This window comes from Helicobacter pylori SA213A (assembly GCF_000476275.1).
Lineage (GTDB): Bacteria > Campylobacterota > Campylobacteria > Campylobacterales > Helicobacteraceae > Helicobacter > Helicobacter pylori_CL.
On sequence record NZ_CBOM010000007.1, the window covers coordinates 1 to 56,665 of the forward strand.

The window sequence follows — 56,665 nt, forward strand, 5'->3', positions numbered from 1 at the left end:
AAAAACACAGCAAGCCAGTGAAGATAAGAAGTCATTGCAAATAGAATCCATTTAAGCTTTTTTTTAGGAGAAAAGGTATAGAATGGAGACCTAGATGCGAGAACGCATCTAGTTTTTATTTTAATTTAAGGGAGACAAAATGAGTAACAGTTGCAATAATCAAAACCACAACCAAAAAGGTGATGCTAAAAATCAAAACAACGAAAGTTGTCAAAAAAATAGCCAAAACCAAGCTAATCAATGCAACGCTAACCACGAACATAAAAACGATAAAAAGTAAGGGTTAGAGGGTTAAAGGAGGGGGTTTCTTGTGCCAAAAATCAAAGTAGCGTTTCATTAAAAATTAGCCCTATCTAAAGAAAAAATCAATAATCTCCTACTTTCAAATCAGGTTTATCGTATCCAAAATGATAAGCGTATCAAAACATTTTAATTATTATCATCATTCTTTGGTTGTAAAATCAATAAAGCCCATTAGCATTTGTAACGCAATATTCATGCGCAGTTAGCGGGTGTGCTTGAGCCTTTTAGGGCGTTAAACATGATTTTAAAAAATGATGCTGTAATCACTAATCACTAATCACTAAAAAAGGGGTTTGGTGGGATTTGAGCGGGCGGTAGAAATAAAATTAAAGGGATTGCATGGCATACAAATAGCGACTTGGCATTTTTAAAGCGATTAAGCTCTAATGATTTGAAAGATTTGTTTGATGCACTTGTTTATGATGAAGATGGCGCACTAAGAATGAATGAAGAATTGACAAATTCAACAGAATATAAAAGGTGTGGTAGCGATTACGCCAAATACCCCAGAAGAATCGCTGAAGAATTGCAGCATTATGGGGGCAATACTTTTATTAATTTTTTTAGAGATGAAGGGGTCTTATACAAAGAGATTTTGTGCGATGCGTGCGATCATTTAAAGGTTAATTGCCATGAAGAATCTCCAACCTCTTTGATTGAGCAAAACATGCTTGCTAAACTCTTGAAAGATAGTTTAGAACAAATGAGTAAAAAAGATCTTGAAGAACTCTGCCATGAATTGGACATGTCAAATATTGATAAAATGATTAGCGAAAACAAACAAATCCTAATCGCATCTGTTTTAACGCTGTTTAAAGCGGGTGGCTCTCATTCTTATGCGTTGGCTGTATCTGTTGCAGATGCAATGGTAAAAAAACTCTAGGGCATGGTTTATCATCTGTGGTGGGTAAAGTCGCGCTTAAAAAAACTTTAGGCATTTTAGCTGGGCCTATTGGTTGGGTCATTACAGGCGCGTTAGTGAGCATCAATCTTGCAGGGCCGGCTTATAGGGTAACCGTTCCGGCATGCGTTTTGATCGCCGCCTTACGCAAAAAATTGAAAGCAGAACAAGAAACAAAATTAAAAGCAGAACAAGCAGAACGAGAAGCAAATAAAACTAAGAAAATGTGGTATCTGGTTATTGCTTTTTGTATTCTTATTGGTCTAGCTGTTTTAGCTGTTTTTTACATGAAAGGAAAACACCAATCAAGCAATGACCCAAGCAACAACCCAAAAAGCGGTGTTAAAGAACTTAAAAACCCTAGCCACAAGAATTAAAGAATGGCAGCAACCACTCCAATTAGCGTTTGAGGGAATTGACCGTTTGGAGCATGGCATCAGCAGTTTGAATGCTTTTAGAATTGGCTTCATAAGCCCTTTGCGCAGTGATGAGATCCGTCATTTCTTCTACCAATCTCACATTACTAAGCTCCAAAAAGCCTTGCCTTAATTTGCCTAAACCTTGAGAATCAGGATTGCCCACAATCGCATCGCCGCTAGCGTTGGTGATTGAAAACAAATTGTCCCCCATAGAATGGAGTCCCGCCGGGTTGACAAAATTAGCCAGAGTGATTTGCCCGATCACATTAGAGGTCGTTTGCAAGCCTTGAGTCACGCTCACCGTGCCATCCACACCGATGTTTACTTGCGTGGTGTCTTCAGGCAAAGTGATTTGAGGAATGAGAAGATAGCCTTCGCTCGTTACAAGATTGCCCTGTTCGTCTAACTTGAAATTACCGCTCCTTGTATAAGCGGTGGTGCCATCAGGAAGCTGGACTTGAAAAAAGCCTTTACCTGTAATGGCGACATCTAAATTATTCTCCGTTTCTTTAGGACTGCCTTGCGAAAACATTTTAGTAATCGCACTAGGACGCACGCCTAAGCCCACTTCCATGCCATCTGGCGATAAGGTCGTGTTGCTGGTGTTAGTGCCAGCGTATTGCATCGCTTGGTAAAACAAGTCGTTAAAATCCGCACGAGATTTTTTAAATCCGGTGGTATTGACATTGGCGATATTGTTTGAAGTGGTGTCAATATGCGTTTGTTGGGCGAGCATCCCTGAAGTGGCGCTATAGAGAGAGCGGAGCATGATTTTCCCTTTAAACTAAAACTTAACAGCCTAGAATTATAACCAAAAATAAGATTAAATTTGACTAAAACGTGCTTTTTTAACACCCTCTTTTTTAAGCTCTTGCCTCAAAATAACCGATACTTGACACTATTGATAAATTTTAAGGCGTTTTATCATGCGCTTTCTTTTTGTATCCATTCACTCAAAACTTTTTAACAGCGTTCTTGGCGAAATGTTAGCCTTTTCTAAAGGGACAAAGTGCTTTTTTTGATACGCTTCTAGGCTGGATCGCCCTATCATGGCGGCATTGTCGCTGCAAAATTCTAAAGGGGCTAAAACAAGCTTGCAATCAAACGCATCGCACAAGTTTTCAAACGCCTTTCTTAAAGCAAGATTCTGGCTCGCTCCTCCCACAATGCCAAAAATTTTAGGGCGTTTGGTTTTAAAATAGCGTTTAGTCTGCTGGATTAAATGCTCAATAGCCGCGCTTTGAAAATGATAGCCAATCTTTTGTTTGATCGCTTCATTCAAATTATGGGCGTTTTTTTCAACCTCCAAACGCACCGCATTCTTTAAACCTGAAAAACTAAAAGCCAGATTCGGGCTGTTTTTTAAAGGGATAGGGAACATTAAAGGCTCGTTTGGGTGCGCATAATCAAGGGCTAATTTTTCCACTATGGGACCTCCTGGATAGCCCAAATCAAGCATTTTAGAAACCTTATCAAAACTCTCCCCAAAGCTATCGTCCAAACTCGTGGCAACGATTTTAATGTCTTCATAATCTCTAGCCTCTAAAATCAAAGAATGCCCCCCAGAGACTAAGAGCACGCTTAAAGGCATGCAGGTTTGTTTTTCATTGATAAAGAGCGAATACACATGCCCTCTCAAATGATCTTCTAAGATCAAGGGTAAATTCAAAGACAAGCTCAAGGCTTTCGCCATCATCAAACCTTCTATTAAGGTAACGCTCAAACCTGGCTGATTAGTAATAGCGATGGCTTTGAGCTTGGAAAAATCCTTATTCAAGCTTATTTTAATGCGTTCTAATAAGAGCGGCAAATTCTCAGCATGCAAGCGCGATGCAAGCTCAGGCACAACGCCCCCATAAGAGCTGTGGTGCTTTTCTTGAGAGATTTTAAAATGAGCGATGAGTTTGGCGTCCTCTATTCTTGTAAGGGCTAAAGAGCTGTCATCGCAAGAACTTTCAATGCTTAAAATCATGTCTTTATCTTTGGGTGGTGTTTTTGCTTGAATTATACTTTGTTGGCTTGTATTTTAAAATCTTTAAGCCAAATATTTGATCGCGTTCAAATAGCTTTTGTTGTTCGCTTTGTTTTGATAAGCAATGTCAAACGCCGTGCCGTGGTCGGTGGAGGTGCGCAAAATGGGAGCGTTCAAACTCACATTGATGCTTTCATCAAAATAGAGCGCTTTTAAAGGGGCTAGCCCCACATCATGGCTCATGCTCACATAAAATGGGGTTATTTTTCGTTTATTGGGGGCAAAAGCGCTATCAGCCGGCAGTGGCCCTAAAAAGCATTCAAAACCCAGCGTTTGGTTGCTCTTTTGAATGGCTTTTAAAATCTTTTCATCTTCTTTTCCAAACAATCCCTCTTCGCCCGCATGGGGGTTAAAGCCACACACTTGAACGATTTGAGCTTGAGTGCTTTTTTGAAACGCTAATAAAAACTTAACTAACGCCTCTACTTGAATGAGTTGAGAAACCGCCCCTAAAGGCACATGGTCGCTAAATAGCCCCACAAAGAGTTTTGAACACCCAAGCATCATGATGATTTGGCGCTCTTTATAGCGTTGTTTTAAAAAATCGGTATGCCCCACAAAAGGGATTTGAGCTTGTTGCCATGCGAGTTTGTTGATAGGCAAAGTGCAAATGCCATCCACTTCTTTACTATCCGCTAACTCGCAAGCCTTTTTAAAACTCTCAAAACTATACGCCCCGCTTTGAGCGCTGACTTTGCCTATCGTGCTAGAGTTCAATAAGGGTAAGGGGGAATCAATAGCGATCGCATTAAGCGTTTTAGTTTCATAAGCGTTATGAAGCAATTGGTTGGCCCGCTCTAAAAGTTCGCCATCAATGAGATACAACGGCTCACAAATCGTGCTCACTTCCTTATGGCTTTTTAAAATCAACTCTAAGCCTACGCCTTGAATGTCCCCGCAACTGATCGCAATTTTCTTTTTAGCCATTTTATCGCTTAATGAGTTGTGCCATTTCTAAAATCGCTTTTTCTAAGCCCACTAGAACCGCTTTTGAAATCACGCTATGACCGATATTAAGCTCTCTTAAAGAAGGGATTTTTAACAATTCTTTCACATTAGAGTAATTTAACCCATGCCCAGCGCATGCCACAATACCCATAAAAAACGCTTCTTTACTCATCTTCCTTAATTGCAAAAAGGCGTTGTGCAATTCCTCTTTCAACTCTTTAGGGCTTTTTTCTTTGAGCGCACTAATGGCATGGATTTGATTGTTAGCGTTAGAATACAAAGCGTTGTGCAAATTCGCATACACGCCGGTGTGAAACTCCACTTGTTTGACTTGATGCTCTCTTGCAAAATGCAAAGCGTCTTTTAAGGGGTCAATAAACAAAGACACTTCAATGCCTTTATTGTGATACGCTCTAATAACCTCTCCTAGACCCTTTAGTGAGCAATCCAATCCCCCCTCTGTCGTAACCTCATTTCTGTTTTCAGGCACGATTGTAACCTTACTCGGCTTATTTTTTAAAGAACATAAAAAATCAGTGATTTCAGCATTAATAGAGCATTCAATGTTGATAGGCAAGGGGCTTATTTCAAGCAGCCTCAAAACATCTTCATTTTGAATGTGCCGTCTGTCTTCTCTTAAATGAATGGTGATTAAATCCACTTTATGGGTGTTTTTAGCGATGAATAAAGCTTCTAAAATCTCAGGCTCGTAAGTCTTTCTTATCTCTCTTAAAGTAACAATGTGATCAATATTCAATCCAAAACGCATGACTATCCTTTATTTTATAATAATGATTTTTGGAATTGTAACATAAAACCCACCTCTTATACCTATAAGATTTTATCATCAAGCTATCTTTTGCTATAATACCCAAAACAAAATGCCAATTAAATCCAATAAAAAGTGTTGTGGGTGCTATATTTTTTAACCAGTTTATTTATTTGCTCTTTGATTATTTTGTGGTCTAAAAAATCCATGCTCTTTGTGGATAACGCTAATAAAATCCAAGGCTTTCATCATGCAAGAACCCCACGAGCTGGGGGGCTTGGGATCTTTCTTTCTTTTGTGTTAGCTTATCTTTTTGAGTCTTTTGAAGCGCCTTTTAAGGGGTTTTTTGTTTTCTTAGGGCTATCGCTAGTGTTTTTAAGCGGTTTTTTAGAAGACATTAACCTTTCATTAAGCCCCAAAATACGCCTTATTTTGCAAGCCGTAGGGGTTGTTTGCATCATCTCATCAACGCCTTTAGTGGTGAGCGATTTTTCGCCCCTTTTTAGCTTGCCTTATTTTATCGCTTTTTTATTCGCAATTTTTATGCTAGTGGGCATCAGTAACGCTATTAATATCATTGATGGGTTTAACGGGCTGGCATCAGGGATTTGTGCGATTGCACTTTTAGTCATCCATTATATAGAGCCTAGCAGTTTGGCGTGCCTCTTAGCTTACATGGTGCTTGGGTTTATGGTGTTAAATTTCCCTTTAGGAAAGATTTTTTTAGGCGATGGGGGGGCGTATTTTTTGGGTTTGGTGTGCGGGATTTCCCTTTTACATTTGAGTTTGGAGCAAAAAATCAGCGTGTTTTTTGGGCTCAATTTAATGCTTTATCCGGTCATAGAGGTGCTTTTTAGTATCCTTAGGCGCAAAATAAAACGCCAAAAAGCCACCATGCCAGATAACTTGCATTTGCACACCCTTTTATTTAAATTCTTGCAACAACGCTCTTTCAATTACCCCAACCCTTTATGCGCGTTTATCCTTATTCTATGCAACCTGCCTTTTATTTTAATCAGCGTCTTATTCCGCTTGGACGCTTATGCGCTCATTGCCATTAGCCTGGTCTTTATCGCATGCTATTTAATGGGCTATGCTTATTTGAACAAGAAAGTTTGCGCTTTAGAAAAGCGAGCGTTTTAATGAAAAAGCTCAAAGGTCTTTTTTTGATCCTGCTCTTATGGGTCTATCCTTTAAGGAGTGAGCCGATCAATGAGGGGGCATACATTTTAGAAGAGATTGGCGATGTACTTAGGTTTTTGCCTATTTTTGTCGGAACGGTCAGTTTGGCGATGCGCGATTATAGAGGTTTAGGGGAATTAGCGGTCGGCACATTGGTTACTCAAGGCGTGATTTATGGCCTTAAAGGAGCTTTTAGCAACGCCCATAAAGATGGGGCTAGAGTGGAATTTGCTAAACGCCCATGCTGTAATTCCTGGAGAGGCATGCCAAGCGGGCATGCTGGGGGGGTGTTTAGCGCGGCTGGGTTTGTGTATTACCGCTACGGGTGGAAACCAGCTCTTCCTGTGATCGCTCTTGCAATCCTCACTGACGCTAGCAGAGTGGTGGCAAGACAACACACGATCTTGCAAGTTACGATTGGCAGCCTTATCGCATGGGGGTTTGCCTATTTATTCACTTCACGCTACAAACCTAAGCAATGGATGCTCTATCCTGAAATTTCTAGCGATTTTAAGGGCAGTAGCCGCTATGGGGTGAGCTTTTCTTATCGATGGTAAAGGGATAAAGTGCTAAAAAAATTATTGCTCATTGCGCTCTTTTTAGGGTTTTTAAAAGCAGAGGGCGAACATTATGAAATCATCGTTGAGTTTTCAAAGGCTTTTTTGAAAGCCAAAGACGCTTTTATTGCGATCGATAAAACCTATAAAACTTGTGTAGAAACCGGGCATGATCGCACCCAAATACGCCTCCAAAGCGCTTTTTTAGAGAACTTGTCTCAAACAGAACAGCAATTTGATGATTATTTTGAGAAGGATTTTAAAAGCGTAGAAGTTTTAAAAACCTTGCTTAAAGACATCCGATCGTTAGAAAAAGCTTCCAACAAGCTTGCATGCGTTGCCCCAAAAAACGCTAAAAATTTTGAAATTTTAGAGGGAGCGATAACGCAAATCATAGGATTAGAAGAGCAGATGGATAAATTTATCAATGGCCATTCAAAATAAAGCCCATTGTTGCATGAGAATTTAATGGAATATTCATCGTAAAAAGCTCTAATTCAGTTTGAATGATAACCTTTTAAAGCGTTCTTAGAGAATTGAGTTTCGCCACAAACAAAGCTTAGCGATCCTATTTAAAAAGCCAAAGCGTATTAAAGTTGGCTTTGAATATTCGTATTTGATGAGAGCCAAATCCCTAATACTTATGCTTTCTTAGGCGTTTCACCACATAATCCCCTGTGCTTTGAATGATTTGCACTAAAACAATGATCACGACCACCGCATAAAAAAGCACATCGCCCCTATAACTTTGATAGCCAATCCTAATGGCTAAATCCCCCAAGCCCCCAGCCCCTAACGCTCCCGCCATAGCCGAATAGCCTATTAAAGAAATTAAGGTGATGGTGATATTATTCGCTAAAGAGGGCAGGCTCTCTAAAAGCATCATTTTAATGACTTCCAAATGAGACGCTCCCAAACTTAAAGTGGTTTCAATCTTGCCATGCTCTACTTCCATTAAAGAATTTTCAAAAAGCTTTGCGACAAAAGGAATGGCTGAAATGGCTAGCGGAATAATGCTCGCACTAGAGCCAATGCTCGTGCCAATCAAAAAGCGCGATAAAGGCAGGAGCAAAATAATCAAAATGATAAAAGGGAAAGAGCGAGTCATGTTGATAGAAGTGTCTAAAATTTTATGCAAAAGGGGTTTGTTTAACAAATGCCCTTTTTTACTCACTAACAATAAAACTCCCAAAGGCAAGCCAAAAACAACCGCCAAAAAGCTCGCCACAAACACCATATAAAGCGTTTCTAGCGTGGCTTGAATGAGCATTTGAGAAATCATTTTAATCCTTTAATTTTTCCACTTGTAAGCCTAAAGCGTTTAAATACTCTAAAGCCCTTTGAATCTCTGTAACATTGCCTAAAAACCGCACCACTAAATACCCTATATCTTTAGTCGTAAGCTCTTCAATGTTGCCTGAAATGATGCTCACGTCTATTTTAAAACGCCTGATCAAATTAGAAATGATCGGCTCGTCTAAATGCTCCCCTAAAAACACGATGCGATAAATGTCTTGCGATTTTTGATCCCCATGCTCGTTTTTGATGCCAAGCAATTCTTTAGTAACGGCATGTTTAGGGTTGGCAAAAATTTCTTCTACCGAGCCTCTTTCCACGATTTCGCCGCTGCTGATCACGCACATTTGATTGCACAATTCTTTAACCACTTCAATCTGGTGTGTGATGAAAACGACGCTCAAATTGAGTTTTTTTTGAATGCCGCTTAAAAGCGTTAAAATAGAATGCGTGGTTTTAGAATCCAAAGCGGATGTGGCTTCATCGCAAAGCAACAAATCAGGACAATTCGCTAAACTCCTAGCGATCGCCACTCGTTGTTTTTGCCCACCGCTGAGCTGTTTAGGATAAAAATGCATTTTATCTTCTAACCCCACTAATTCCAACAATTCATGCACCCTTGATTTAATCTTAGTTTTTTCCCATCGGGCGATTTCTAGAGCGAAAGCGACGTTTTCAAACACGTTTTTAGCGCTCAATAAATTGAAATGCTGGAAAATCATGCCTATTTTTTGGCGCGCTTGTTGCAATTCTTTAGGCTTTAAGTTTAATAGATTGACCCCATTGACTAAAACTTCGCCAGAACTGGGGCGTTCCAAACAATTAATCAAGCGAATGAGCGTGGATTTCCCCGCCCCTGAATAGCCTATCACGCCCAAAATATCGCCTTTTTTCAATTCCAAATTCACGCCTTTTAGAGCATGGAATCCGTTTTCATAAATCTTTTCAATGTTCTTTAATTCCACTACCATCGTTTTAACTTTACATCCCAATCACTTGGACATTTGCGCGTTATTTTCCACGCTATTGAGCCATAAAAACACTTGCACCACGCTTTCATACAATTCTTCAGGTATCGTGCAGTCTAATTCCACCTTTAAAAGCGAATCCACTAGCATGGGGTTAGAAAAGAGCGCTATATCGTATTCCTTAGCTTTTTGAATGATCCTTTTAGCCACTTCGCCCACCCCGCTTGCGATCACTTTTGGGGCATGATCTTGCCCCATGTTATAGGCTAGAGCGGCGGCTTTTATGGTTTTATTCATCTAATACCCTAAAGTCAAAGAATCGGCGTCATTCCAAGAGAAATTTTTTTCAAACCCTTTTGTTTTTTTCAAAATAGACGCAACGCTACGAACCAACATGTCCGTTTCAATATTCACGCGCCGTTTGAGTTTATAAGTCTTAAAAAGGGTGTTTTCTAAAGTGTAAGGGATAATCGTTAGCCAAAACCCCTTTTCTTCTACCTTGCTTAAAGTCAAACTCACCCCATCAATCGCAATAGAGCCTTGCTCAACGCACAACAAAAGCGTTTCTTTAGAAGCGCTGATGAAAAAATCCACTTGATTAGCGTTGTGAATGATTTTTTCAATGACTCCGATAGCGTCAATATGCCCTTGCACAAAATGCCCATCCAAACTCGCATCGGCTTTTAAGGCTGGCTCAATATGGACTAAATCCTTGTAATTTTCTAACGCTACGCTGTTTTGGGTTTTTTGGCTCAATTCCACGCTAAAATGCGTTTTTGAGCTTTCTATGGCGGTCAAACACGCCCCATTAATCGCAATGCTGTCGCCAAGCTTAGGATTGAGATCGCTCTCTATGCTTAAAATATTGTTGTGGAAACTCTTCACTTTAGCTATTTTATGGATTAACCCGCTAAACATAATTGATTGTTATTCTCCTTATGTTAGAATGTTTGACTATTGTAACATACTAAATAAAACCACAGGATAGAAGCATGTTTATTGATACGCATTGCCATTTGGATCACAGGGATTATGAAAACGATTTAGAAGAAGTGTTAAAAGAAAGCCTAGAAAAAGGCGTTACTCAATGCGTGATTCCGGGCGCGGACATGAAGGATCTGAATAGAGCAATAGAAATTAGCGAAAAATTTGAAGGCGTGTTTTTTGCTATAGGCGCTCACCCTTATGATGTGGAGAGTTTTGATGAAAGCCTGTTTGAAAAATTTGTCAGTCATCAAAAATGCGTGGCGATAGGCGAATGCGGGCTGGATTACTACCGCTTGCCTGAATTAAGCGAAAGAGAAAATTATAAAAGCAAACAAAAAGAAATCTTTACCAAACAGATTGAATTTTCTATCCAACACAACAAGCCCTTGATTATCCATATTAGAGAGGCGAGTTTTGATAGTTTGAATCTTTTAAAAAGCTATCCTAAAGCTTTTGGGGTGTTGCATTGCTTTAACGCTGATAGCATGCTTTTGGAACTGAGCGATCGTTTTTATTATGGGATAGGAGGGGTTAGCACTTTTAAAAACGCTAAAAGATTGGTAGAGATCCTCCCTAAAATCCCTAAAAACAGGCTTCTTTTAGAAACGGATTCGCCTTATTTGACCCCACACCCTTTTAGAGGTACTAGGAATAGCCCTACTTATATCCCTTTAATCGCTCAAAAAATTGCCGAAATCATCAACATAGAGACTGAAGAGCTCGCTTCTTTAAGCACGCATAACGCTCACACGCTCTTTGGTTTCCCCTAAAATTAGGGCTTGTTAGAAAGCGTTATTCAAGTTTAGCTATAATCAAGGCTATTTTAAAAGCTGAATAGCTATAGTTATTAGGATGCGATGCCAAAAAGAATGAAGTGTTTTAGTCAAAAATGGTTGGTTTTTTTTGTTACCCTTTTATTGGCCTCTTTAGGCCATGCGAAAATGGCTTTTGAATCTAATATTGACACCAAAGCGCTAGAGGCTTTTGGGGTTAATGCGAGCTTTTTATCCCAAATGCCAAACGCTTTAAAGAAAATGAATGAAGAAGAAGAATGGAAAAGACTTGTCAAAAGATTTGATGTGAATTACCAGTTCATCCCTATCATTAAAAACATGCTCATAGAAGCGAGCGTGCCGCAAGAATTTTTGTTTTTAGCCATGGCAGAATCTAAGTTTTCATCAAGGGCTTATAGCAGGAAAAAAGCAGTGGGGATTTGGCAATTCATGCCAAGCACGGCTAAAGAATTAGGGCTTAAGGTCAATCATTACATTGATGAAAGAAGAGATCCCATTAAAAGCACTCAAGCGGCGATCACTTATTTGAAACGGCTCTACAAGCAAACCGGAGAGTGGTATTTGGTCGCTATGGCGTATAATTACGGCTTACGCAAGGTTCAAAACGCTATTAAAGCCGCCGGCACTTCAGACATTAAGATTTTGTTGGATGAAGATAAGAAATACCTCCCTAAAGAAACACGAGAGTATATCCGCTCCATTCTAAGCCTGGCGTTGAAATTCAACAGCCTAGACAACCTCAAAGACAAAGAATATCTGCTCAATCGTGGGGCGAGAGTGAGTTTGGTGGGCGTTCCGTTTAAAAGGCACACTTCTTTAATCCAAGTGGCCAAAAATTTAAACTTGAGTTTAGAGACCTTAAAATCCTACAACCACCAATTCCGTTATAACATTCTGCCTTCTAAAGACCCCACTTATACCATTTATATCCCTTATGAAAAACTCGCCCTTTTCAAACAACGCCAACTCAAACAAAATAAAAACATTCAAGCTAGTTCTAAAAGCCCTTTCATCACCCATGTGGTCTTGCCTAAAGAAACCCTATCTTCTATCGCTAAACGCTATCAAGTCAGTATTTCCAGTATCCAATTAGCCAATAACCTCAAAGATTCTAATATCTTTATCCACCAACGCTTGATCATCCCTACCAATAAGAAATTGATCGCTACAAGGGAATTTTAATGGGTTTGGCGTTAAAAAAAGTTTGTTTTTTAGGCGTTATTTTTTTGATTAGTGCTTGTGCGGTTAAAAAAGAGGGGGTCAAGAATTTGTCTTATAAGCATGAAAGCTTGCGCGCTTATGAAAACGCTAAAGACTATGATCCGACAACCAAAAAAGCCACCTATAAGCGCAATTTTTTTGAACGCCATTTCAAACACCACTCCGATTCGCAAGATAGCAACACAAAAGATCGGCCACTAGATAACGGCATGCGCGATTCTAGCGCGATCCAAAGAGCCACCATGCGCCCTTATCAAGTGGGAGGCAAGTGGTATTACCCCACTAAAGTGGATTTAGGCGAAAAATTTGATGGCGTTGCGAGCTGGTATGGCCCCAATTTCCATGCCAAAAAAACCAGTAATGGGGAAATTTATAACATGTATGCCCACACCGCTGCGCACAAGACTTTACCCATGAACACCGTGGTGAAAGTCATCAATGTTGATAATAACTTAAGCACCATTGTGCGCATTAATGATAGAGGGCCTTTTGTGAGCGATCGCATCATTGATTTGTCTAATGCGGCCGCTAGGGATATTGACATGGTTAAAAAAGGCACGGCTAGCGTGCGTCTTATTGTTTTGGGTTTTGGTGGGGTTATCTCCAAGCAATACGAACAATCCTTTAACGCTAACTCTTCAAAGATCTTGCACAAGGAATTTAAAGTCGGCGAGAGCGAAAAAAGCGTGAGCGGAGGGAAATTTTCTTTGCAAATGGGGGCTTTTAGAAACCAAATAGGCGCTCAAACTTTAGCGGATAAATTGCAAGCAGAAAATCCAAATTACAGCGTTAAGGTTGCTTTTAAAGACGATTTGTATAAAGTTTTAGTTCAAGGGTTTCAAAGCGAAGAAGAGGCTAGGGATTTTATGAAAAAATATAATCAGAATGCGGTTTTAACGAGAGAATGATTAAGTTATTGCTTTTAGATGTGGATGGCACGCTCACAGACGGGTCGTTGTATTTTGATGAAAATTTTCACGAAATGAAGGCTTTTAATGTCAAAGACGGGCTTGGCATGACGCTATGGCAAAAATTAGGCAAAAAAATCGCTATCATTACAGGAAGAACTTCAATCATGGTGAAAAAACGCATGGAGAGTTTGGGCGTTCAGTTTGTTTTTATGGGCGTTGAAAATAAAAGCGTGGTTGTGGAGCGGCTCAAAAAAGACTTGCAATTGAGTGCACAAGAAATCGCATGCGTAGGCGATGATTATAACGATTTAGGCATGTTTAAGGCATGCGCTTGGAGTTTCGCTCCTTTTGATGCACACCCCTTGCTTAAAAGCAAAGCTTATAAAGTGTTGCAAAATTCAGGGGGCAAGGGGGCTGTTAGGGAAGCGATTGATTATCTTTTAACATTAGAAGGCTTGCAAGATGAAGCGCTCAAGCTTTACCTCTAATAGCGTTTTAAACTTTTTTGTGGTTTTGTCTTTCATCACAGTAGGGCTAGTCTTTTTCTTTTTGCGTTCCCAACCCACTAGCGTGGTCTCTAAAGAAAATATCCCTAAAATTGAATTAGAAAATTTTAAAGCGTTTCAAATCAACGATAAAATCCTTGATCTTTCCATAGAAGGCAAAAAAGCCTTGCAATACGATGATTACGAAATCTTTTTTGATTCTAAAATCAGCCGTTATGATGAAGACACCATTGAAAGCGTTGAGTCTCCTAAAGCCAAGCGGCAGCAGGATTTGTATTTCTTCCCTAATGGGGTTACTTATAAAAGAAGCGACGATTCTAGTTTTTGGAGTGAAACAGGGATTTACAACCATAAAGAGCAAAATTTTAAAGGCAAGGGCCGTTTCATCCTCACTTCAAAAGATAGCAAGATTGAAGGGCTTGACATTTCTTATTCGCATGCTTTAGCCGTTATTGAAGCTCAAAGCATTCAGGCGCATTTATTTTTAGATGAAATCAAACAAAGCCAGAAAGAAAAGAAAAAATTCCCCACTTTCAAAGGAGGTTTTTAATGCGTTGGTGGTGTTTTTTGGTGTGTTGTTTTGGTATTTTAAGCGTGATGAGCGCTCAAAAAACAGACAATAAAGGTTTGAAAAAAGAAAGAGAGCTTTTAGAGATTACCGGCAACCAATTTGTAGCGAACGACAAAACCAAAACCGCCGTTATTCAAGGCAATGTGCAGATCAAAAAGGGTAAAGACCGGTTGTTTGCGGATAAGGTGAGTGTGTTTTTAAACGATAAACGAAAGCCAGAGTGCTATGAAGCCACAGGGAACACGCATTTTAACATCTTTACAGAGGATAATCGTGAAATCAGCGGGAGCGCTGACAAGCTCATTTATAACGCGCTGAATGGGGAATACAAATTATTGCAAAATGCGGTGGTTAGAGAAGTGGGGAAATCTAATGTCATCACCGGTGATGAAATCATTTTAAACAAAACTAAGGGTTATGCTGATGTGTTGGGGAGCGCGAAACGGCCCGCTAAATTCGTGTTTGATATGGAAGATATTAATGAAGAAAATCGTAAGGCTAAATTGAAGAAGAAAGGCGAAAAACCATGATCGCCATTAAAGACGCTCATTTTCTCACTTCTTCTAGCCAACTTTTTCAATGCCCTGCGAGCTTGACTTCTGAAATGGTCATTTTAGGGCGTAGCAATGTAGGCAAAAGCACCTTTATTAATACTTTGTTAGGGAAAAATCTCGCCAAAAGTTCAGCAACGCCTGGAAAAACCCGTTTAGCGAATTTTTTTTCCACCACTTGGGAAGATAAAGAAAACGCCTTAACGACCACTTTTAATGTGATTGATTTGCCCGGGTTTGGTTACGCTAAAGTTTCCAAAAGCTTGAAAAAAGAATGGGAGGGGTTTTTATGGGAATTGTTGAGCGTTAGGACTTCTATCAAACTTTTTATCCACTTGGTGGATGCGCGCCACTTGGATTTAGAAATTGATAAAAACGCTAAAGAAAACATTCAAGCCCTTTTAAGGCCCGATCAAGCCTACCTTTCTCTTTTTACGAAATTTGACAAATTGAATAAAAATGAGCAACACCGCCTTTTTTTAAACGCTCCTAAACCTTTTTTAATCAATACCACCCATTTTAACGCTCTTTCTTCAAAATACCCAACCCTTGAAATAGTGCGCCAAACCCTTTTGAAATACTTGCTCACTAACCCTTTATAGGCCGCAAAACCATGCTCTCTTTAAAACAAGATTCCTTTTTTTTCTTATGTTTAGGGATCTTTGGTTTTTATTTTTATAGCCTTTTGAGAGATTTAATGCCTTTTTTACCCCCCATGATTGGGTTTTTATTCTTGTTTTATGCGAAAAAATACGATCATTTTTTACCCAGTTTGAGCGTGTTTGGTTGTTTGTTTTGGTTTGAAAGCATGCATTTAAAGACTCTAGGCGTTTTAGCCTTGCTGTTTTTAATCTACCACCAAATCGTCTATAAAAACTCTTTAAAGCTTTTTAATGACGGCTTTTTATTCAAAACTTTGCATGTCTTTTTGGTTTATTACCTTTATTTATCGCGCTTTTTTTCGGTGTCCTTGAGTTTGAAAATACTCGGCTTTCTCGCTCTTTTTGCTTTAATAGAGAGCGCTTTGTGGGGTTTGTATGAAAAATCTTCGCTATAAGCTTTTACTCTTTGTTTTTATAGGGTTTTGGGGGTTATTGGTTTTAAATTTATTTATTTTAAGCGTTAAAAATCAAGAATACTATGAAAAACTGGCCGAACGCAACATGACTAAAAAGGAATTTCTAGTCCCTACAAGGGGCGATATTACAGACAGAAATGATGAGTTTTTAGCCACTAACGAATTGGTGTTTGGCGTGTTTTTGCCCAGCAGGCTTAGACAAAAAGAGCTTTTAGAAAAAATTGAAATCATCCAAAAGTTTTTCCCTAACTTTTCTAAAGAAACGCTTTTAAACAACTACCAAAAAGAAAATTCGCTTTATAACCACAACCTCATTAAAGTGGTTGGCTTCATTCCTTATATCGCCATGCAACCTCTTTATACCAAACTCATCCAAACTCAAGGCATTTTTGTGCTACCTTTAGACAAGCGCTACTACCCTAATAACGCTTTAGCTTCACATGTTTTAGGCTATGTGGGGGTGGCAAGCTTGCAAGATCTAAAAGACGATGAAGAGAATCAATACAGCCAGATTGTGGGCAAAACCGGCATTGAAAAAGAATACAACAAGCTTTTACAAGGCAAGGTGGGCTATAAAATCATGCATGTCAATGCGCTCAATCAAGAATTAGCTACCTTAGAAGTAGTGCCACCAAGCACCAACAACCACTTGCAATTGAGTTTAGACAAACGCTTGCAAAAAGAAGCGGACAAGCTCTTTGAAAATAAAAGGGGGGCTATTTTAGTGATGAACGCAGAAAATGGGGAATTGCTCGTTGCAGGAAGTTACCCTGAATACAATTTGAACGATTTTGTAGGCGGGATCAGTCAAGACAAATGGCAAAAACTTCAAGATGATATTTATAACCCCTTATTAAACCGCTTCGCTAACGCCTTGTATCCGCCGGGATCTGTGGTTAAAATGGGCGTGGGCTTGAGCTTTTTAGAAAATCTTAACATCACAGAAAACACCACCATCCCCACCCCGCCTTTTATTGAAGTGGGCAAGCGCAAATTCAGAGATTGGAAAAAAACAGGGCATGGCAATTCTAATTTGTATAAAGCCATTAGGGAGTCTGTGGATGTGTATTTTTATAAGTTTGGGCTTGAAATCTCTATAGAAAAACTCTCTAAAACCTTAAGGGAAGTGGGCTTTGGGGAAAAAACGGGCGTTGATTTGCCGAATGAATTTGTGGGGATTGTGCCGGATAATTTGTGGAAACTCAAACGCTTCAATCAAGATTGGCGCGTTGGGGACACGCTCATTACCGCTATTGGGCAAGGCTCTTTTTTAGCCACGCCCTTGCAGGTTTTAGCCTACACGGGACTCATTGCTACGGGCAAACTGGCAACGCCTCATTTTGCTATCAACAACCAACAGCCGCTCAAAGACCCCCTAAATAGTTTTCAAAAAAAGAAGCTCCAAGCCTTGCGCGTGGGCATGTATGAAGTGTGTAACCATAAAGACGGCACCGCTTATCATTCCACAAGAGGTTCTAAGGTTACTTTAGCGTGTAAAACCGGCACCGCACAAGTCGTGGAAATCGCTCAAAACATCGTCAATCGCATGAAAGAAAAGGATATGGAATACTTCCATCGATCCCATGCATGGATTACCGCATTCTTGCCTTATGAAAAACCCAAATACGCTATCACTATTTTAGTAGAACATGGGGAAGGGGGGTCAAAACTAGGGGGCTTGTTAGTGAAAATGAGTAATAAACTCTATGAGCTTGGCTATCTTTAATAAGATTTTAAACCTTTTCAAAAACGCAACCCTTTAAACGCTAAAGACCATTAGCCAACTTGTTTCCAAACTTGTTTCAGCGCTCTACAACTCATTCTAATGGGTGGTTTAAAACTGGTCTTCATTAAAGAACACTCTAAAAGCGTAAAACTTTAATGAGATTTAGGCTTGCTGTATGTTTGGCTTTATTCTAATCGCATATTGACAGCTAAAGTCTTGTTTAATGTTTTTAAAAAATGGGGTTTTAGTTATTTGGCTTCATCGTTTTAGATTTTATCATGATTTTCTTAAAGGGATAGAGAGGGTTATTTTGCACCATTTCCCCCTTTAAGAAATAACGCTTTTTAAGAAATTGTCGCTTGATTAGCGCAAGCTCTTTTCGTTTTGTTTTAAAAATACTTTTAGTATTTTTGATCAATATCCAATGAGAACAAAGCTTTTTATTAGTGCCTATTATTAGCACCTATAAAGCACCCCATTCATCTTAAAGACGAATGTTATCCAAATGGCTTAAAAAGCCGGGATAATCGCCCCTTTATAGGTATCCAAAATAAATTTCCTGGTCTTTTCACTTTGTAAGGCTTCAATCAGCGCTTTTATGGCTTCATCTTGCGCGTTATCCTCACGAGCGGCTATTAGATTGGCATAAGGCGAGTCCTTGTCTTCTGAAAATAAGGCTCCGGTAAGTTTCGCTTGCAAGGCATAATTCCCTGTTACAATAGCCCCATCCACATCCCCTAAAACTTTAGGCAATAATGCGGCTTCTAAAGGCTTGATTTTGATGTTGTAAGGATTTTTGACAATATCAAACTCCGTAGCGTATAGATTGCTTGGGTCTTTGAGAGCGATAAGGCCTTGTTTATGCAGTAAAATCAACGCCCTGCCTTGATTGCTCGGATCATTTGGCACGGCAATCACTGAGCCTTTTTTAAGGTTTTTAATGTCTGTGATTTTTTGAGAATAAAATCTTAAAGGCTCCACATGGATATTGGCCAAACCAACAAGGTGCATTTTTCTGTCCAAATTAAACCGATCCAAATAAGGGCGGTGCTGGAAGTAATTCGCATCTAAAGAGCCGTCATTGAGCGCTAAATTAGGCAACACATAATCGGTAAAAGACACGATCACTAATTTGATCCCTTTCTCTTTCAAATCGTCCACGACTGATTGCAAGATTTGCGCATGCGGCACGGGGTTAGCGCCCACTTTAAGCTCACGAGTGATTTTGTGGTCTTCTTTTTTTTCTTTGTGGTGTTTGGCGTCTAAAAGATTAAAAAAACCTAAAACGATAGCGGTTACGCAAATAATACGCTTGAATATGTTCATAAAAAACCCTTTATTAAAAAAAATAATTCAAAAATGATAAAAAGATAAAACGATACGAAAAATTAAAAAATTAAGCGAAGAACAAAATTAAAGAAAGGATTTAACCAAGAAAGAACTCTCTTGGTTAAAAGAATTAAGCCGATTAAAGCTTAATGGAATTTTCTTTAAGATATTCTGCAACGCCCTGGTGAGTCGCTTTCATACCTTTATCGCCTTTTCTCCAGCCTGCTGGGCATACTTCACCATGTTCTTCAAAGTGTAAGAGAGCGTCTACCATGCGAAGCATCTCGTCTGCATTCCTACCTAATGGCAAGTCATTGATCACTGCGTGTCTTACTTTCATGTTTTTATCAATCAAAAAAGCACCTCTCAAAGCGATCGCTTCTTCAAACAGCACATCATAGTCTCTAGAAATGCTCTTAGTAATATCAGCCACCATAGGGAAAGTTACTTGACCAATACCGCCTTTTTCTACAGGGGTGTTTTTCCATGCGAAATGCACTTGTTCGCTGTCAATAGACACGCCAATCACATTAAAGCCTTTTTCTTGGAAGTCTTTCACTCTTTTATCAAACGCAATGATTTCTGTAGGGCATACAAAAGTAAAATCTTTTGGCCAAAAGAAAAGAATCGCACCGCTCTTACCTAAATTTTTAGAAAGCTCAAAGTGTTCATCAACCTCGTTGTTTCCTAAAACGGCAGGCGCTTTAAAATCGGGGGCAAGTTTTGTAACTAACATATACAACTCCTTAAGTGTTTTAAAATTTTGTTGGATCAAAATTAAACCTGAACAGATTTAATTTTATTATGCTTTCCACTCAATCAGCGGAAACATAGTGGAGTATATTCTTAAAAAGTTAATGAAAAGATATTTCCTTTTAAATTTTAAGATTTTGTGAAAAAAAGTTTCATTTTTACTGCTTGTATTTCCTTGAATAGTGTTATAATCGCTTCATAAATCATACGAAAGGAATTGTCATGCTAATCGCTCGCTTTAAAAAAGCTTTAATCTCTTGTTCTTTAGGCGCGCTCATTGTTTCATTTTTATTAGGCGTGGCTAACGCTTCAGTGCAAGAAGTTAAAGTCAAAGATTATTTCGGGGAGCAAACCATAAAGCTTCCTGTTTCTAAAATAATCTACTTGGGCAGCTTTGCAGAAGTGCCTGCCATGTTCAATACTTGGGATAGGGTTGTAGGCATTTCGGATTACGCTTTTAAATCTGATATTGTTAAAGCCACTCTCAAAGATCCTAATCGCATTAAATCCATGAGCAGCGATCATGTGGCAGCGTTGAATGTGGAGCTTTTAAAAAAACTTAGCCCTGATCTTGTGGTAACCTTTGTGGGCAACCCTAAAGCCGTAGAGCATGCGAAAAAATTTGGGATATCATTTCTTTCTTTCCAAGAAAAAACCATTGCAGAAGTCATGGAAGATATTGACACTCAAGCTAAAGCCTTAGAAATTGACGCTTCTAAAAAATTCGCCAAAATGCAAGAAACTTTGGACTTTATTGCTGAGCGTTTGAAAGGTGTCAAAAAGAAAAAAGGGGTGGAGCTTTTCCACAAAGCCAATAAAATCAGCGGCCATCAGGCCATTAGCTCAGACATTTTAGAAAAAGGGGGCATAGACAATTTTGGCTTGAAATACGTCAAATTCGGGCGCGCTGACATTAGCGTGGAAAAAATCGTTAAAGAAAACCCTGAAATCATTTTCATTTGGTGGGTAAGCCCACTCACGCCTGAAGACATGTTAAACAACCCCAAATTTTCCACTATCAAGGCCATTAAAAACAAGCAAGTTTATAAACTCCCCACAATGGATATAGGTGGGCCTAGAGCCCCACTCATTAGCTTGTATATCGCCTTAAAAGCCCACCCTGAAGCCTTTAAGGGCGTAGATATTAATGCGATGGTTAAAGACTACTATAAAGTGGTTTTTGATTTGAATGATGCAGAAGTTGAACCATTCTTATGGCACTGATTTTAAAAAAAGGGCGATATTTTTTAGCCCTTCGTGTATCGCGCTAGGCTTAGAACAAGCCCTATAGCGATACAATTCGCTAAAAGCGAACTCCCTCCATAGCTCAAAAACGGCACCGCTAGGCCCTTAACCGGAAGAATTCCTCCCACCCCAAAGGCGTTGATCACCAAAGAAAAACTAATGAGCAGCACCACGCCCACGCAAAATAGCGAATATTTTGGCTCTTTCAAGCGGTTAGCGATCCTAAAAATCAAAACAATCAAAACAGAAAACAAAATAAAACAAACGCATAGCCCCAAAAAACCCCATTCTTCGGCGATCCCAGCTAAGACCATGTCCGTATGCACTTCGCTCAAAAACCCAAGCTTGATTTGCCCAAGCCCAAGCCCTTGCCCAAACAACCCCCCATTATGCATGGCATTGCCTGCATGAAAGACCTGATAGGATTCGGGCAAGTCGCTTATTCTAAGAGCGTTCGCTAATCTATCCGGCAAGAGCGTGAAAAGCGAGTTTTGCAAATTAGACCACCACAATTTCAGGCGCAAAATCCTATGAGCGCTTGTAACAATCGCTAAAACGCTGATCGCAAACGCCCCTGAAATAATCAAGCCAAACAAATGCGCACTCCCCCCAGAAAAGACCAACAACACCGCTAAAACCGCCCCCAAAAGAACAATCTGCCCCAAATCGTTTTGCAAAACCCCCACCCCAATCGCTAAGGCTACAAACACCACCGAATAAGGCACAAAAGTGATGAGTTCTTCTTTAACATTAGCCTTTTCTTTTGCCACAAAGGTGCGAGACAAACTCCACGCAAGAAAAAAGGTGAAACCAACCTTTAAAAACTCCAAAGGCGCTAGAGAAAAAAACCCCAAACGAATCCATCGCTTCGCCCCCCCAGCGCTACTGGAAAGGCTTTCTGGCAAAAAAAACATGCCAATAATGAGTAATAGTGGGATAAAAAGAAGAAAAAACCCCAAACGGCTAAACCACTTGCTAGGATCAACCCTAGACAACCCCCACATGATAACAATACCCATGATTGCACTTGAAAGCTGGCGTATGAAAAAATGGAATTCCCCATAATGATACAGCACCACTGTGGTGTAAGTTGAGAGCGAATAGCTCATCAACACCCCTAAAAAGATCAATAGCGAAGTGCAAAAAAACAGGTTTCTATCTGTAGTCATTAGGATTTCCTTATTTTGGTTTTTGAATAGGCGTTCTCTTAAGGTATTTTAGGGGTATTTTACACTATAATGGCTCTGAATTGGCTTATCGCTCAAGCTTAAGCATGCTTTGAAACTGATCGCATTCTTTAATGAAAAAGCGAGCCGTTTTTGGAATGCTTTTTGCATGCTATAAATTTGCAAGGGTTTAAAAAAGGGGTTTTATATGGATTTTTCTAAAGCGTTTGGACTGGTTTATAGGGCGTTGGACTATAGGGCTTTAAGGCAGGATATGATCGCTTCTAACATCGCTAATGTGGACACCCCCTTTTACAGGCCAAAGGATTTGGATTTTGAAAGCGTTTTAGCGAAGAAAAAGGCAGAAATTTTTGAAAACCAATCCAGTAAGGTTTTGCCTTTAGCCCACACTAACCCTAGGCATTTAGACTTTGAAAATAGCGCTAAAGATGGGGCAAGCCTTTTTTTTAGAGACGGGCATTTGGCTAAAAATGATGGCAACAGCGTGGATTTAGACATAGAAACGAGTGAAATGGGCAAAAACTCTACCATGTATTTAGCCTTGAGTTCAGCCTTAAAAAAGTATCGAGGCGTGATCAATTACGCCATTGATTCCAGTAAGAATTTATAGTTAAGGGAAAGCATGTTTTTATCTTCTTTTGATATTAGCGGTTATGGTTTGTCCGCCCAACGCTTAAGGGCTAATTTGATTTCTTCTAATATCGCTAACGCTAACACCACGCGCACGAGCGAAGGAGGCCCTTATAGGAGGCAAGAAGCGGTGTTTAAGGCTTTTGATTTCAACGAGATTTTAAACCAAAAAATCGCTCAAAACAACCAAATTACCCCCTATGAAGACCCCCTAGATGAAGGCGATGACAACCCCTTAATCCCTATCACAAGCGTGGTGGTGGATAAGATTGTGCGCGATGATAGCGAGCCTTTGATGAAATACGATCCCAGCCACCCTGACGCTAACGCTCAAGGCTATGTGGCTTACCCCAATGTGAATGCGGTGGTTGAAATGGCGGATCTAGTGGAAGCGACTAGAGCTTATCAGGCCAATGTTGCAGCCTTTCAAAGCGCTAAAAACATGGCACAAAACGCGATTGGTATGTTACAAACATGAACGATTTTCAACAATTTATGGTAGTATAAGGAAATTTAGGTAGTATTAGCCAAAGATCAGTAGAATACAAAATGAATAAAATATTTAATAGAGTTAAATTTTTAAAAAAGAGCTTAAGGAGGTTCTATGCAAGCCATACACAATGATAAAAGCTTATTGAGTCCTTTCTCTGAGCTTAACACAGACAATAGGACTAAAAGAGAAGAATCGGGTAACGCCTTTAAAGAACAAAAAGGTGGGGAGTTTTCTAAACTCTTAAAACAATCCATCAATGAGCTTAACAACACTCAAGAGCAATCTGATAAAGCCTTAGCGGATATGGCGACAGGGCAAATCAAAGACTTGCACCAAGCGGCTATCGCCATAGGGAAGGCTGAAACGAGCATGAAACTCATGCTTGAAGTGCGTAACAAAGCGATTAGCGCTTATAAAGAGCTTTTAAGAACGCAGATCTAGTTTCTTAAGTGGCTTCTCTTTAAATGATCGCTTGGTCCTTTTTAAAGAGAGGGTTTGTTGTTGCTGCACCCCATTTTAATGGATTTTACCATCAAAAATTCATGCTCTCATGCGTTGTGAAAATCCAACGCTACGCCATTTTTAAGTAAGCGTTCATGGATAATAAAAACATTGATCCCAACTTCAACCCAGAGCGATTTTTAGAAACCCAAAAATACAAGGGCTCTGTTACAGCATTAATCTTTTTATTGCTTTTTTTTATTTTTTTAATGGTGGCTTTTAAAAAAGCTTTTTTTGCCCAAGCCAACATGCCCACTCTAGTGATGAGCAAACAAGACACTGCGGCTAGGGGGACTATCTATAGTCAAGACAACTACAGCCTGGCCGCTTCGCAAACCCTTTTCAAACTGGGCTTTGATACAAGGTTTTTAAACCCGGATAAAGAAGATTTTTTCATTGATTTTCTCTCTATCTATAGCAATATCCCTAAAAAATCCTTAAAAGACGCCATCAATACGAAAGGTTATATTATTCTAGCCTATGATCTCACGCCCAATATGGCCGCTAATATTAGAGACTTGAATAAGAAATTTTTAACCTTTGGGGTTTTCCAAAATTTCAAAGACGCGCACGATAAGGTGTGGCAAAAGCAAGGGCTAAACATTGAAGTGAGCGGCGTTTCTAGGCATTACCCTTATCAAAATAGCCTAGAGCCAATCATTGGCTATGTGCAAAAACAAGAAGAAGACAGGCTCACTTTAACTACCGGTAAAAAAGGCGTTGAAAAATCTCAAGATCACTTGCTTAAAGCCCAACAAAATGGCATAAGAACAGGCAAAAGAGACGTGAGTTTTAACTTCATTCAAAACCACTCTTATACAGAGATTGAACGCCTTGATGGCTATGAGGTGTATTTGAGCATTCCTTTAAAACTCCAAAGAGAAATTGAAACCCTATTGGATAAAACTAAAGACAAACTCAAGGCTAAAGAAATCCTAGTGGGTATCATTAACCCTAAAAGCGGGGAAATTTTATCGCTAGCTTCAAGCAAGCGCTTCAATCCTAATGCGATTAAAACCAGCGATTATGAAAGCTTGAATTTGAGCGTTGCCGAAAAGGTTTTTGAGCCAGGCAGCACGATTAAACCCATTGTTTATTCCTTGCTGTTAGACAAGAATTTAATCAACCCCAAAGAGCGCATTGATTTAAACCATGGTTATTACCAATTAGGAAAATACACCATTAAAGACGACTTTATCCCCAGTAAAAAGGCCGTTGTGGAAGACATTTTGATCCAATCTAGCAATGTGGGCATGATAAAAATCAGTAAAAATCTCAACCCAGAGGATTTCTATAACGGGCTTTTAGGCTATGGATTTTCTCAAAAAACCGGCATTGACTTATCCTTAGAAGCCACAGGAAAGATCCCTCCTTTGTCCGCTTTCAAGCGTGAAGTATTAAAAGGGAGCGTCTCTTATGGCTATGGGCTGAATGTGACTTTTTTGCAGCTTTTAAGGGCTTATGCGGTGTTTTCTAATGAAGGCAAATTGACTACCCCCTATTTAGTGCAACGAGAAACCGCCCCTAATGGCGATATTTACATCCCTAGCCCCAAACCCACTTTTCAAGTCATTAGCCCCAAAAGTGCTAGGAAAATGAAAGAAACCTTAATCAAAGTGGTGCGTTATGGCACAGGCAAAAACGCTCAATTTGAAGGGCTATACATAGGGGGCAAAACAGGCACGGCTAGGGTTGCCAAAAACGGGAGTTATAGCGTGCAATCCTACAACAGCTCTTTTTTTGGGTTCGCTGAAGATGAAAGGCAGGTTTTTACTATCGGCGTGGTTATCTTAGGCTCGCACGGCAAGGAAGAATATTACGCTAGCAAGATTGCAGCCCCTATTTTTAAAGAAATCACCGAAATTTTAGTGCGTTACAATTACCTATCGCCCTCTATTGCGATTCAAAATGCGTTGGAGAAAAACCGCTTTAAAATTAAGTAAGAATAGTAGGGTAAAATTAGCGTAACTATACCGATGATCTAGTGGCATCAATTCAAGCTAACTAAAAGGCGAATTTAAATGATTAAAAGCATAGAGATTGAAAATTACAAAAATTTCAAGCACCTTAAAATGGAAAATTTTAAACTCATCAATTTTTTTACCGGTCAAAACGATACAGGCAAGACTAATCTTTTAGAAGCCCTTTATATCAACACGGGCCTTTGTGATTCTGCCGTTCAAGTCAGTCTTCCCCCTGAACATGTGGTGCTTGTTAGTGAATTTAGGAAAATCAAGCTCAATAACGACAACCTAAAAACCTTCTTTTACCAAGAGAATACCGCTAATCCCATTAGCATCCGCACTGAGTTTGAACATGCTACTATCCCTCTTACTATCCAATACCCCACACAGACCAGTTACAGCAAAGACATCAATTTGAATAGCGATGACATTCATATGACAAACCTTATAAGCAAAACAATAATGAAGCCACAGCTCCAATTTTTCTACAATCCATCTTTTTCCCCCATGACAATGACTTATGAATTTGAAAGACAAAACTTAAGCTTAATCCATTCTGATTTAGATAAGATCGCTCAAACCTATAAAGAAAATGCAATGTTTATTCCTGTGGAATTATCTATTGTTAATTCTCTTCAAGCATTAGAAAATTTACGATTAGCGAGTAAAGAAAAAGAATTAATGGAAGTCTTAAAATATTTCAACCCTGATATTTTAGACGCTGATACCATAAGAAAGTCTGTCTATATCCAAATCAAAAATGAAAACACACCGCTAAAAGAAAGCCCCAAAAGGCTTTTAAATTCGTTTGGTTGGGGGTTTATCAAATTTTTTATCATGGCGAGCATTCTTATAGATAATCGTGTTAAGTATCTTTTTATTGATGAAATAGAAAGTGGTTTGCACTATACAAAAATGCAAGAGTTTTTAAAAGCTCTGTTTGAGTTAGCTCAAAAACTACAGATTCAAATTTTTGCCACCACGCACAACAAAGAATTTTTATTGAACGCTATCAACACCATGCCCAATAATGAAACAGGAGTTTTTAAAGATATAGCCTTGTTTGAGTTTGAAAAAGAAAGTGCTTTTGGCTTTATCAGACACAGCTATTCTATGCTAGAAAAAGCGCTTTATAGGGGTATGGAGGTTAGAGGCTGATGCGAGAAAAAATCGTTTATGTGGAGGGCGAATCAGATAAAATCTTTTTAACGCTTTTGAATGAATTTAGAAATTTAAGGATTAATGGTGAAAATATTGTTAGTTGTAAGGGCAATACCAAGCTTTTTAAAGAAGCAGAGAGTATTAAAGAATATCTAAAAGCTAAGGATATTTACATCGTTTTTGATTCAGACAACCAAACAAAAGAGACTAAAATTCAAGAGATAAAGAAACAACTCCAAGAAAACCCAGAAGAAGAACACCGCTTAAACGATGAAGAGTTTAACCAGATTAAGATTTTTTTATTGCCAGAAAATGATGAGACTAAACACGATCTCAATTATTGTGAATTAGAGCCTTTGCTAGAAAAAATGGCAAAAGAAAGTGAAAATGAAGCGTTTTACACAAAATTCCGCCAACATTACGACACACTTCTTGATGAAGCCTTTGAAGAAACCAATCAGAATCAAACACCTATCAGAAGAGGGCAAAAAAAACATGCTAAATGTTGGCTACAACCCTATATCACGCTTTCTGTTTGTTTAGAGAGAGGTTTTGTTCCTTGTGGGTTAAACGATCTAGATCCTGTTACTGCAACCGCTAAAATGATAGATAAGCCAAAAAATACAGAAATTCTTAAGAAATTTTTTAATTTTGATTCAAAGGAACTTCAAGCATTGATTGATTTTTTAAAATAAACCCAACAAAAACCCTTGATTTTTACAAGTATTAGAATCTCTCTCAAATTGAGTTTAAACCACTCAAAAAGCTTTGTAGCCATAAAATCCTAAATAAAGGTTGTTTTGAAAACACCATTCAAACAACCCACCATAAATCAAAAATCATAAAACCTCCCCCCTTTTTTAATTCAATGCACTTCGCTCCAAACTTTTCTTTTCCATGCATAAGCCAAGAACGACAGCACCGCAAAGAAAATCATGATTTTGATCCCTAAGGTATTCCTTTCATGTTTTTTCCTATCGCCCGCTTTTTCCAAATATGCGATGACTTGTTTTTGCGCTTGTTCACTCAATCCCACTCTAGGCATAGCCGTGCCAGGCAAAAGCTTTTGCGGATCGTTGATGAAAACATTCAAGCCATGTTCGCCCTTAGCCCTAATCATCATGGACAAATCAGGTGCATGAGAGCCTAAATAATTGGCTAGATCTTTAGGACCGCTAAAGGCCTTATCTTTCGCATAATCCAGGCTATGGCACCTTTGACAGCTTTGGGCAAACACTTCCTTATCGCTCAAATTTTTAGGCAAAATAGAAGTGAGATACGCCACAATATCGCTCAAATCTTTATCGCTAAATTGAGAAAACGCCGGCATAGGATAGGGCCTTTCATCGTTAAATTTATGGCTCAATTTCGCCGTTTTCACAGGATCTTTGATGAAGTGGGCTAAGAAATTCGCGTTCAAAACCCCCGCCACATGGCTTAAATCCGGTGGCACGACCCCAAAAGAGTTGCTCGCGCTAAGGCTGTCCATAGGGACTGGAATGTTTTGAGATTTAATGCCATGGCAAGCGGTGCAATTTTCGGCTACAAGCTGTTTGCCTTTATTAGCGTCGCCATTTTTTAAATCCATCGGCTCTAAATCCTTGAAAGCAAAATCTGCCGGAGCGACTTTAGGGTGCATCACCGAATGCGCATAAGGCTCAACCCCATAATAAATCACGCCTACCACCACAATAAGGATGATGAGAATCTTAAATTCTTTCATCTAACACCCCCTTGTTTCTTGCTCTCAGCGATAGTGATAATGGGCAATACCACAAAGAAAAGGGCTAAAAAAGTGATTGAACCCGCTAAGCCAATGTATTTACCAATCCCAAGCGGAGGCAATTTACCATAGATCGTTAAAACAATCATATCAATGATTAAAAGCCAAAACCACACCATAAACGCAGGCCGTTTGTGCGCGGGAGCGACCACCGGACTTCTGTCCAAAAAGGGCAGTAAGAAAAAGATCACTTGCGCCACGCCAAAGGCCATTAGCCCTAAATCAGCGCTAAAGAAAAAGCCCCTTAAGACTTCATAGCTCCATAAGAAATACCATTCAGGGTAAATGTGAGGCGGCGTTTTAAGGCTGTTAGCCCTTTCAAAGTTGATAGGATCCATCGCAAAATCATAGTGGTAACACACCAAGTAAAAGAAAAAGACCATGAACGCGCAAACCACAAAAATATCTTTAGACAAGAATACCGGCCAAAAAGGAATGACTTTGGATTCTTTTTTCTTGCCTTCAATGAATTTCTTTTCTTCTGCTTCAAAGTCAATTTCTTCGCCTTCTTGGTTATTGACATGCGGGATGCGTAAAGAATAAAAATGCACCCCAATGAGCAGAATGATCGCAATGGGCAGTAAAAACACATGGAGCATGAAAAAGCGCGTTAAAGTGGAATCCGCCACAACATAATTGCCCCTGATCCACTCCACCACATCAGCCCCAATGAAAGGAATGCCCCCAAATAAATTCGTGATAACCGCCGCGGCCCAATAACTCATCTGCCCCCAAGGTAGCATATACCCGCTAAAGGCTTCCGCACTAAAGACCACAAACAAAATCATCCCGCTAATCCAAATCATCTCACGACCCTTTTTGTAAGAGCCATAATAGATGCCAACAAACATGTGGATATAAATGATGACAAAAATCATGCTCGCTGCCGTGGCATGCATGTGGCGCCAAAGCCAGCCATAAGCCACTTCTTGCATGATCGTGAAATTCACGCTATCAAACGCCATTTTCGCATCAGGCTTGTAATACATGAGCAAGAAAATCCCTGAGACCACAAGCACGCCAAAAAGGGTCAATAAAATCACCCCCATCGCCCATAAGAAATTGATGTTTTTAGGGATCCAATATTCTGTCATTAGCACTTTAACAAGCTTGTTAGTGCCAAGACGCATGTCCAGCCATTCGCCTAAATTCTTCGCTTTTTTTATCTCTGCCATGGAACTCTCCTTACGCTTTAGCCATCATTTTCTTGTATTCAGCCCCGGCTTCACCAAAAGTGATTTTAGTGCCTTCAATTTTAAAAGGCGGGATATCAAAAGGGCGTGGAGGGGGGGTGCCGGCAATATTCACGCCATCAGCAGTGAAACGCCCCCCATGGCATGGGCATAAAAAGCCTTTTTCTTCATCTTGATAAGTGGGGATACACCCTAAATGCGTGCAAATTTGAATGGCTGTGGTAAAAACGCTCTCGCCAACTTTAAAATCGCGCTTTTCATTAAAGCCCTCTTTTTTAGAACGCTTGAGGATATAGACCGGTTTCCCACGCCACTCCACCGTGGAAAACTGCCCTTCTTGCATGTTCGCCACATCTATGGTTGTAAAACCGGCTGAAACAACGCTTGGGAGCGGATCCCAAGTCTTTTTCATCGCTACCAGACTCGCTATCGCCCCTATAGCTGTAACGCTAGCAAGGCTCATTCCTAAAAAATCACGCCTTTGAATATCTGCCATGATTAAAAAACTCCTTAATGATAATTACCTTTTAACGACTAAAGGCATAGCAAATCCCTATTTTACAACAAACTCTCTTAATAATCTTTTTAAAATAACAAATTGAGGCTAAAATCAAACGCTTTTAACGCCGCTTTAAAGAAATTTGAGCGCGCAAATGTTTCAAAAGGGTTTCTAAAATATCGTTATCGTCTTTGCTTGGGGCTTTTAGGCTTTCTTTCTTTTCATCGCTATAAGTAAGGGTGATGTTTTGATTGAAATTAGAAAGTTTGATGATGCCAAGCTGGTTGGCTAGAATTTTAAGCGTAATGATTTGCAAAAATTGAGCGCTCAAATCGTCTATTTTGCCAAACCTGTCTTCTATTTCTTCATGGATTTGCCCCACCTCATCTACATCCTCACACAAACTCAAACGGCGATACAAATCCAATCTCAAACTATCGCTTGCAATGAGTTCAGGGTTTAAAAAAGCGCTCACACCAAGTTGGATTTCTACGCTTTTTTCAAGCCTTTTCTTCCCCCCACTCAATTCATAAATCGCGTCTTCAAGCATGCACGTATAGAGCGCATAACCAATGTTTTTAATATGCCCGCTCTGATCTTGCCCGAGCAAATTCCCGCCCCCCCTGATTTCTAAATCATGATAAGCGATGCTCTCCCCACTGCCTAAATACGAATTTTTTTCCAAAGCGAGCAAGCGTTTTAAAGCCTGTTCATTCAAACTTTTTTGATCTTCTATAAGGAAATAGCAAAAGCCTTCCTTTTTGCCTCTCCCCACACGCCCCCTTAATTGGTGCAAATCAGCCAGCCCGAAATTTTGCGCATTATCTATAATAATCGTGTTAGCGTTAGGCAAATGAATCCCTGATTCCACAATAGAAGTGCATAATAAAACCTGATAGTTTCCCTTAGCAAACTCTAGCATGATTTCTTCGCTCTCATAAGCGTTAATTTGGGAATGCAAAATAGCGATTTTGAGTTTAGGGATTAAATTTTCTAGCTTGGTTTTGACTTTTGAAATGCTAGCGATGTGGTTATGGATGTAAAAAATTTGCCCGTTACGGCGTAATTCCCTGTAAATAATCTCTTTTAAGAGTTCGTCATTCTTTTCTTTCAAAAAAGTGCGGCTGGGCTTTCTGTCTGTGGGCGGGGTTTTTAAAGAGCTAATGCCTTTAATTTGAGAGAGCGCCATGTTTAGAGTGCGCGGGATAGGCGTAGCGGACATGCTTAAAAAATGCACGCTTTTACTCAATTCTTTTAAAGCTTCTTTTTGTTTCACGCCAAATTTATGCTCTTCATCCACCACCACTAAGCCCAAGTTTTTAAATTTCGCGCCTAAAATCGCATGCGTGCCTACAAGAACATCAACTAGCCCTAATTCCACCGCCTTTAAAAGCTTGTTTTTTTCGCTCGCATACCGATCCAAACGAGCCACTTTAACGCCAAAATTTTCAAAACGCGCCCTTAAAGTCTCAAAATGTTGGTGCGCTAATAAGGTAGTAGGCACGACTAGAGCGCTTTGAAAGCCGTTCAAAAACGCGCAAAAAATCGCATGCATCGCCACTTCTGTTTTCCCAAAACCCACATCCCCACTCAATAATCTGTCCATCACTCTCTTAGAGCTTAAATCCCTTGAAATTTCAGCGATGGCTTTTTCTTGATCGCTTGTGTATTCAAACCCCGCATGCGATTTAAAGACTTCCAACTCCGCTAAATGCGTGTCCATCTTTTTACCCAAGATCAAATTGCGTTCAGCCGCTAGTTCAATGATCTTGCCTGCAATTTCTAAAAGCTTAGTTTTAACTTTAGCTTTTAATTTGAGAAAGCTCCCTTTCCCTAGCCGGTCTTTAGTTGGCACGCTATCGCTTTGCGCCACATAGCGAGCGATGAGATGCAAATTTTCTACCGGTAATAGCAGTTTGTCTTCGCCCAAATAAGCGATTTCTAAAAAATCCCTCTTGCTCCCTAAAACGCTGTGCTGGACTAATTGAGAAAACACGCCCACCCCATAATCATCATGCACCACCCATTCGCCCGGATTCAACTCGTTCAAAGCGAGCTTAGATTTTTGGCGTTTTTTCTTCCTTTCAAAAGAATTGAGCGAGATAAAAATCCCATCAGGGGTTTTAAAGTTTAACACAAAGGGGGCGATGACGCATTCCATGCTGCTTTTTTCAAGCGCGCTTATCGCATTGTCTAAAATCGTTTTATTGGGAGCTAGGAGCGTGATTTTATGGTGCGAATGCAAAGCGATAAAGCCTTCTAGGGCATGCGCATGGATTTCTAAATCTTCATAGCCTTGCGCGTTTTCTAAAACCTTTAACAATTTGAAACGCTCATAATCCAATTCGTTTAAGCTCGCTAATTCTTGAATTTCTTCTAAAGCTCTAGGACTTATGATGCTTTTATAAACGCTTAGCAAGTCTTGCGCTTTTTCTCCTAAAAACCACAAACCAAAACTGGTTAAATCTTTAGAAAAGCTATTCAAGGGGCTTTGTTCCACTTTTGTTTTTAGATTCTTATAAGATGGTTCGTCCAAACTAAAAAGCGTGGGGGGGATTTCAATTTCTAACAAATCTTCTTTAAGACTCATTTGAGTGGTGGGATCCAATTCCTTAATGCTTTCACACTCCGTGTCAAAAAAGCTCAAGCGATACGCCTTAGAATTAGGTATATAAATATCCACAATATCCCCCCTAAAGCTCGCTTCGCCTTCCACTTCCACTAAGTCTAAAATTTCATAGCCATAATAAAAGAGCTTGTCTTTCAAATCCTTAAGGTTATATTTTTCTAAAAGAGTGATTTTAAAGCTCTCTAAAAGTTCTTTTTTGGGTAAAGGGTGTAATAATGCGCTAATAGGGGCAATGATGATAGTTTCTTGCTTGTTTTCTAAGGCCTGATAAAACTCCCTTAAACTCCCTAAAAGCTGTAAAAATTCTTCAAAAAACGAACGCAAATCATCGTTTTTTTTAGCCCTAAACTCCGGGAAAAGAATGGCTTTGGTATTTGGCTTAAAATAGCTTATGACTTCTTTAGCGAGTTCGGACTCTTTAAAATCCTTACAAGCGAGTATTTGATAATCAAAGCCTTTGTTTAAGGCTCTATAAAGACTAGATTGGATCATTCCCTATTTATTTTCAATCTTCTTTTCTTGCTCATTGATCAACAACGCCCCCCCTTGAATATTCTTAGGGCGAGTTTCCCCAATCAAAATCCCCTTCCTTTCTACCACAAGCTCTTGACTAGAGATCTTACCATCAAGGCGCCCTAAAGGCATGATTTCTACCACTTCCGCTTCCACCGTGCCAGTGAACTTGCCATTGACCACTAATTTATTAGCAAAAATCTCACCCACTACCGAGCCGGTTTGCCCGATCACCACCGTGCTTTTAGAATGCACCACCCCTTCTAATTCGCCATCTACGTGCAAATGGTAATCTAAATGAAGCTCCCCCTTTATTTTTGTGCCTTGAGCGATGATAGTCGCTGGTCCTGTTTTTGCATTAGCCGATTTATTATTGTTATCAAAGATTGCCATCTGATGCTCCTTTCTTTATTGAAAACTTCTTCAAAATCTTTCATGTTCCATTTGGTGAAACTCATGGGGTTTATGGGCTGATCTAAGAAGCGCACTTCATAATGCAAATGCGGCCCTGTGCTCATCCCTGTACTACCACTATACCCAATCAACTGCCCTTTTTTGACAAATTCGCCCGTTTTTACGATGATCTTATTCAAATGGGCGTAGTAGGTTTTAAAACCAAAAGGGTGGAAAACTTTAATCAAATTCCCATACCCCCCATTCCACCCCTTGCTCGCTAACCCCACTACCCCGCTCGCGCTCGCATACACAGGGGTGTTAATAGCGGTGCTTAAATCAAGCCCGGTATGGTTGTGCAACACATGCAAAATAGGGTGGATTCTTTTATTAAAGGCGGCTGAAACGCGCCGATAGGATTCTAGCGGGTAGTCATTAGGGATAAGGCGCATGATAAAGCTTTTTTGAAGCCCGGTAATCCCAGCGACATCCAAGCGGCTGGAAAAATTGCCCTCTTCTTTTTCTTCAGGCCTATTCACTCCCACCACTTCTTCTAAATCGTTGATGCGCTCCCCTGAAAGTTGCAAATCGTCTAAAAATTCATCCATTTGCAAGGAAAGCTTTTCATTCGTCTCTTTTTTTTTCTCAAATTCTTTAGTGATTAAAGCATGCTGCTTGTCAATGTTTTTAATCTCTTTATTTAAAACCAGTAGCGAAATGCCTAAAAACAATAAAGATCCCACAACGCTCAACAGCGCATACAAACCAATTTGACGGAATAAGATATGAACATTAATATAACGGCTCCCTTTAGAGTCTGTAACCATCACAATCAAACGCCTGTCTAAAAACACCAAAATCCTTACTGGCTTATGAGCGCGTCTTTATCCACATGCTCTTGGAGCTGGACAATGTCTTCTAAAACCCAAAACAAGTTCTTCCATTCAATAAATTTATTTTCTTCTAAAGCGCTTTGAAAATGATCCAAATCCCATGCCAGAAATTTTTCTGCGTCTAAAATTTTACCCAAAAACCGCACTTCATAATGCAATTTTTCGCCGCCGCTATTACCGCTCTTCCCGCTATAGCCAATCAACTGCCCTTTTTGGATAAAGCTTTTGGGCTGCACATTGACATGATCTAAGTGCGTGTAAATGGAGCTAAAACCAAACGCATGTTCAATGCGCACCAAGTTCCCATACCCCACATTAGAATTGGTTTTCACAAAATCCACAATCCCATCAGCGCTCGCATAAACAGGCGTGTTTAATGGCGCGATAAAATCAATCCCGGATTCAACGCCCTTAATTTTTTTAATGGGGTGGTTCCTTTCTTTGGTGGGTTTGATCGCACTATAAGTTTTTAGGGGCATGCCATTAGGAATGAGCATGAGCGCTAAATGTTTTTGATTTAAATTCAAATTTTCTAAATCCACTTCATCATAAAGATGCACGCCCCCATTGGCCCCTCTTTTGACTTCAATCAAGGATTCCAACCCGCGAATCTTTTGCCCCACAATAAAAAGCTCTTCTCGCTTGTTTTTAATCTCTTTTGTCAAAGTGTAATTTTTTTGATACAAATCCCTAAAATCCCTTAAAACCGCATTCCTCTCGCTTGTCATCGTATCCATTTTAGCGATTAAAAATTTTAAAAACCCTACGCCAAGCCCCACGATCAATAAAAGAATGATAATAGAAATGATGAGGTTGCGTTTTAAATTTTTAGAAAATTTGAGCTGTTTAGAGCCTGATTCATCAATGATGGTGATCACAAGCTGGTTTTGTGGCATCAATCCCTCTTCTTTTGATAGCGCTTATAAAAAGCGTTGGCTACCAGAAATGAGCCATACACCAAATAATTTTCATTTTCTTCCAAATCTTCAAACAAAGCGTGTTCTAACCCTAAAGTTTCTAAAATCCCTTTAAGTTTTTCTAACTTGATAACCCTTTCTTGATACAATTCTAAAATCAAAACCTTTTTAACCACAGGCTTTAAAATTTCTAACACCAAAAAAGCGTCTTTATCTTGATAGCAATTATAAATTAAAATGATTTTAGTGTTAAAAACGCGTTTGATTTCTTCTTTTAAGGCTTTGGCGCTATGGGGGTTATGCCCCACATCTATTAAAATATTAGGACTTAAAAGCTCGCAACGGCCGATTAAATTTAGGGGTTTTAGGTTTTTTAAAACTTCTTGTTTATTGCATGGTAATAGCGTTTCAAACGCTTTTAGAGCCACTTCTAAATTCATCGCTAAAAAATGGGCTAAATGGTAGCGTTCAATATAATCCTTGACTCCTTTTGAAATTTCATTTTGAACCACAATCAATTTTGCGTGTTTTTCTTTGGCGATTTTTTGAGCGATATTTAAAACCAGTTCTTGTTGGGGAGCGATGATACTAAGAGAGCCCATCGCTTTTAATTTAGTAGTCGCAATGCTTTCTAAACTATCCCCTAAAAATTCCTTATGATCATAATCAATGGGGGTGAAAACGCTTAGGGTTTTTTCTAAAGCGTTCGTGCTGTCAAACTCCCCCCCAAGCCCCGCTTCTAAAACCAAATAATCGCAATCTTTAGCGAGCATGACGGCTAGTAAGGTAGCGTATTCAAAATACGAGCAAGTGCTGCTGAAAGCGTGCGATTGCAATTGCTGGTGGGCGTTTTCTAAAACGCTTTCTTCAACAACAGAGCCATTCAAAAAAAAGCGCTCCCTAAATTCAAAAACATGAGGGGAGGTGAAATGCAACACCTTAAAATTTTGATCGGCTAACAAAAGGGTTAAAAACCGCCCGGTGCTGCCCTTGCCATTAGTCCCTACCACATGAATGACTTTGGCTTGAATCTCAAAAAAAGCGTTTTTAAAATCTTTATAAATTTGAATGAAACGGCTAGGGTCAAACTTGTGGTATTCCTTAGGCTTTGTTTCTAAAAACGCACTCAATCTAGGGCTATTTTTCATTATTGAATTTCCCTTCATAAGCGATTTGTGCGACGAATTTAGTCAAAGTTTGCTCCACAGCCTGATTGATAGCATAATAGCGGTTCTGGTAGGTATTAAGGGGGTCTTGCAAATTCACAGCGTAATTGTAATACCCGCTATTTTGAAAAGTCTTTTGTGTGCCTCTTTTATTATCGTAGGTGTAATTCACAGACACGGTTGCGCGATAGAAAGTCGTAAAGCCTTCTTTATTTTGCGTGATACTCGTATCGGTTACATTCGTGATTTCTATAATAATGATGGAATCCGCATCTTTTTCACTCGCTAAGCGGTTTTGGAAGCGTTGCACGACTAAACGATTCATCAAGTCTTTAAACTCTACAGAGTTTTCAGGGTTAGGCAAATTCACAATGAGTTTTACATACACGCTATCGCCAAGCGCGTTTTGAGCGTAAGCGGCGATGGGCTTATACCCACAGCCCTTGAACCAAAACAACAAAATAAAAAAAAGTAAAGCCCTCATGCGATAACAAAATTAACAAGCTTATTAGGCACATAAATTTCTTTTTTAACGCTCGCCTTTTCTAAATATTTCTCTAATTCTTTTTTAGCCAAAGCAATAATTTCTTCTTTGCTGGCGTTAATATTGACTTTCAATTCCGCACGCCTTTTGCCATTAATGGTAAGCCCTAAAGTCATAAAGTCTTCTATCAAAGCGTCTTCATCGATCGCTATAGGCTTAAAATTCTCTCTTTTAAAAAGCCTTTCACTCAACTCCCATGCGGTGTGTGGGATAATAGGCTCTAAAATTTGCAACAACACAAAATAACCTTCGCATAAAATTTGCTCATTATTTTGTGCACTCAAAGCGTTTAAAGCCTCCATGCAACTTGCGATCAAAGTGTTAAACGCATAAGCGCTTTCAGCCTTATTGAAAATTTCATGCGATTTTTTTAACGCTTCATAGACTTTTTTACGGGCTAGTTTTTGCGCTTCATTCAGGCCCACTCCTTTAAATTCAGGCTTAGAAGTGGTAGGGCTAATGGCGTTCGCTTTATCGTATAAGCGCTTGATAAACCGGTGCGCCCCCTCTAAAGCACTGTCATTCCATTCCAATTCTTTAGCCGGTGGGGCAGCAAAAAGGATAAAGAGCCTTGCGGCATCAGCCCCGTATTTTTTAAGTATCTCTTTAGGGCTAACGACATTGCCTTTAGATTTGCTCATCTTAGCGCCATTTTTTAAGACCATGCCTTGAGTGATAAGCTGTTTGAAAGGCTCATCTAAATGAAGATAGCCCAAATCCCTTAAAGCCTTAGTGAAAAAGCGCGCGTATAACAAGTGCAAAATCGCATGTTCAATGCCGCCAATATAAGTGTCCACCGGCATGAAATACTTCAAATAATTTTGATCAAACGCTTGATTTTCACGCTGATTTTTGGGGGTGGTGTAGCGCAAGAAATACCAGCTGGATTGGATGAAAGTATCCATGGTATCTGTTTCTCTTAAAGCGTCTTTATGGCATTTAGGGCATTGAGCGAATTTCCAACTCGCATGCTTTTCTAACGGATTGCCCTCCCCATCAATCACAATGTCTTCAGGTAAAGTTACCGGCAGTTGGGTTTCAGGCACAATCCCGCAATTTTTGCAATGAATCATAGGAATAGGTGCTCCCCAATACCTTTGACGGCTCACTCCCCAATCTTGCAAGCGGTAGTTGATCACCCTTTTACCGAGGTTTTCTTTTTCAAAATAAGTGATGATTTTTTCTCTGGCCACTGAGCTAGAAAGATCGCTCCACTCCCCGCTATTTTTTAAAATCTCTTCTTTAGTGTGGGGCAAACTTTGAGAACTTTGAGTGATCACTTTAATAGGGATATGATACAGATTAGCGAGTTCAAAATCCCTTTCATCGCAGGCTGGCACGCCCATTAACGCCCCAGAACCATAATTAGCTAGAGCGAAATTAGCCACCCAAACAGGGATTTTTTGCTTCGTTAAAGGGTGGATAGCATAAATTCCTAAAAACACCCCTTTTTTCTCTAAGGCTCTTTCTCTTTGAGTCGTGTTTAAAATCGCTTTAATCATCTTTGAATCTTCTTGGCTCACTTGCTTAATGGCATGCTCTACTAAAGGGTGTTCTGGGGCGATCGCAATGTAAGTAACGCCATAAATGGTGTCCGCTCTTGTGGTAAAAACTTCAATTTCTTGAATGCCATTGCAAGCTTTCAAGCACTCATCAGCGATTTTAAAGCCAAATTGCAACCCGCTAGATTTTCCTATCCAGTTTTTTTGCATGATTAGGACTTGAGAAGGCCAATGATTTTCTAAAGTTTCTAAGTCTTTTAGTAATTCTTCAGCGTAGTTTGTGATCTTCAAATAATATTGATAGAGTTCTTTTTGAACAACTTCCGTATCGCAACGCCAGCACCTCCCATCAATGACTTGCTCATTAGCTAAAACGGTTTTGTCGTTAGGGCACCAATTGAGCATGGCTTTCTTGCGATAAATTAGCCCCTTTTCCCACAAATCAATGAAAAATTGCTGTTCAAATTTCGTGTAATCCGGATCTGAAGTGGCAAATTCCCTGTTTTTAGAAAAAGAAAACCCTAAAGCTTCAAACTCTTTTTGCATGGCTTCAATGTTTTCATAAGTCCAGGTTTTAGGGTGGATACCATGCTTAATGGCCGCATTTTCTGCAGGCATACCAAAAGAATCAAACCCCATAGGGTGTAACACATTGTAATGGTGCAAACGATAATAACGCGCTAAAGCATCGCCAATGGTGTAATTGCGCACATGCCCCATGTGGATTTCCCCACTAGGATAAGGCAGCATGCTCAGAATGTATTTTTTAGGGAGGTTAAAATCGTCTTTAGGCTCAAAACTCTTATTTTTCCACCAAAATTCTTGCCATTTTTTTTCTATATTGATAAAATCCATCAACTACCCCTTAATCCGTTTCGCTCGTTACAACGCTTTCAATCAACAAAAAGATGAGGCTGAAAGCGTTGCTAATCAACGCCCCAATCATCAGCATGTAAGCGGTAACCAAATTGTTTAAAATCTGTAAAAACACAAACGCCGGTATGAGGTGCAACACGGTGGCTAAAGAGCTGGCCAACAGCTCTGAAGCGAAACGCTTGATCACCCCAATTTTAAGCGTAACAGAAATAAGATTTAAAGCTAACGCTACAAACAACACCACCGTATTAGGCTCATACAAAAACCCTGCAATGGTGGTTAAAGAAATAAGGCTGAACAGCACATGAACGACCCGACCCCAATCCATAGAAACTCCTTAAACTTGACCGCCCTCATACAAGCGGCGCATTTTTTCTTTCTCTTGAGCTTTTTTGATTTTTCTAGCCTCATTCTCATAATATTTACCCATATCAAAACCTAACAATAACGCTACTTTAGGGGCGATGAAAATAGAGCTGTAAGTCCCTACAATCGTGCCTATTAGCATGGGCAATGAAAAGCCAATGATGATCTTACTCCCAAACACGCACAAAATCAACACCACAAAAAACACGGTTAAAGAAGTTAAAAGCGTGCGCGTGAGCGTGCTGGAAATGGCTTCATCAATGGCTTGAATGGCGTTTTTGGTTTTTTGAGAGAGCATTTCTTCTCTGATCCGATCAAAAATAATGATCGTATCATTAATGGAATACCCAATCAAAGTGAGTAAAGCCGCAATCACTTCCAAATTCATATCAATCTTAAAAACAATCACTGAGCTTGCCACTAAAATCACATCATGCACAAGTGCAATAACGCTCGCTAAAGCAAAACGCCATTCATAGCGGAAACTCACATAAACCATGATCGCCATTAGGGCTAAAATCAGCGACAAAATGCCCTTTTCTTTCAACTCGTTCCCCACTCTAGGCCCCACGGTGTCAAATTTACGGATTTCAAAATCGCCGCTGGGTTTTAAAATGTTAGCCACGATAGCGTTCAAGTCTTCATTTTCAGCCGTTTCCACAAAAGGGAATTTGATTAAAATCTCTTCTTTAGAGCCAAATTCGCTCACTTGCACGCCCTTGAAGCGAGCTTCTTTTTCAAACAGATCGCGCACTTCTTTAATGGGAGCGTTTTGAGTGTAACGCACCTGCACCAAACTCCCCCCCGCAAAATCAATCCCTAAAGAAAACCCTTTGAAAAACAAAAGCCCCAACGCTAGAAGCACCAAGATCGCTGAAACAACCACCCCATAATTGGAATAACGCATGAAGCTTAAGATTCTAGTTTGTTTGAATAATTCCATAAAACCTCCTAAGCTCTTTTATTCACGCCAAACCAAAAGTAAAGGCTTTTTGTTTGGGTGAGTTTAGGCAAAAGGGCTTGATAAATCCCTTGCGTGCCTACAATGGCGGTGATAATAGAGGCTAAAATCCCAATGCCTGTGGTGAGGGCAAAGCCTTTAATCGCTCCTGTGCCATAAGCGTATAACAACACTGAAGCGATCAAAGAAGTGATATTAGAATCAAAAATCGCCCGACTCGCATTGATATAGCCTAAATGGATCGCCTTAGCGATGCCCTCATTCTCTCTTAAGACTTCCCTAATGCGCTCGTTGATAATGATATTAGCATCCACGGCAATCCCCACGGTCAAAACAATCCCCGCCATTCCCGGTAAAGTCAGCGTCGCTCCAAAAATCGCCATGACCGCCACAATCAAAAAAAGATTGACCACTAACGCCAAACAAGCGATCACCCCCGCCATAGAGTAATAAAGCGCCATAAAGCCCATCACCAAAATAAAGCCCCCAATGAGAGCGATAATGGAAGTTTTAACGCTGTCTTTCCCTAAACTCGGGCCTATAATCCTTTTTTCTAAAACCTGAATGGGAGCGCTCATCGCCCCACTCCTTAAAGCGATCGCTAAATCGCTCGCTTGAGCCACGCTAAAATTCCCGCTAATTTGCCCGCTCCCTCCTCCAATACGCTCTCTAATCACGGGGGCTGAATAGACCTTATTATCCAAAACGATCGCCATGCGTTTGCCCACATTCGCGCCTGAAAAATCCCCAAAAATCTTAGCCCCTTGAGCGTCCAAAGTAAAGCTCACCACCGGCTGGTTGTTTTGATCATACACCACTTTAGCGTCCGTAAGCATTTCGCCATCTAAAATAGGGATCGCTTTGAGCAAGATTTTACCCCCCATTTCCACATCAGACAACAACACGCTGCCTAATTTTTGAGCCTCTAAATCCGTCATTTTCATCGCATCTTTATTGTGTTCTTCATCCACTGCCATCATTTGCAAATGAGCGGTTTTAGAAATCAAGTCTTTAGCGCGCCGTTCTTCTTCTAAAGTTTTAATGCCCGGTAATTGCACTGAAATTTCTTCTCGGCCTTGCTGGATGACTATAGGCTCTGCCAAACCAAATTGATCTAAGCGGTTACGGATGATCCCTATGACTTGCAAAATCGTATTTTTACGCAATTCTTCTTGCTCTAAAGGGGTGAGTTTCACGCTATAAAACTCCGCTTCTTTTTTGATTTCAAACTGGCTATGGCCTTGCAACTCCACTAAAAGTGCGTCTAACTTTTTCGCTTCATCTTCATCTAAAAGCTCAAAACTAATCCCTTCTAAACTGGATTTGATGTCTTTAAGCAAGATGTTTTGCTTTTTGGCGTTGTATTCTAATGCAGACGCTAGACTTAAATACTTGTTTTTTAAAGCCTCATCGGTTTGCACCCCTAAAAGCATGTTTAACCCCCCCCTTAAATCCAAACCTAAAGTGATTTTAGGGCCTTTAGTTTCTAGCAAAGAAGGCACAGAAAACCCTACGCCTAAAAGAAGCGCGAAAATAAAAACGATTAAACGAGCGTTAAAAAGTTTCATTCAGTTGTTGTTTGGCGCTGCTTCTTCGTCTAATTTGAAGGCTATATAGTTTTTAGAAAGTTTAGCCGTAGTGTCATCATTGAGTTTCACGCTAAAAAAAGTCGCTTCCGCTTTAAGCACCTCAACGATGAGCCCTCCTTGAGTAACGATCTTATCGCCTTTAGTCAAGCCCTCTATCATTTCTTTATGCTTTTTTTGTTGCTGGCGTTGCGGGCGGATAATCAAAAAATAAAAAATAAGCAATATCACCACTAGGGGTAAAAAAGTCGTTATAATGTCTTTGGTTTGTCCCATTCAATTTCCTTAAAAGATGTTTTAATCTCAAATTATAGCATTTTTAGCTATTTCTTTAAAGCCGCTTTTTGGTCTAGTAAAAATAAATACAAAGCCCCTATGATCCCAGAAATCAAAGATCCGAGTAAAATCGCAATTTTTGCCACTTCCATAGCGTCTTTATGTTCGCTAGTGAAAGCTAGATTAGAAATAAACATAGACATGGTAAAGCCAATCCCGGCTAAAAGCCCTGCCCCTAAAATATGCCACCAGCTGATACCTTTAGGGCGTGCGGTGATTTTAAATTTTTCGCTTATAAAAGTGATGAGGAAAATCCCTAAAGGCTTACCCAAACAAAGCCCTAAAATGACCCCTAAAAGCACCTTATCCACTTCTAAATTAATGCTAGAATCAACGCTCACCCCCGCATTTGCAAACGCAAATAAGGGCATGATGAAATACCCGCTAATGGGCGCTAAAAAATGCTCCAATCTTTCTAAGGGGCTTTGTAAAGCGTTTGCTTTTTCTCCAATGGAGTGTAAGATTTCTTGCTGCTCTTTGGTTAAAAGGACTTCTGAATTCGTCTCTGCGTATCGTTTACCCAATTCTAAAAGCTCTACATTTTTAGAATCTTTAGGGATTTTCACCGGTATCATAAAGGCTAGAACCACCGCAGCAATCGTCGCATGGATACCGCTTTGATGCACGCAAAACCAAAGCAACACCCCTAAAAGCAAGTAAGGGACAAGCGAGCGGGCATTCAAGCGGTTCAATAGCGCTAAAACAAGAACCACCCCTAAAGCCCCTAAAAGCCATGCGAATTTTAAATTCGTGGTATAAAAAAGCGCGATCACCACAATAGCCCCCAAGTCATCAGCCACCGCTAGAGTGATTAAAAAAACCTTTAGAGCGGTAGGCACCCTCTTGCCTAAAAGCATGATCACGCCTAAAGCGAACGCAATATCCGTCGCCATAGGGATCCCAAAACCATGTTGAGAGGGCGTATCAGCGTTAAGGAAAAAATAAATCAACCCTGGAGCTATCATGCCCCCAAGAGCTGCAATCACAGGGAAAGAAGCTTTTTTAAAACTGGATAATTCCCCAAACAACAACTCTCGCTTAATCTCTAAGCCTATCATTAAAAAGAATAACGCCATTAAGACATCATCAATCCAGTTATGCAAACTAAAGCCGATAAAAAAATCCCCTATTTGAAACCCAAAAGGGGTGTGCCATAGAGCAAAATAACTTTCTTTTAAAAACGAATTAGCCACTACCATCGCTAAAACAGCGTTTAAAAAAAGGAAAATCCCCCCAAAAGACTCGCTTTTAATAAAGTTTTTAAGCGTCAAACTGAGCGCGTTTTCTGTTTTTTTGAAATTCATGAGACAACCTTAAAATGTTTAATTTCAAACCCATAATTTTTCAAGCAGTCTTTTATGAGCGTAAATAATGCCCGCTTGTATCTTAAAATGGGGGGCTTGAGTTTGTAAAAACTCGGCGTAATGAGACACTTGCGCTTTGTGGCTTTGTTGGTAATTTTGAGAGCTTTTATAATCTAACACATGCACATTTTGCCCCCTATCCCACAATAAAACATCTATCCTAGACACAACCCCTTGGAATAAAAACGCCACTTCGCCTTTTAGGGCGTTGTTTTTAAAAAGCGTTTGGATTTCCTTATCGTTTTTAAAAAGCTCCAAACTCTCTTCTAGCGCTTGATTATCCAAACCATAAAAACCATAATGGTAGTTCAAATATTTTAAAACGCTTTCTTTAGGAATATGATAAGCGTATTGGTATTCTAAGGCCTTGTGCAAGGCAATACCAAAATTAATCGCTTCTTGGTCGTTATTTTTTTCATAATCAATGTCCGGCTCTTCTTCTATCTCTTGGACTTGCTCGCCATAGGCATGGGGCTTGATTAAAGCGCTTGCGATTAAAGGCTCTTTTTTAGAAGAAGTAACCGGTGCGATTTTTCCCGCTTCTAAAGGCGCAAGATCCAATGTTTCACGCATCTCTTTATCTTTGTCTTTAGCCACGACAATCAATCCTGACTCGGCTCTAGTGAATGCGACATAATACACATTGATTTCTTCATGGTTTTTGAGCGCTTCTTCTTTTTCTAAAGCCCTAGCGTAATCTTTATCCACACTTTCACGATTTTTCATTCTGTAATACAGGCGCGTAAGCTCTGTGCCATTATATTCTTCAAGAAATTTGCTTGTGGGGCTTGAGTTAGGCTTACCCAAGCGTTCGCACACGATCACATAAGGGAATTGCATGCCTTTAGATTTATGAATGGTCATGATCTGTGCGCCTTTTGCATTGAAAGAAGCGATCTCTTTAGCCTCTAATTTTTCTAAAAATCCATCGGCGTCTTCGCACCCAACCGCCAACTCCAAACAGATTTGCGCGCACTCTCCATAAAGCTCAAACAATTCCATCACCTTCCACACAAAGCCTGCCATGCTCTCTTTTTTAGGGTTAAAACTGGGTAGAACGATTGCATCATGCAAGTATCCAGCGAGTTTTAAAACGCTGTGCTTATAAAAGGGCTTGTAAGGTTCTTCCGCTAGAGCGTATTTTAAAGCGTTCTTAATGATTTTAGATTCTACAAATTGAGACAAATTAGCGCTAGATTCCGTGCTTGGGCGAATAGCACTCAAATTCTCTTGCAAATAATTTTTGATTTCTAAAGCGTCCTTATTGGTGGCGCATAAAATGGTAATGTCTTTAGGATCAATACGATGCTCTAAAAGGTTTTGAGCTTCTTGTAAGACCTGATCTAATAACAATTCTCTTTCATCAGCCACTAAAGAGACTTTAACATAGCCGTCTGTAACATGTTTATTTTGAGAAGTTTTAGGGTATTTTTGCTCCAAATAAGCGGTGGGGAAATTTTGATAAGCCTTTTTAAAAATGGTGTTCACATAATTAATGATTAAAGGCGCACTGCGGTGGTTGAATTGTAAATTATCGTGGTAAAAATCCTTAGAAACGCTTTCAAACAAGGAACTAAAACTCCCCCTAAAGGCATAAATGCTCTGCTTGACATCGCCCACAAAGAACACGCTCCTGTGCCATTTTGCTTGCCCTATCCCGGCTTTAATCTCATCAATAAAAGGGGCTAAAATCTTATAATCGTTCAAGCTCGTGTCTTGAAATTCATCAATCAAAATGTGCGCGATCTTGCTGTCCAACCTGAAATAAAAAAACTCCGCCGGCATTTCTTCATAACCATTCAATAAGACATGAACCTTATCTTTAATCGCATCAAAATCTAAGGCTTGGATTTTAGAAGTGGCGTTATCATAAAGCTGGATGAATTTAGGGAATTTTTTAAATATTGCGGTTTCTTTGGCTTCATAATAGCGTTTTAAATCGTTTTCAATTTCTTCGCATTCGCTCTCTAAAGTGGGGATTTCACTTTTAAGTTTTTTGAAAGATTGATATTCGCTCTTTTTTTCAAGCCAGGTTAAAGAGCTGTTTAAAAATCCCCTAAAACTATCGCATTTAATGGCTGTTTTAGCCCTATCTGACGCTGTTTCTATGCTTTGAATTTGTTCGTTTAAGCTCCTTAGTTTTTCTAAAAAACCCTTTTCATCAAATGCTGGCTCTTTTTTATTAGGATCAAATAAATAGAGCTTGTTTTTTAAAAAACGCAACCGCTCTAAAATAGAATCGCTTGTGTAATTATCATAACTTAAGCATTGAGCGATAAAAACGCTCAATTCCTCAAGCTGTTCGTTATTTAAAGCGCTCAAAAAACCCTCATTAAGCTGTTGCTGGTGCGCTTTGGTGTCTTCATTGACTTCAAAATTCGCGCTCAACCCCACAAACCAGCAAAATTTCCTTAAAATGCTTTGAAAAAACGCATCAATAGTGCTGATTCTGATTTCGGCGTTTAAAAAGCGTTGGTAGATTTTTGGAGCGCTATTTCGCACCAAATCAGGGTTTAAATGGTATTTTTCTTCTAATTCTTTCAGGATATTTTGGGCTTTTTCTTTTTCATTTTCAAAGTTTTCTTTTTGCAGAATTTTTAAATAGTCTAAAATGCGCTCTTTCATTTCGGCGGTGGCTTTTTTAGTGAAAGTGAGCGTTAAAATCTCGCTAGGATTAGCCCCCTTAAACAATAGGGCCAAAAACCGCACGCTCAAAGCGAAAGTCTTCCCGCTCCCTGCTGAAGCCTTTAAAGCCATGCATTGTCTTTTTGTATCCATTATAGCTACCCTAAATTTCTATTTTGTACTTATTATAACCTAAAAGCCTTTTTTACTTAAGCTAAAAAACCTTAATCTTTTGCTATAATCATAGGGTTTTGTCGTTTTTTCTATCATTTTAATAGGAACAAGGCAAAGACAGCGTCAAATTCACACATGCTAATCCTTGTATTTAGGTGTTCTTAAGAAATTTAAGAATCAAATGAGCATGGAGGAAGAGAACCAAAATAACTTTAAGGAGCGTATTCATGGTAACCATGAAAGATTTATTAGAATGCGGTGTGCATTTTGGACACCAAACAAGGCGTTGGAACCCTAAAACCAAAAAATTCATTTTTGGCGTTAGGAAAAATATCCATATTATTGATTTGCAAAAAACTTTGCGCTATTTTAGATACACTTATAATATCGTGCGCGATGCGAGCGCTCAAGGCAAGAGCATCATGTTTGTAGGCACTAAAAAACAAGCCAACGAGACTTTGAAAGAATTTGCTGAAAGCATTCAAGTCCCTTATGTCAATTACCGCTGGCTTGGTGGCATGCTGACTAATTTTAGCACCATTAGAAAATCGGTGAGAAAATTAGAAATCATTGAAGAAATGGAAAATAGCGGTCAAATTGATTTATTGACTAAAAAAGAAAAACTCATGATTTTAAGGAAAAAAGAAAAGCTGGATAAGTATCTTGGCGGGGTGCGCCACATGAAAAAAATCCCTGATATGATTTTTGTGATTGATGTGGCTAAAGAAAAAATCGCTGTCGCTGAAGCAAGGAAACTCCATATCCCTATCGTGGCTCCCTTAGACACTAACTGCGACCCTGATTTGGTGGATTACCCCATTCCTGGAAATGACGATGCGATCCGCTCTATTAGGCTATTTTGTAAAGAAATGAGCGAAGCGATTTTAGAGGGGCGAGAACTCATGCAAGAAGAAATCGTCCATGCGGATGAAAATAGCGAAGAGATAGAGTTCGTGAGCAATGAAGAAAAAGAAGAAATGCTCGCTGAAATCCAAAAAGAAATCACTCAAGGAGCCGAATAATGTCAGGAATTAGCGCTCAATTAGTCAAAAAATTAAGGGACTTAACCGATGCGGGCATGATGGATTGCAAAAAAGCCCTTGTGGAAGTGGCTGGGGATTTGCAAAAGGCTATTGATTTCTTGCGCGAAAAAGGCTTGAGTAAAGCCGCTAAAAAGGCCGATAGGATCGCTGCTGAGGGCGTGGTCGCTTTAGAAGTAGCGCCTGATTTTAAAAGCGCAATGATGGTAGAAATCAATAGCGAAACGGATTTTGTGGCTAAAAATGAGGGCTTTAAGGAATTGGTGAAAAAAACTTTAGAAACGATCAAAGCCCACAATATCCATACCACAGAAGAACTGCTTAAAAGCCCGTTAGACAACAAGCCTTTTGAAGAATATTTGCACTCTCAAATCGCTGTCATTGGTGAAAACATTTTAGTGAGAAAAATCGCTCATTTAAAAGCCCCTAGCTCTCATATCATCAATGGCTATGCGCATTCTAACGCTAGAGTGGGCGTGTTAATCAGTATAAAATACGATAATGAAAAAAACGCTCCAAAAGTGGTTGAACTGGCCCGAAACATCGCTATGCATGCCGCAGCGATGAAGCCTCAAGTGCTAGATTGCAAAGACTTTAGCCTTGATTTTGTCAAAAAAGAAACTTTAGCCTTGATCGCTGAAATTGAAAAAGACAATGAAGAGGCTAAACGATTGGGCAAACCTTTGAAAAACATCCCCACTTTTGGGAGCCGCATTGAATTGAGCGATGAAGTTTTAGCCCATCAAAAAAAGGCTTTTGAAAATGAATTAAAAGAGCAGGGCAAGCCTGAAAAAATCTGGGATAAAATCGTTCCTGGAAAAATGGAAAGATTTATCGCTGATAACACCCTTATTGATCAACGCCTGACCCTTTTAGGGCAATTCTATGTCATGGACGATAAAAAAACTATCGCTCAAGTGGTTGCTGATTGTTCCAAAGAATGGAATGATGATTTAAAAATCACTGAGTATGTGCGTTTTGAATTGGGCGAAGGCATTGAGAAAAAGGCAGAGAATTTCGCTGAAGAAGTGGCTTTGCAAATGAAGTGAGATTTTAGAAAACAACTTTTAAAGGTTGTTTCTTCTAACCTTTCAACTTTCTTTATTTAATCTCGTTTTTAAGACTGATCATCAATTTCTTTACGCTAAAAATAAACTCGTGTTTTACAAGAAATAGATAAATGGGTGCAAATATGCTAATGAGTGAGCGTTTTCAAAAATTTTAAGACATTCTGTTCTCTTAAAATGTGGTTAGGCGAAAAGAAGCTTTCAATCTGGTGGTGGTTAGAAAATTCTTTTTTATGCTCATAAGCTTTTCTGATGTAGGGGGCAAACCCAAAAGGGTTTTCTAAATCCTTTAAGGCGTTTTTCAAACTTTCTTCATCTTTATCTAAAGTATCAAAATACTTAAGTAAGATCTCTCTGGTTTCATAACTCAAAATATCTGAGCCTTTAAAAAAAGTGATGTCTGCATTAGCGACTCCATATAGATAAATCGCATTGGGTTTAGGCAGGTTTGAATTCCACATGGGGCGAGAAGTTTGAAGATTTTTTTCACCCTTATCGTTTTTAGAAAACTTGATTTCAATCCCCACCACATGATCAAAAATAAAAACCAAAAAATCAGGGTAATTTTGTGAGCCAAAAGGCTGGTATAAAAAATGGCTTGTAAGGTTTGAAAAAGGGTTTTTAAGGGTGTGTGGGTGATTTTTTTCTAAAACTTGCTTTTTGAGTTGGTTAAAAGCGGTTTTGATTTCCTTATTAGGCTTTTCTTCAATATGGCTTAATTTTTCTGTTAAATCGCCATTGATTTCGCTAAAGTGTTTTTTTAATTCATTCCTAAATTGGTTTTCAAACTGCTCCCCTGTGCTAGAACTTGCAAAAAACTTTCTTTTATTGGTAATTTCTTGGAACACTTTTTCAAGCATGCATTTCCTTTAATTTGCAATATTCTTCCACAAAATCATAAGTAGAAAACCCTAAAACTTGCGTGTTTTTATGAGCGAGTTTGTTGAAATCAATTTTATGGATAATCCTTAAAGCTTCTTTAGAGTGGGCTTTGATGAAAAAATATTGTCGGTTTTTAATCAGTAAATTTGCATTGGTGATCTTTTCGTTGTAATCATAAAAGCCTTGTCTCACCACCGCAAAATCCCATTGGTATTTTTCTTTGTTGAAATATTTTAGGGTGTGTGGCGTGTTGTTGTGAATGTAAGTAATAAAGTCATTATGGCGGATTTTAGGGGGTGCAATGATGCGTTCGTCTTTAAGATTTAGGGCGATATTTTTATGCATATAGATTTGAAAAACGCATTTCACATCATAGGGTCGTTCATTAAAAATAAAAGCGTTTTTCTCTAAATCAGCGTTTAAAACCAATTTTGCACGCTTATCAATGTGTTTTTGAATAGAATAGCGTTTGAATAAATTGGGCAAAATAAACGCTACAATAGGCGCTTCGTTTAAAGATTTGTTTAAAAAATCTAGGGCTAATTTCCCTCTATGCCCAAAAGGAGGGTTGCCAATAATGACACGCTTTTTATCAAACTCAATCAATTCCAACAGATAATCTTTTTTTTGAATGCCTTGAGCTTTAGGGGCAATATCAAGGGCGAGACAATCAGCAATCCCTAATTCTTTTAATGCATCAACAAAGCTCCCACTCCCTGCACTTGGCTCTAAAAAATGGAATGCGTTTAAGTCTAACCCTAGATTTTGAGCGATGAGATCTCTTAATAAATCCAAGCAAAATCGCGCGATTTTGGGGTGGGTGTAAAAAGCGTCTAAATTCTTTTGCAAGGTAGTGTTACTGACCATTTTAATCCCATTTTAATTGAAATCAAATCCGCCCGCTTCGCCCAAACTCATGCTCTCATAAGCCGCATCCACATAGCTGTTGCGGATCTTGCAATTCAAAACCTTCTCGCATTTCAAGCAACTCGTTACCTGCTTTTCTTCTTGGCATGCTTTTAGTTTCAAAAGAGCGTCATTGAAACGCTCTTCATATTCTAATTTTTTAGTGCTATTTTGCATCATTCTCCCTTTAAATATTTTTCTAAAATGTGAGCTTCATGCGGGCTGGCTAAATAGCATTCGCTTTTTTCATGGTAGCTTTCTACGCCTTGATCTAGCAAACGCTTTTTAACCCCCTTATCAAAATAAAACGCTTCCCCTTTAGCTTTTTCAATGATCAAGGCTAAAGGAAAGACTTCAAAAAGCTTTCGCAATTTCTTTTGCGGGTAGGAAAACATTCCGCCTTTTTTAATGAGCACATGATGGACATCGGCCACCATAGACCCTGAGTATCGTAAGCGGTAATTTTCTGCAAAAAACCCTTCTAAAGCCTTTTTCAAGCCCAAAGAAAAATCCTTTTGATTGCCTCCGCTAGCGACGATTTTACCCTTATTTTCTAAAACGATGGTTTCTATAAAATGGAACTTGTTCTGGTAAAACGAGTAACGATAAACCTTGTCTAAAGCCACCACTAATTCAATTTTATGCCCAAAAACCACATAAAGGCTTGCGACCAAATTTTGCGCTTTATAATCCTTTTCATAAACCCCTATAATCGTGCCTACTAAGAAATTCGCCTCCATGACTGAACTCCCATCTAAGGGGTCATAAGCGATCAAGTAAGAGCCGTTTTTTTTAGTAACAGGCGTTTCTTTTTCTTCGCTAAAAACGCTTTTGATGTTTTCTAAACTCAAAAAATTTTCTTCTAAAAACTTATCTAGGGCTAAATCCGCTTTAATAGGCGTATCCCCACTGCTATTTTCTAACTTAGTGTAACTCCCAGCGTCTGGTTTTTCTAAAATCTCTTGAGCTTTTTTAACCCCTTTTTCTAAAAGACTGATAACTTCTATAACAATGTTTGCATGCGCGCCTTTAAAATGTTTGTAATCCATGAAAAACCCTTTTATGATTTGATTAAAGATGCTAATATTTTACTTGAAAACATTGAAAATAGGGAAGTATTTTGAAAGTAGCCCCAAGCCTTTTGAGCGCTGATTTTATGCATTTAGCCAAAGAAATAGAGAGCGTGAGCAACGCTGATTTTTTGCATGTAGATGTGATGGATGGGCATTATGTGCCTAATTTAACGATGGGTCCTGTGATTTTAGAGAATGTTACCCAAATTAGCAAAGTGCCTTTAGATGTGCATTTAATGGTAGAAAATGCGAGCTTTTTTGTAGAATTATTCGCCCCCTTAAAACCAGCAATCATTAGCGTTCATGCAGAAAATGAAAAACACCCCCACAGAGTGTTGCAACTCATTAAGAGTTTAGGCATCACGCCAGGAATAGTGTTAAACCCACACACGCATGAAGAAAGTATTAAATACTTGCTAGAAAGCGTGGGGTTAGTGCTTTTAATGAGCGTGAATCCGGGCTTTGGCGGGCAGAAGTTCTTAGATTTGGTGCTAGAAAAATGCTTGAAAGTCAAAGAAATGATCAAGCGCTACAACCCTAGCTGTCTTTTAGAAGTGGATGGGGGCGTGAATGATCAAAATATCTTTGAACTCCAACAAGCGGGTGTGGATGTCGTGGTTTCAGGAAGTTATATTTTTAAATCTAAAGATCGTAAGCTGGCTATTGAAGGCTTACAGAATGTCAATAAACCTCTTGCATAAAGATATTCAAGCCCTAATCGCTCGCTTAAAAAACCAGGATTTAAGCTTGGGCATGCTAGAAAAGTCGCTCTCTCGCCTTATCTATGATGAAATCAATTTGGAATATTTAAAAGCGTGCGGGCTTAATTTCATAGAAACAAGCGAAAATTTAATCACGCTCAAAAACCTTAAAACCCCCCTTAAAGATGAAGTTTTTTCCTTTATTGATCTAGAGACCACCGGATCTTGCCCCATAAAGCATGAGATTTTAGAAATCGGGGCCGTGCAAGTGAGCGGTGGGAAAATCATTAATCGTTTTGAAACCCTCGTGAAAGTCAAAAGCGTGCCTGATTATATTTCTGATCTTACAGGCATTACTTATGAAGACACCCTAAACGCCCCAAGCGTTTATGAAGCCTTGCAAGAATTGCGGCTTTTTTTGGGTAATAGCGTGTTTGTGGCCCATAACGCTAATTTTGATTACAACTTTTTAGGGCGTTATTTTGTGGAAAAATTGCATTGCCCTTTATTGAATTTAAAGCTTTGCACTTTGGATTTATCCAGGCGCGCGATTTTGTCCATGCGCTATTCTTTGGGTTTTTTAAAAGAGCTTTTAGGGTTTGGCATAGAAGTCAGCCACAGAGCCTATGCGGACGCTTTAGCGAGCTATAAGCTCTTTGAAATATGTTTGTTAAACTTGCCTAATTATGTCAAAACCACGATGGATTTGATTGATTTTTCCAAATGCGCTAACGCTCTCATCAAAAGACCCCCAAGAGCCAGACACCAAGAGATCCCATCGCCATTCCCTCTTTTTGAAAGGACAAAAGGTTTGTTAAATACCATCAAAGCAACCAGTTAAACAAAGCCGTTTAATGGGGTTTGATTAGAGCTAGGATTTTATTGTTGTTGTTCTTTGAGAATATCGCATGCTTCTTTTAATCCTAACTCGCAACTCTTTTTAAGGTTTTCTGTCGTTTGTTTTTCATCTTTTGCTACGCCTTTACCCTCATTATAAAACGCCGCTAGGGCGTAACACCCTTTAGCATCGTTCAATTCGCAAGCTTTAGCAGAATATTCAAAAGCTTTTTTAAGATCCTTTGTTACGCCTTCGCCATCACGATAAAACTCCCCTACAAGCGTGCATGTCAGAGCCTCGTTCAATTCACAAGCCTTAGAGTAATATCCAAAAGCCTTTTTAAGATCTTGCGTTACGCTTTCGCCAAAAAAATAATCCCCTCCTAGTTTAGAACACCCTTCACCATTATTTAATTCGCAAGCTTTAGAGTAATATTTGAAAGCTTTTTTAAAATTTTGCGTTACGCCTTCACCATTATGATAAATATCCCCTAAAATTGCACAGCCATCGCCATAGTTTAACTCGCAAGCTTTAGAGTAATATTCTAAATCTTTTTTATCTTTTTTCAAACCCTTTATCATGTCGTTATAAAAGGTTGCTGACAGCATACACCCCTCAACATTATTTAACTTACAAGCTTTAGAATAATATTCTAAAGCATTTTTAAGATCGTTTGCATTAAAATAAAACTCTGCCAAGTCCTTGCATTTTTCAGCATCGTTTGATTTGCAAGCTTTAGCAGTAGCCGTGTGTTCAAGAGCTTTTTCAATGCTTTCTCTTGCACTTCCTTTTAGGATGACTTTAGAATAAGCCTCTCTTAAGATCGTGCAACCATCAGCATCGTTTAATTTACAAGCTTTTTCAAAGTATTCCTTAGCTCTAGTGAAATTTTTATCCGCATAAATAGTGATACCTGAAAATATAAGCTCTTTAGGGTTTGACTCTGCCATTAACCCCCCTAAACACAACGCCCCCAAACACAAAACCCTAAAAACCGCTTTTTTGACACCCCTTAACATGGTGCATTCCCTTTTGTTAAAAATATAAGATTCTATTGTGATTGATATTGATAGCTAAAATCTTTTAATGTTTAAAAAACGGGGACTTGATTATTTTATTTTAAACTCATGAAAGGATAGGGGTTATTCGCGACACCCTACCCCACAATATCCAGCAAATGTTCTTCATGCCACAATTCAATTTCTTCTTCTTCCAAGCCAAACGCCTTAGCCCTTTGGCTGTTTGGATAGCGGTTTTTGGAGCCTTCTTTAGAGTCCTTATCGCTAATGGCTTGCATGTTTTCTAACGCCCTTGTTTCCTGGGCTAGTTCAAGCTTACTTTGAAAGCTTTGCGCTAAATCCAGCATATCACTTCTTGCACCCTGTTGGATAGCAGAATTTAAAGGAGCGTTTTGGTTGATATAAGTTACATTGCCTAAAGCTGAAACACCCATGCTAACCTCCTTAAGTGTTTAAGTGTCCTTTAGACTAATAGTTCGGTATTTTGAGTAAATGACATTAGCTCCTTTGATGATTTTGACAAATTTTCGTTGCGTGTAGTCAATTTCGTAACTATTAAACGCATCTTTTTGCATTTTAATCAACATTTTGGCTAATTCCATAATGATCTCATCTTTGGGCGTATTCTTTTGGCAAAAAACGATCAAATGCGATCCAGGAATATCTCGCACATGCATCCATAAGTCATTCGCTCTTGCGTCTTGTAAAAGCTTGATATTCTCTTTTTGGTTTTTCCCTAAACCGATTTTAAAATCCTTATAATACAGCACTTCATACCCGCTCATCGGGCGTTTGATTTTAGAATTTTTAAAGGGCATAAACATTTCTAAAACGCTTTCTTCTTGCGCTCCTTTAACATAGTTGATTTGATTTTCTTTGAAGGCGATTTTTTCTTTTAGATTTTCTTCTTCTAAATACAAGAATTGCGATTTTTGTTTCTTTTTTTTGCTGAGAGTGAATTTTTTATTGATAAAAGCGTTTAAGGGCATGCTCTTATCAATTTCAATTGTGCATTCTTTATCTTCAAAATCCTTTAAAACCACGCGGCTTTCATGCCTATGAATTAAATGCTGGTAAGTGAGTAATAAAGAGGCTTGAGTTTGCAATTCTTTGGCTTCCAATTGTAAATTTTTAGGATCTTCTAATTTTTCTAATTTTTCTTTCAAGCGTTCTTTTTGAATATTTAATCGCTTGATGATTTGATTTTTTTTGTGTTCCAATTCTTTGTGTTGGTAAAATAAAAAATCTTTTTCTAATATGTCTAACAATCCCTTAAAATCCAAATCCTCTTCTTGATGCTCGTAAATATTAGGAGGCAATGCCCCTAAAATATCGTTTTTAGCGACCCTGTCATTAAAACGAAAGGCCTCTATCACGCATTTTTCTTGATCTAAAATCATGAGGTTGGCTTTTTTAGGGATCATTTCTAAACGCAAAATAAAATTTTCACTCTTATAAGCTAAATCTTTAGCGCCTGTGATTTCTAAAATCCGATCGTTATCAATGATGTTTGCTTGTAAAATTTTGGCGTTTTTAGTGAATTTATTCAAACAAAAATCTAGTGCTAAAGTGTTTTTTAAAACGCTCTCTGGGGGTTTTTTAGACAAACCGATATAAGGCGCGTTCAAATCCACAATAAAGGCGTGTTTTTCTTTAGAAAAAGCCTCTAATAAAAAACTAGACGCGTTCAAGCGTTTGAGGTTAAAATGCGTTTGGGTGTTTAAAAATTCGCTGAATTTCTTTAAAAGAAAAAATTTCATTCTTGCGCCTTTAATTTTTCCTTAGCGAAAGAAATCGCGCTCTCTATATTCTCGCTCCCCCCTATCATGCGTGCGA

60 protein-coding genes and 1 pseudogene (1 of these 61 cut by a window edge) are annotated in these 56,665 nt (G+C 39.2%); 26 read left to right on the forward strand and 35 right to left on the reverse strand.

What is annotated here, in order from left to right; translation table 11 throughout:
* Positions 1–139 precede the first annotated feature (139 nt).
* Positions 140–280, forward strand: coding sequence for a hypothetical protein (locus QT74_RS08515; protein ID WP_000071308.1), 141 nt, complete (start codon positions 140–142; stop codon positions 278–280).
* Between the two features lie 381 nt (positions 281–661).
* Positions 662–1,581 (forward strand): annotated as a pseudogene (locus QT74_RS08425) (YaaW family protein).
* A gap of 22 nt (positions 1,582–1,603) precedes the next feature.
* Here the strand turns inward: QT74_RS08425 and flgG are convergent.
* From flgG to pdxJ, 4 genes are all read right to left on the reverse strand, one after another.
* Positions 1,604–2,392 carry a flagellar basal-body rod protein FlgG gene (flgG, locus tag QT74_RS03700; RefSeq protein ID WP_000946437.1) on the reverse strand — a complete coding sequence of 263 codons (789 nt, stop codon included), beginning with the start codon at positions 2,390–2,392 and terminating at the stop codon, positions 1,604–1,606.
* 180 nt (positions 2,393–2,572) lie between these two features.
* Positions 2,573–3,595 (reverse strand): tRNA (adenosine(37)-N6)-threonylcarbamoyltransferase complex transferase subunit TsaD, encoded by a 1,023-nt coding sequence (tsaD, locus tag QT74_RS03705; RefSeq protein ID WP_033764731.1) that lies wholly within the window; start codon positions 3,593–3,595, stop codon positions 2,573–2,575.
* A gap of 63 nt (positions 3,596–3,658) precedes the next feature.
* Entirely contained in the window at positions 3,659–4,582 is a 924-nt protein-coding gene (gene pdxA, locus QT74_RS03710) for a 4-hydroxythreonine-4-phosphate dehydrogenase (RefSeq protein ID WP_033764733.1), read from the reverse strand.
* Position 4,583: 1 nt separating this feature from the next.
* Entirely contained in the window at positions 4,584–5,372 is a 789-nt protein-coding gene (pdxJ, locus tag QT74_RS03715; protein WP_033764734.1) for a pyridoxine 5'-phosphate synthase, read from the reverse strand.
* A gap of 135 nt (positions 5,373–5,507) precedes the next feature.
* On the opposite strand from pdxJ, the gene wecA reads away from it, so the two are divergent.
* Genes wecA through QT74_RS03730 form a run of 3 tightly spaced genes read left to right on the forward strand, consistent with a single transcriptional unit; the run spans position 5,508 to position 7,555 of the window.
* On the forward strand, positions 5,508–6,515 hold the full coding sequence (gene wecA, locus QT74_RS03720; RefSeq protein ID WP_033764736.1) for an undecaprenylphosphate N-acetylglucosaminyl transferase WecA: 1,008 nt from the start codon (positions 5,508–5,510) through the stop codon (positions 6,513–6,515).
* Positions 6,515–7,111 (forward strand): lipid A 4'-phosphatase, encoded by a 597-nt coding sequence (gene lpxF / locus QT74_RS03725; protein ID WP_000734120.1) that lies wholly within the window; start codon positions 6,515–6,517, stop codon positions 7,109–7,111. The genes wecA and lpxF overlap by 1 nt, the downstream gene beginning before the upstream one ends.
* A gap of 9 nt (positions 7,112–7,120) precedes the next feature.
* The gene (locus tag QT74_RS03730) at positions 7,121–7,555 is read left to right on the forward strand and encodes a hypothetical protein (RefSeq protein ID WP_033764739.1); all 435 of its coding nucleotides are present in this window, start codon (positions 7,121–7,123) and stop codon (positions 7,553–7,555) included.
* Between the two features lie 190 nt (positions 7,556–7,745).
* Here the strand turns inward: QT74_RS03730 and metI are convergent, their stop codons facing one another.
* From metI to ribE, 4 genes are read right to left on the reverse strand one after another with little or no spacing between them, the layout of a single operon-like run.
* Complete coding sequence (gene metI / locus QT74_RS03735; RefSeq protein ID WP_033764741.1) at positions 7,746–8,393, reverse strand: methionine ABC transporter permease; 648 nt, start codon at positions 8,391–8,393, stop codon at positions 7,746–7,748.
* Between the two features lies 1 nt (position 8,394).
* Positions 8,395–9,378 carry a methionine ABC transporter ATP-binding protein gene (locus QT74_RS03740; RefSeq protein ID WP_033764743.1) on the reverse strand — a complete coding sequence of 328 codons (984 nt, stop codon included), beginning with the start codon at positions 9,376–9,378 and terminating at the stop codon, positions 8,395–8,397.
* A gap of 21 nt (positions 9,379–9,399) precedes the next feature.
* A complete protein-coding gene (locus QT74_RS03745) occupies positions 9,400–9,672 on the reverse strand; it encodes a FlhB-like flagellar biosynthesis protein (protein ID WP_001044054.1) in 273 nt (90 codons plus the stop codon).
* Complete coding sequence (gene ribE / locus QT74_RS03750) at positions 9,673–10,293, reverse strand: riboflavin synthase (protein WP_033764745.1); 621 nt, start codon at positions 10,291–10,293, stop codon at positions 9,673–9,675.
* A gap of 74 nt (positions 10,294–10,367) precedes the next feature.
* On the opposite strand from ribE, the gene QT74_RS03755 reads away from it, so the two are divergent.
* The 9 genes from QT74_RS03755 to mrdA all read left to right on the forward strand — a co-directional run bounded on the left by QT74_RS03755 (position 10,368) and on the right by mrdA (position 17,720).
* Positions 10,368–11,132 (forward strand): TatD family hydrolase, encoded by a 765-nt coding sequence (locus QT74_RS03755; RefSeq protein ID WP_033764747.1) that lies wholly within the window; start codon positions 10,368–10,370, stop codon positions 11,130–11,132.
* 87 nt (positions 11,133–11,219) lie between these two features.
* The gene (locus QT74_RS03760) at positions 11,220–12,338 is read left to right on the forward strand and encodes a lytic transglycosylase domain-containing protein (RefSeq protein WP_033764750.1); all 1,119 of its coding nucleotides are present in this window, start codon (positions 11,220–11,222) and stop codon (positions 12,336–12,338) included.
* Positions 12,338–13,285, forward strand: coding sequence for a septal ring lytic transglycosylase RlpA family protein (locus QT74_RS03765; RefSeq protein WP_033764752.1), 948 nt, complete (start codon positions 12,338–12,340; stop codon positions 13,283–13,285). Before QT74_RS03760 ends, QT74_RS03765 begins: the two co-directional genes overlap by 1 nt.
* Positions 13,282–13,776, forward strand: coding sequence for a KdsC family phosphatase (locus tag QT74_RS03770; RefSeq protein WP_033764754.1), 495 nt, complete (start codon positions 13,282–13,284; stop codon positions 13,774–13,776). Before QT74_RS03765 ends, QT74_RS03770 begins: the two co-directional genes overlap by 4 nt.
* Entirely contained in the window at positions 13,751–14,344 is a 594-nt protein-coding gene (locus QT74_RS03775; RefSeq protein ID WP_033764757.1) for a hypothetical protein, read from the forward strand. Before QT74_RS03770 ends, QT74_RS03775 begins: the two co-directional genes overlap by 26 nt.
* Complete coding sequence (gene lptA, locus QT74_RS03780; RefSeq protein ID WP_033764759.1) at positions 14,344–14,895, forward strand: lipopolysaccharide transport periplasmic protein LptA; 552 nt, start codon at positions 14,344–14,346, stop codon at positions 14,893–14,895. The genes QT74_RS03775 and lptA overlap by 1 nt, the downstream gene beginning before the upstream one ends.
* Positions 14,892–15,518 (forward strand): ribosome biogenesis GTP-binding protein YihA/YsxC, encoded by a 627-nt coding sequence (gene yihA / locus QT74_RS03785; protein WP_000560424.1) that lies wholly within the window; start codon positions 14,892–14,894, stop codon positions 15,516–15,518. The genes lptA and yihA overlap by 4 nt, the downstream gene beginning before the upstream one ends.
* Positions 15,519–15,529: 11 nt before the next feature.
* Entirely contained in the window at positions 15,530–15,973 is a 444-nt protein-coding gene (locus QT74_RS03790; RefSeq protein WP_000949831.1) for a hypothetical protein, read from the forward strand.
* Complete coding sequence (gene mrdA, locus QT74_RS03795; protein WP_033764762.1) at positions 15,954–17,720, forward strand: penicillin-binding protein 2; 1,767 nt, start codon at positions 15,954–15,956, stop codon at positions 17,718–17,720. The genes QT74_RS03790 and mrdA overlap by 20 nt, the downstream gene beginning before the upstream one ends.
* 510 nt (positions 17,721–18,230) lie before the next feature.
* Here the strand turns inward: mrdA and QT74_RS03805 are convergent.
* Both QT74_RS03805 and QT74_RS03810 read right to left on the reverse strand, forming a co-directional pair.
* Positions 18,231–19,046, reverse strand: a complete 816-nt coding sequence (locus QT74_RS03805; protein ID WP_033764766.1) for a MetQ/NlpA family ABC transporter substrate-binding protein — start codon at positions 19,044–19,046, stop codon at positions 18,231–18,233.
* Between the two features lie 142 nt (positions 19,047–19,188).
* Positions 19,189–19,785: a peroxiredoxin gene (locus QT74_RS03810; protein ID WP_000961663.1), complete on the reverse strand. Its 597-nt coding sequence runs from the start codon at positions 19,783–19,785 to the stop codon at positions 19,189–19,191.
* A gap of 239 nt (positions 19,786–20,024) precedes the next feature.
* On the opposite strand from QT74_RS03810, the gene QT74_RS03815 reads away from it, so the two are divergent.
* On the forward strand, positions 20,025–21,026 hold the full coding sequence (locus QT74_RS03815; RefSeq protein WP_033764768.1) for an ABC transporter substrate-binding protein: 1,002 nt from the start codon (positions 20,025–20,027) through the stop codon (positions 21,024–21,026).
* Positions 21,027–21,049: 23 nt separating this feature from the next.
* Here QT74_RS03815 and QT74_RS03820 read toward each other — a convergent pair whose 3' ends face one another.
* Positions 21,050–22,216, reverse strand: a complete 1,167-nt coding sequence (locus QT74_RS03820; RefSeq protein WP_033764770.1) for an FtsW/RodA/SpoVE family cell cycle protein — start codon at positions 22,214–22,216, stop codon at positions 21,050–21,052.
* A gap of 205 nt (positions 22,217–22,421) precedes the next feature.
* Here QT74_RS03820 and flgB point away from each other — a divergent pair, with 205 nt between their 5' ends.
* The 7 genes from flgB to QT74_RS03850 all read left to right on the forward strand — a co-directional run bounded on the left by flgB (position 22,422) and on the right by QT74_RS03850 (position 27,678).
* Complete coding sequence (gene flgB / locus QT74_RS03825; protein ID WP_033764772.1) at positions 22,422–22,844, forward strand: flagellar basal body rod protein FlgB; 423 nt, start codon at positions 22,422–22,424, stop codon at positions 22,842–22,844.
* A gap of 12 nt (positions 22,845–22,856) precedes the next feature.
* A complete protein-coding gene (gene flgC / locus QT74_RS03830) occupies positions 22,857–23,342 on the forward strand; it encodes a flagellar basal body rod protein FlgC (protein WP_000480093.1) in 486 nt (161 codons plus the stop codon).
* Positions 23,343–23,468: 126 nt separating this feature from the next.
* Positions 23,469–23,798, forward strand: coding sequence for a flagellar hook-basal body complex protein FliE (gene fliE / locus QT74_RS03835; RefSeq protein WP_001147916.1), 330 nt, complete (start codon positions 23,469–23,471; stop codon positions 23,796–23,798).
* A 23-nt stretch (positions 23,799–23,821) separates the two neighbouring features.
* Entirely contained in the window at positions 23,822–23,947 is a 126-nt protein-coding gene (locus QT74_RS08155) for a transcriptional regulator (RefSeq protein ID WP_080247168.1), read from the forward strand.
* A 6-nt stretch (positions 23,948–23,953) separates the two neighbouring features.
* Positions 23,954–25,801 carry a peptidoglycan D,D-transpeptidase FtsI family protein gene (locus QT74_RS03840; protein WP_033764774.1) on the forward strand — a complete coding sequence of 616 codons (1,848 nt, stop codon included), beginning with the start codon at positions 23,954–23,956 and terminating at the stop codon, positions 25,799–25,801.
* Positions 25,802–25,879: 78 nt separating this feature from the next.
* Complete coding sequence (locus QT74_RS03845) at positions 25,880–26,980, forward strand: AAA family ATPase (RefSeq protein WP_033764776.1); 1,101 nt, start codon at positions 25,880–25,882, stop codon at positions 26,978–26,980.
* Positions 26,980–27,678: a DUF3226 domain-containing protein gene (locus tag QT74_RS03850; protein ID WP_033764778.1), complete on the forward strand. Its 699-nt coding sequence runs from the start codon at positions 26,980–26,982 to the stop codon at positions 27,676–27,678. Before QT74_RS03845 ends, QT74_RS03850 begins: the two co-directional genes overlap by 1 nt.
* A gap of 170 nt (positions 27,679–27,848) precedes the next feature.
* Here QT74_RS03850 and QT74_RS03855 read toward each other — a convergent pair whose 3' ends face one another.
* From QT74_RS03855 to QT74_RS03930, 16 genes are all read right to left on the reverse strand, one after another.
* A complete protein-coding gene (locus QT74_RS03855) occupies positions 27,849–28,706 on the reverse strand; it encodes a cytochrome c1 (protein ID WP_033764780.1) in 858 nt (285 codons plus the stop codon).
* Positions 28,703–29,941: a cytochrome b gene (locus tag QT74_RS03860; protein ID WP_033764782.1), complete on the reverse strand. Its 1,239-nt coding sequence runs from the start codon at positions 29,939–29,941 to the stop codon at positions 28,703–28,705. The genes QT74_RS03855 and QT74_RS03860 overlap by 4 nt, the downstream gene beginning before the upstream one ends.
* A gap of 10 nt (positions 29,942–29,951) precedes the next feature.
* The gene (locus tag QT74_RS03865; protein ID WP_000763652.1) at positions 29,952–30,455 is read right to left on the reverse strand and encodes a ubiquinol-cytochrome c reductase iron-sulfur subunit; all 504 of its coding nucleotides are present in this window, start codon (positions 30,453–30,455) and stop codon (positions 29,952–29,954) included.
* A gap of 124 nt (positions 30,456–30,579) precedes the next feature.
* On the reverse strand, positions 30,580–33,579 hold the full coding sequence (mfd, locus tag QT74_RS03870; RefSeq protein ID WP_033764783.1) for a transcription-repair coupling factor: 3,000 nt from the start codon (positions 33,577–33,579) through the stop codon (positions 30,580–30,582).
* Between the two features lie 3 nt (positions 33,580–33,582).
* Positions 33,583–33,885 carry a polymer-forming cytoskeletal protein gene (locus tag QT74_RS03875; RefSeq protein WP_000557865.1) on the reverse strand — a complete coding sequence of 101 codons (303 nt, stop codon included), beginning with the start codon at positions 33,883–33,885 and terminating at the stop codon, positions 33,583–33,585.
* A gap of 26 nt (positions 33,886–33,911) precedes the next feature.
* Entirely contained in the window at positions 33,912–34,847 is a 936-nt protein-coding gene (csd1, locus tag QT74_RS03880) for a peptidoglycan DD-metalloendopeptidase Csd1 (protein WP_033764785.1), read from the reverse strand.
* Positions 34,848–34,855: 8 nt separating this feature from the next.
* Positions 34,856–35,782: a M23B family cell shape-determining DD-metalloendopeptidase Csd2 gene (gene csd2 / locus QT74_RS03885; protein WP_033764787.1), complete on the reverse strand. Its 927-nt coding sequence runs from the start codon at positions 35,780–35,782 to the stop codon at positions 34,856–34,858.
* Positions 35,782–36,951, reverse strand: a complete 1,170-nt coding sequence (locus tag QT74_RS03890) for a bifunctional folylpolyglutamate synthase/dihydrofolate synthase (RefSeq protein WP_033764790.1) — start codon at positions 36,949–36,951, stop codon at positions 35,782–35,784. Before QT74_RS03890 ends, csd2 begins: the two co-directional genes overlap by 1 nt.
* Positions 36,941–37,453: an LPS assembly lipoprotein LptE gene (gene lptE / locus QT74_RS03895; RefSeq protein ID WP_001202102.1), complete on the reverse strand. Its 513-nt coding sequence runs from the start codon at positions 37,451–37,453 to the stop codon at positions 36,941–36,943. Before lptE ends, QT74_RS03890 begins: the two co-directional genes overlap by 11 nt.
* Positions 37,450–39,870, reverse strand: coding sequence for a leucine--tRNA ligase (gene leuS, locus QT74_RS03900; protein WP_033764792.1), 2,421 nt, complete (start codon positions 39,868–39,870; stop codon positions 37,450–37,452). The genes lptE and leuS overlap by 4 nt, the downstream gene beginning before the upstream one ends.
* Before the next feature lie 10 nt (positions 39,871–39,880).
* A complete protein-coding gene (locus QT74_RS03905) occupies positions 39,881–40,219 on the reverse strand; it encodes a DUF6394 family protein (RefSeq protein WP_000383778.1) in 339 nt (112 codons plus the stop codon).
* A gap of 9 nt (positions 40,220–40,228) precedes the next feature.
* Positions 40,229–41,200: a protein translocase subunit SecF gene (gene secF, locus QT74_RS03910; protein ID WP_033764794.1), complete on the reverse strand. Its 972-nt coding sequence runs from the start codon at positions 41,198–41,200 to the stop codon at positions 40,229–40,231.
* An 8-nt stretch (positions 41,201–41,208) separates the two neighbouring features.
* Positions 41,209–42,786: a protein translocase subunit SecD gene (gene secD / locus QT74_RS03915; protein ID WP_033764796.1), complete on the reverse strand. Its 1,578-nt coding sequence runs from the start codon at positions 42,784–42,786 to the stop codon at positions 41,209–41,211.
* On the reverse strand, positions 42,787–43,080 hold the full coding sequence (yajC, locus tag QT74_RS03920) for a preprotein translocase subunit YajC (RefSeq protein WP_033618145.1): 294 nt from the start codon (positions 43,078–43,080) through the stop codon (positions 42,787–42,789).
* A gap of 47 nt (positions 43,081–43,127) precedes the next feature.
* Entirely contained in the window at positions 43,128–44,444 is a 1,317-nt protein-coding gene (gene nhaA / locus QT74_RS03925; RefSeq protein WP_033764798.1) for a sodium/proton antiporter NhaA, read from the reverse strand.
* Between the two features lie 24 nt (positions 44,445–44,468).
* Entirely contained in the window at positions 44,469–47,282 is a 2,814-nt protein-coding gene (locus QT74_RS03930) for a RecB-like helicase (RefSeq protein ID WP_033764801.1), read from the reverse strand.
* Between the two features lie 248 nt (positions 47,283–47,530).
* Here QT74_RS03930 and rpsB point away from each other — a divergent pair, with 248 nt between their 5' ends.
* Both rpsB and tsf read left to right on the forward strand, forming a co-directional pair.
* On the forward strand, positions 47,531–48,325 hold the full coding sequence (gene rpsB, locus QT74_RS03935) for a 30S ribosomal protein S2 (RefSeq protein WP_000258276.1): 795 nt from the start codon (positions 47,531–47,533) through the stop codon (positions 48,323–48,325).
* Positions 48,325–49,392, forward strand: a complete 1,068-nt coding sequence (gene tsf / locus QT74_RS03940; RefSeq protein WP_033764803.1) for a translation elongation factor Ts — start codon at positions 48,325–48,327, stop codon at positions 49,390–49,392. The genes rpsB and tsf overlap by 1 nt, the downstream gene beginning before the upstream one ends.
* A gap of 146 nt (positions 49,393–49,538) precedes the next feature.
* On the opposite strand, the gene QT74_RS03945 is transcribed toward tsf, so the two are convergent.
* Genes QT74_RS03945 through QT74_RS03960 form a run of 4 tightly spaced genes read right to left on the reverse strand, consistent with a single transcriptional unit; the run spans position 49,539 to position 52,247 of the window.
* Positions 49,539–50,270: a hypothetical protein gene (locus QT74_RS03945; RefSeq protein ID WP_033764806.1), complete on the reverse strand. Its 732-nt coding sequence runs from the start codon at positions 50,268–50,270 to the stop codon at positions 49,539–49,541.
* On the reverse strand, positions 50,263–51,159 hold the full coding sequence (locus QT74_RS08520; RefSeq protein WP_033764808.1) for a type II methylase: 897 nt from the start codon (positions 51,157–51,159) through the stop codon (positions 50,263–50,265). The genes QT74_RS03945 and QT74_RS08520 overlap by 8 nt, the downstream gene beginning before the upstream one ends.
* A 12-nt stretch (positions 51,160–51,171) precedes the next feature.
* Entirely contained in the window at positions 51,172–51,375 is a 204-nt protein-coding gene (locus tag QT74_RS03955; RefSeq protein WP_033764809.1) for a hypothetical protein, read from the reverse strand.
* Positions 51,375–52,247, reverse strand: coding sequence for a class 1 fructose-bisphosphatase (locus QT74_RS03960; protein ID WP_033764811.1), 873 nt, complete (start codon positions 52,245–52,247; stop codon positions 51,375–51,377). Before QT74_RS03960 ends, QT74_RS03955 begins: the two co-directional genes overlap by 1 nt.
* Before the next feature lie 71 nt (positions 52,248–52,318).
* Here QT74_RS03960 and rpe point away from each other — a divergent pair, with 71 nt between their 5' ends.
* Both rpe and QT74_RS03970 read left to right on the forward strand, forming a co-directional pair.
* Positions 52,319–52,972: a ribulose-phosphate 3-epimerase gene (gene rpe / locus QT74_RS03965; RefSeq protein ID WP_033764814.1), complete on the forward strand. Its 654-nt coding sequence runs from the start codon at positions 52,319–52,321 to the stop codon at positions 52,970–52,972.
* Positions 52,950–53,813, forward strand: a complete 864-nt coding sequence (locus QT74_RS03970) for a 3'-5' exonuclease (protein ID WP_033764817.1) — start codon at positions 52,950–52,952, stop codon at positions 53,811–53,813. The genes rpe and QT74_RS03970 overlap by 23 nt, the downstream gene beginning before the upstream one ends.
* A gap of 38 nt (positions 53,814–53,851) precedes the next feature.
* On the opposite strand, the gene hcpG is transcribed toward QT74_RS03970, so the two are convergent.
* From hcpG to QT74_RS03990, 4 genes are all read right to left on the reverse strand, one after another.
* On the reverse strand, positions 53,852–54,829 hold the full coding sequence (hcpG, locus tag QT74_RS03975; RefSeq protein WP_033764819.1) for a Sel1-like repeat protein HcpG: 978 nt from the start codon (positions 54,827–54,829) through the stop codon (positions 53,852–53,854).
* A gap of 137 nt (positions 54,830–54,966) precedes the next feature.
* Positions 54,967–55,263 carry a hypothetical protein gene (locus tag QT74_RS03980; protein WP_000539108.1) on the reverse strand — a complete coding sequence of 99 codons (297 nt, stop codon included), beginning with the start codon at positions 55,261–55,263 and terminating at the stop codon, positions 54,967–54,969.
* An 18-nt stretch (positions 55,264–55,281) separates the two neighbouring features.
* Entirely contained in the window at positions 55,282–56,589 is a 1,308-nt protein-coding gene (locus QT74_RS03985) for an NFACT family protein (RefSeq protein WP_033764821.1), read from the reverse strand.
* On the reverse strand, positions 56,586–56,665 hold the final stretch of the coding sequence (locus tag QT74_RS03990) for a DNA repair protein RecN (protein WP_033764823.1). It continues 1,495 nt past the right edge of the window; only the last 80 of its 1,575 coding nucleotides appear in the window; its start codon lies off the right edge, out of view; its stop codon occupies positions 56,586–56,588. Before QT74_RS03990 ends, QT74_RS03985 begins: the two co-directional genes overlap by 4 nt.

Excerpts from the sequence above, each read along its gene's own strand:
- rpsB (WP_000258276.1), top strand. The coding sequence starts at position 47,531 with ATGGTAACCATGAAAGATTTATTAGAATGCGGTGTGCATTTTGGACAC.
- QT74_RS03815 (WP_033764768.1), top strand. The coding sequence starts at position 20,025 with ATGCTAATCGCTCGCTTTAAAAAAGCTTTAATCTCTTGTTCTTTAGGC.
- lptE (WP_001202102.1), bottom strand. The coding sequence starts at position 37,453 with ATGAGGGCTTTACTTTTTTTTATTTTGTTGTTTTGGTTCAAGGGCTGT.
- secF (WP_033764794.1), bottom strand. The coding sequence starts at position 41,200 with ATGGAATTATTCAAACAAACTAGAATCTTAAGCTTCATGCGTTATTCC.
- QT74_RS03945 (WP_033764806.1), bottom strand. The coding sequence starts at position 50,270 with ATGCTTGAAAAAGTGTTCCAAGAAATTACCAATAAAAGAAAGTTTTTT.
- nhaA (WP_033764798.1), bottom strand. The coding sequence starts at position 44,444 with ATGAATTTCAAAAAAACAGAAAACGCGCTCAGTTTGACGCTTAAAAAC.
- mrdA (WP_033764762.1), top strand. The coding sequence starts at position 15,954 with ATGAAAAATCTTCGCTATAAGCTTTTACTCTTTGTTTTTATAGGGTTT.
- tsaD (WP_033764731.1), bottom strand. The coding sequence starts at position 3,595 with ATGATTTTAAGCATTGAAAGTTCTTGCGATGACAGCTCTTTAGCCCTT.
- QT74_RS03755 (WP_033764747.1), top strand. The coding sequence starts at position 10,368 with ATGTTTATTGATACGCATTGCCATTTGGATCACAGGGATTATGAAAAC.
- QT74_RS03845 (WP_033764776.1), top strand. The coding sequence starts at position 25,880 with ATGATTAAAAGCATAGAGATTGAAAATTACAAAAATTTCAAGCACCTT.
- tsf (WP_033764803.1), top strand. The coding sequence starts at position 48,325 with ATGTCAGGAATTAGCGCTCAATTAGTCAAAAAATTAAGGGACTTAACC.
- QT74_RS03765 (WP_033764752.1), top strand. The coding sequence starts at position 12,338 with ATGGGTTTGGCGTTAAAAAAAGTTTGTTTTTTAGGCGTTATTTTTTTG.
- QT74_RS03985 (WP_033764821.1), bottom strand. The coding sequence starts at position 56,589 with ATGAAATTTTTTCTTTTAAAGAAATTCAGCGAATTTTTAAACACCCAA.
- QT74_RS03970 (WP_033764817.1), top strand. The coding sequence starts at position 52,950 with ATGTCAATAAACCTCTTGCATAAAGATATTCAAGCCCTAATCGCTCGC.
- flgG (WP_000946437.1), bottom strand. The coding sequence starts at position 2,392 with ATGCTCCGCTCTCTCTATAGCGCCACTTCAGGGATGCTCGCCCAACAA.
- csd2 (WP_033764787.1), bottom strand. The coding sequence starts at position 35,782 with ATGCCACAAAACCAGCTTGTGATCACCATCATTGATGAATCAGGCTCT.
- yajC (WP_033618145.1), bottom strand. The coding sequence starts at position 43,080 with ATGGGACAAACCAAAGACATTATAACGACTTTTTTACCCCTAGTGGTG.
- QT74_RS03865 (WP_000763652.1), bottom strand. The coding sequence starts at position 30,455 with ATGGCAGATATTCAAAGGCGTGATTTTTTAGGAATGAGCCTTGCTAGC.
- QT74_RS03850 (WP_033764778.1), top strand. The coding sequence starts at position 26,980 with ATGCGAGAAAAAATCGTTTATGTGGAGGGCGAATCAGATAAAATCTTT.
- QT74_RS08155 (WP_080247168.1), top strand. The coding sequence starts at position 23,822 with ATGATCGCTTGGTCCTTTTTAAAGAGAGGGTTTGTTGTTGCTGCACCC.
- QT74_RS03760 (WP_033764750.1), top strand. The coding sequence starts at position 11,220 with ATGCCAAAAAGAATGAAGTGTTTTAGTCAAAAATGGTTGGTTTTTTTT.
- yihA (WP_000560424.1), top strand. The coding sequence starts at position 14,892 with ATGATCGCCATTAAAGACGCTCATTTTCTCACTTCTTCTAGCCAACTT.
- pdxJ (WP_033764734.1), bottom strand. The coding sequence starts at position 5,372 with ATGCGTTTTGGATTGAATATTGATCACATTGTTACTTTAAGAGAGATA.
- QT74_RS03890 (WP_033764790.1), bottom strand. The coding sequence starts at position 36,951 with ATGAAAAATAGCCCTAGATTGAGTGCGTTTTTAGAAACAAAGCCTAAG.
- QT74_RS03930 (WP_033764801.1), bottom strand. The coding sequence starts at position 47,282 with ATGGATACAAAAAGACAATGCATGGCTTTAAAGGCTTCAGCAGGGAGC.
- QT74_RS03775 (WP_033764757.1), top strand. The coding sequence starts at position 13,751 with ATGAAGCGCTCAAGCTTTACCTCTAATAGCGTTTTAAACTTTTTTGTG.
- QT74_RS03790 (WP_000949831.1), top strand. The coding sequence starts at position 15,530 with ATGCTCTCTTTAAAACAAGATTCCTTTTTTTTCTTATGTTTAGGGATC.
- QT74_RS08520 (WP_033764808.1), bottom strand. The coding sequence starts at position 51,159 with ATGGTCAGTAACACTACCTTGCAAAAGAATTTAGACGCTTTTTACACC.
- QT74_RS03955 (WP_033764809.1), bottom strand. The coding sequence starts at position 51,375 with ATGCAAAATAGCACTAAAAAATTAGAATATGAAGAGCGTTTCAATGAC.
- QT74_RS03840 (WP_033764774.1), top strand. The coding sequence starts at position 23,954 with ATGGATAATAAAAACATTGATCCCAACTTCAACCCAGAGCGATTTTTA.
- flgC (WP_000480093.1), top strand. The coding sequence starts at position 22,857 with ATGTTTTTATCTTCTTTTGATATTAGCGGTTATGGTTTGTCCGCCCAA.
- secD (WP_033764796.1), bottom strand. The coding sequence starts at position 42,786 with ATGAAACTTTTTAACGCTCGTTTAATCGTTTTTATTTTCGCGCTTCTT.
- mfd (WP_033764783.1), bottom strand. The coding sequence starts at position 33,579 with ATGATCCAATCTAGTCTTTATAGAGCCTTAAACAAAGGCTTTGATTAT.
- hcpG (WP_033764819.1), bottom strand. The coding sequence starts at position 54,829 with ATGTTAAGGGGTGTCAAAAAAGCGGTTTTTAGGGTTTTGTGTTTGGGG.
- lpxF (WP_000734120.1), top strand. The coding sequence starts at position 6,515 with ATGAAAAAGCTCAAAGGTCTTTTTTTGATCCTGCTCTTATGGGTCTAT.
- flgB (WP_033764772.1), top strand. The coding sequence starts at position 22,422 with ATGGATTTTTCTAAAGCGTTTGGACTGGTTTATAGGGCGTTGGACTAT.
- QT74_RS03980 (WP_000539108.1), bottom strand. The coding sequence starts at position 55,263 with ATGGGTGTTTCAGCTTTAGGCAATGTAACTTATATCAACCAAAACGCT.
- QT74_RS03905 (WP_000383778.1), bottom strand. The coding sequence starts at position 40,219 with ATGGATTGGGGTCGGGTCGTTCATGTGCTGTTCAGCCTTATTTCTTTA.
- pdxA (WP_033764733.1), bottom strand. The coding sequence starts at position 4,582 with ATGGCTAAAAAGAAAATTGCGATCAGTTGCGGGGACATTCAAGGCGTA.
- QT74_RS08515 (WP_000071308.1), top strand. The coding sequence starts at position 140 with ATGAGTAACAGTTGCAATAATCAAAACCACAACCAAAAAGGTGATGCT.
- QT74_RS03860 (WP_033764782.1), bottom strand. The coding sequence starts at position 29,941 with ATGGCAGAGATAAAAAAAGCGAAGAATTTAGGCGAATGGCTGGACATG.
- QT74_RS03745 (WP_001044054.1), bottom strand. The coding sequence starts at position 9,672 with ATGAATAAAACCATAAAAGCCGCCGCTCTAGCCTATAACATGGGGCAA.
- ribE (WP_033764745.1), bottom strand. The coding sequence starts at position 10,293 with ATGTTTAGCGGGTTAATCCATAAAATAGCTAAAGTGAAGAGTTTCCAC.
- metI (WP_033764741.1), bottom strand. The coding sequence starts at position 8,393 with ATGATTTCTCAAATGCTCATTCAAGCCACGCTAGAAACGCTTTATATG.
- QT74_RS03770 (WP_033764754.1), top strand. The coding sequence starts at position 13,282 with ATGATTAAGTTATTGCTTTTAGATGTGGATGGCACGCTCACAGACGGG.
- leuS (WP_033764792.1), bottom strand. The coding sequence starts at position 39,870 with ATGGATTTTATCAATATAGAAAAAAAATGGCAAGAATTTTGGTGGAAA.
- QT74_RS03855 (WP_033764780.1), bottom strand. The coding sequence starts at position 28,706 with ATGAAAGAATTTAAGATTCTCATCATCCTTATTGTGGTGGTAGGCGTG.
- fliE (WP_001147916.1), top strand. The coding sequence starts at position 23,469 with ATGCAAGCCATACACAATGATAAAAGCTTATTGAGTCCTTTCTCTGAG.
- lptA (WP_033764759.1), top strand. The coding sequence starts at position 14,344 with ATGCGTTGGTGGTGTTTTTTGGTGTGTTGTTTTGGTATTTTAAGCGTG.
- QT74_RS03740 (WP_033764743.1), bottom strand. The coding sequence starts at position 9,378 with ATGGTAGTGGAATTAAAGAACATTGAAAAGATTTATGAAAACGGATTC.
- QT74_RS03820 (WP_033764770.1), bottom strand. The coding sequence starts at position 22,216 with ATGACTACAGATAGAAACCTGTTTTTTTGCACTTCGCTATTGATCTTT.
- QT74_RS03810 (WP_000961663.1), bottom strand. The coding sequence starts at position 19,785 with ATGTTAGTTACAAAACTTGCCCCCGATTTTAAAGCGCCTGCCGTTTTA.
- QT74_RS03805 (WP_033764766.1), bottom strand. The coding sequence starts at position 19,046 with ATGAACATATTCAAGCGTATTATTTGCGTAACCGCTATCGTTTTAGGT.
- QT74_RS03960 (WP_033764811.1), bottom strand. The coding sequence starts at position 52,247 with ATGGATTACAAACATTTTAAAGGCGCGCATGCAAACATTGTTATAGAA.